The 57,671-nt window shown below is 61.0% G+C and carries 46 protein-coding genes and 3 pseudogenes (1 of these 49 running past the window's edge); 29 read left to right on the plus strand and 20 right to left on the minus strand.

Features of this window, described 5'->3' with window-relative positions; genetic code table 11:
* Window positions 1–234 precede the first annotated feature (234 nt).
* The 3 genes and pseudogenes from IMW75_RS18570 to IMW75_RS18580 all read right to left on the minus strand — a co-directional run bounded on the left by IMW75_RS18570 (window position 235) and on the right by IMW75_RS18580 (window position 2,801).
* Window positions 235–2,171, minus strand: a pseudogene (locus IMW75_RS18570) (methyl-accepting chemotaxis protein).
* A 100-nt stretch (window positions 2,172–2,271) separates the two neighbouring features.
* Complete coding sequence (locus IMW75_RS18575; RefSeq protein WP_205893428.1) at window positions 2,272–2,574, minus strand: cell division protein ZapA; 303 nt, start codon at window positions 2,572–2,574, stop codon at window positions 2,272–2,274.
* Entirely contained in the window at window positions 2,571–2,801 is a 231-nt protein-coding gene (locus IMW75_RS18580) for a hypothetical protein (protein WP_045061903.1), read from the minus strand. The genes IMW75_RS18575 and IMW75_RS18580 overlap by 4 nt, the downstream gene beginning before the upstream one ends.
* Window positions 2,802–3,200: 399 nt before the next feature.
* Between IMW75_RS18580 and IMW75_RS27400 the strand changes: the two are divergent.
* From IMW75_RS27400 to selO, 5 genes and pseudogenes are all read left to right on the plus strand, one after another.
* Window positions 3,201–3,956: pseudogene (locus IMW75_RS27400) on the plus strand (MCP four helix bundle domain-containing protein); the annotation flags it as partial.
* On the plus strand, window positions 3,948–4,811 hold the full coding sequence (locus IMW75_RS27405; RefSeq protein WP_414704658.1) for a methyl-accepting chemotaxis protein: 864 nt from the start codon (window positions 3,948–3,950) through the stop codon (window positions 4,809–4,811). The pseudogene IMW75_RS27400 and the gene IMW75_RS27405, both read left to right, overlap by 9 nt.
* A gap of 193 nt (window positions 4,812–5,004) precedes the next feature.
* The gene (locus IMW75_RS18590) at window positions 5,005–6,747 is read left to right on the plus strand and encodes a potassium/proton antiporter (protein WP_045061905.1); all 1,743 of its coding nucleotides are present in this window, start codon (window positions 5,005–5,007) and stop codon (window positions 6,745–6,747) included.
* A gap of 33 nt (window positions 6,748–6,780) precedes the next feature.
* Window positions 6,781–10,131 carry a mechanosensitive channel MscK gene (mscK, locus tag IMW75_RS18595; protein ID WP_205893429.1) on the plus strand — a complete coding sequence of 1,117 codons (3,351 nt, stop codon included), beginning with the start codon at window positions 6,781–6,783 and terminating at the stop codon, window positions 10,129–10,131.
* A 48-nt stretch (window positions 10,132–10,179) separates the two neighbouring features.
* Window positions 10,180–11,643: a protein adenylyltransferase SelO gene (selO, locus tag IMW75_RS18600; RefSeq protein ID WP_045061907.1), complete on the plus strand. Its 1,464-nt coding sequence runs from the start codon at window positions 10,180–10,182 to the stop codon at window positions 11,641–11,643.
* Window positions 11,644–11,649: 6 nt separating this feature from the next.
* Here selO and IMW75_RS18605 read toward each other — a convergent pair.
* Window positions 11,650–11,808: pseudogene (locus tag IMW75_RS18605) on the minus strand (transcriptional regulator); the annotation flags it as partial.
* A 112-nt stretch (window positions 11,809–11,920) separates the two neighbouring features.
* Between IMW75_RS18605 and trxC the strand changes: the two are divergent.
* Entirely contained in the window at window positions 11,921–12,355 is a 435-nt protein-coding gene (gene trxC / locus IMW75_RS18610; RefSeq protein ID WP_045061908.1) for a thioredoxin TrxC, read from the plus strand.
* Window positions 12,356–12,452: 97 nt separating this feature from the next.
* Here trxC and IMW75_RS18615 read toward each other — a convergent pair whose 3' ends face one another.
* The gene (locus IMW75_RS18615) at window positions 12,453–13,223 is read right to left on the minus strand and encodes a ParA family protein (RefSeq protein ID WP_205893430.1); all 771 of its coding nucleotides are present in this window, start codon (window positions 13,221–13,223) and stop codon (window positions 12,453–12,455) included.
* A gap of 353 nt (window positions 13,224–13,576) precedes the next feature.
* On the opposite strand from IMW75_RS18615, the gene IMW75_RS18620 reads away from it, so the two are divergent.
* Genes IMW75_RS18620 through IMW75_RS18715 form a run of 20 tightly spaced genes read left to right on the plus strand, consistent with a single transcriptional unit; the run spans window position 13,577 to window position 31,713 of the window.
* Entirely contained in the window at window positions 13,577–14,302 is a 726-nt protein-coding gene (locus IMW75_RS18620; protein ID WP_205893431.1) for a beta-ketoacyl synthase chain length factor, read from the plus strand.
* Window positions 14,278–15,087: a lysophospholipid acyltransferase family protein gene (locus tag IMW75_RS18625; protein ID WP_205893432.1), complete on the plus strand. Its 810-nt coding sequence runs from the start codon at window positions 14,278–14,280 to the stop codon at window positions 15,085–15,087. Before IMW75_RS18620 ends, IMW75_RS18625 begins: the two co-directional genes overlap by 25 nt.
* Entirely contained in the window at window positions 15,068–15,328 is a 261-nt protein-coding gene (locus tag IMW75_RS18630; protein WP_045061912.1) for a phosphopantetheine-binding protein, read from the plus strand. The genes IMW75_RS18625 and IMW75_RS18630 overlap by 20 nt, the downstream gene beginning before the upstream one ends.
* Before the next feature lie 9 nt (window positions 15,329–15,337).
* The gene (locus tag IMW75_RS18635) at window positions 15,338–15,592 is read left to right on the plus strand and encodes an acyl carrier protein (protein WP_045061913.1); all 255 of its coding nucleotides are present in this window, start codon (window positions 15,338–15,340) and stop codon (window positions 15,590–15,592) included.
* Window positions 15,589–16,134 (plus strand): COG4648 family protein, encoded by a 546-nt coding sequence (locus IMW75_RS18640; RefSeq protein WP_045061914.1) that lies wholly within the window; start codon window positions 15,589–15,591, stop codon window positions 16,132–16,134. The genes IMW75_RS18635 and IMW75_RS18640 overlap by 4 nt, the downstream gene beginning before the upstream one ends.
* Window positions 16,131–17,813 (plus strand): acyl-CoA synthetase family protein, encoded by a 1,683-nt coding sequence (locus IMW75_RS18645; RefSeq protein WP_045061915.1) that lies wholly within the window; start codon window positions 16,131–16,133, stop codon window positions 17,811–17,813. The genes IMW75_RS18640 and IMW75_RS18645 overlap by 4 nt, the downstream gene beginning before the upstream one ends.
* A 43-nt stretch (window positions 17,814–17,856) precedes the next feature.
* Window positions 17,857–18,591 carry a glycosyltransferase family 2 protein gene (locus tag IMW75_RS18650; RefSeq protein ID WP_045061916.1) on the plus strand — a complete coding sequence of 245 codons (735 nt, stop codon included), beginning with the start codon at window positions 17,857–17,859 and terminating at the stop codon, window positions 18,589–18,591.
* Window positions 18,588–19,535 carry an LpxL/LpxP family acyltransferase gene (locus IMW75_RS18655; protein WP_045061917.1) on the plus strand — a complete coding sequence of 316 codons (948 nt, stop codon included), beginning with the start codon at window positions 18,588–18,590 and terminating at the stop codon, window positions 19,533–19,535. Before IMW75_RS18650 ends, IMW75_RS18655 begins: the two co-directional genes overlap by 4 nt.
* Window positions 19,516–21,060, plus strand: a complete 1,545-nt coding sequence (locus IMW75_RS18660) for an HAL/PAL/TAL family ammonia-lyase (RefSeq protein WP_205893433.1) — start codon at window positions 19,516–19,518, stop codon at window positions 21,058–21,060. Before IMW75_RS18655 ends, IMW75_RS18660 begins: the two co-directional genes overlap by 20 nt.
* On the plus strand, window positions 21,053–21,478 hold the full coding sequence (locus IMW75_RS18665) for an acyl-CoA thioesterase (RefSeq protein ID WP_045061919.1): 426 nt from the start codon (window positions 21,053–21,055) through the stop codon (window positions 21,476–21,478). The genes IMW75_RS18660 and IMW75_RS18665 overlap by 8 nt, the downstream gene beginning before the upstream one ends.
* Complete coding sequence (locus IMW75_RS18670) at window positions 21,475–22,086, plus strand: outer membrane lipoprotein carrier protein LolA (protein ID WP_045061920.1); 612 nt, start codon at window positions 21,475–21,477, stop codon at window positions 22,084–22,086. The genes IMW75_RS18665 and IMW75_RS18670 overlap by 4 nt, the downstream gene beginning before the upstream one ends.
* Entirely contained in the window at window positions 22,070–24,412 is a 2,343-nt protein-coding gene (locus IMW75_RS18675; protein ID WP_205893434.1) for an MMPL family transporter, read from the plus strand. Before IMW75_RS18670 ends, IMW75_RS18675 begins: the two co-directional genes overlap by 17 nt.
* Entirely contained in the window at window positions 24,409–25,569 is a 1,161-nt protein-coding gene (locus tag IMW75_RS18680; RefSeq protein WP_205893435.1) for a cation:proton antiporter, read from the plus strand. The genes IMW75_RS18675 and IMW75_RS18680 overlap by 4 nt, the downstream gene beginning before the upstream one ends.
* Window positions 25,556–26,803 carry an NAD(P)/FAD-dependent oxidoreductase gene (locus IMW75_RS18685; protein WP_205893436.1) on the plus strand — a complete coding sequence of 416 codons (1,248 nt, stop codon included), beginning with the start codon at window positions 25,556–25,558 and terminating at the stop codon, window positions 26,801–26,803. The genes IMW75_RS18680 and IMW75_RS18685 overlap by 14 nt, the downstream gene beginning before the upstream one ends.
* Complete coding sequence (locus IMW75_RS18690; RefSeq protein ID WP_045061924.1) at window positions 26,800–27,525, plus strand: class I SAM-dependent methyltransferase; 726 nt, start codon at window positions 26,800–26,802, stop codon at window positions 27,523–27,525. The genes IMW75_RS18685 and IMW75_RS18690 overlap by 4 nt, the downstream gene beginning before the upstream one ends.
* Entirely contained in the window at window positions 27,525–28,112 is a 588-nt protein-coding gene (locus IMW75_RS18695; RefSeq protein ID WP_082069244.1) for a hypothetical protein, read from the plus strand. Before IMW75_RS18690 ends, IMW75_RS18695 begins: the two co-directional genes overlap by 1 nt.
* Window positions 28,109–29,305 (plus strand): beta-ketoacyl-[acyl-carrier-protein] synthase family protein, encoded by a 1,197-nt coding sequence (locus tag IMW75_RS18700; protein WP_205893437.1) that lies wholly within the window; start codon window positions 28,109–28,111, stop codon window positions 29,303–29,305. The genes IMW75_RS18695 and IMW75_RS18700 overlap by 4 nt, the downstream gene beginning before the upstream one ends.
* Window positions 29,302–29,766, plus strand: coding sequence for a hotdog family protein (locus IMW75_RS18705; RefSeq protein ID WP_045061926.1), 465 nt, complete (start codon window positions 29,302–29,304; stop codon window positions 29,764–29,766). Before IMW75_RS18700 ends, IMW75_RS18705 begins: the two co-directional genes overlap by 4 nt.
* Window positions 29,759–30,487 carry a 3-oxoacyl-ACP reductase FabG gene (gene fabG / locus IMW75_RS18710; RefSeq protein ID WP_045061927.1) on the plus strand — a complete coding sequence of 243 codons (729 nt, stop codon included), beginning with the start codon at window positions 29,759–29,761 and terminating at the stop codon, window positions 30,485–30,487. Before IMW75_RS18705 ends, fabG begins: the two co-directional genes overlap by 8 nt.
* On the plus strand, window positions 30,487–31,713 hold the full coding sequence (locus IMW75_RS18715; RefSeq protein ID WP_205893438.1) for a beta-ketoacyl-ACP synthase: 1,227 nt from the start codon (window positions 30,487–30,489) through the stop codon (window positions 31,711–31,713). The genes fabG and IMW75_RS18715 overlap by 1 nt, the downstream gene beginning before the upstream one ends.
* A 66-nt stretch (window positions 31,714–31,779) precedes the next feature.
* On the opposite strand, the gene IMW75_RS18720 is transcribed toward IMW75_RS18715, so the two are convergent.
* Window positions 31,780–32,682, minus strand: coding sequence for a LysR family transcriptional regulator (locus tag IMW75_RS18720; protein WP_045061929.1), 903 nt, complete (start codon window positions 32,680–32,682; stop codon window positions 31,780–31,782).
* A 119-nt stretch (window positions 32,683–32,801) separates the two neighbouring features.
* Between IMW75_RS18720 and IMW75_RS18725 the strand changes: the two genes are divergently transcribed.
* Window positions 32,802–34,076 carry an MFS transporter gene (locus tag IMW75_RS18725; protein WP_045061930.1) on the plus strand — a complete coding sequence of 425 codons (1,275 nt, stop codon included), beginning with the start codon at window positions 32,802–32,804 and terminating at the stop codon, window positions 34,074–34,076.
* Between the two features lie 123 nt (window positions 34,077–34,199).
* Here IMW75_RS18725 and hemE read toward each other — a convergent pair whose 3' ends face one another.
* The 11 genes from hemE to IMW75_RS18780 form a co-directional block, all read right to left on the minus strand.
* On the minus strand, window positions 34,200–35,267 hold the full coding sequence (gene hemE / locus IMW75_RS18730) for a uroporphyrinogen decarboxylase (RefSeq protein ID WP_045061931.1): 1,068 nt from the start codon (window positions 35,265–35,267) through the stop codon (window positions 34,200–34,202).
* A gap of 251 nt (window positions 35,268–35,518) precedes the next feature.
* The gene (locus tag IMW75_RS18735; RefSeq protein ID WP_045061932.1) at window positions 35,519–36,937 is read right to left on the minus strand and encodes an FAD-dependent oxidoreductase; all 1,419 of its coding nucleotides are present in this window, start codon (window positions 36,935–36,937) and stop codon (window positions 35,519–35,521) included.
* Window positions 36,938–36,970: 33 nt separating this feature from the next.
* Entirely contained in the window at window positions 36,971–41,419 is a 4,449-nt protein-coding gene (gene gltB / locus IMW75_RS18740) for a glutamate synthase large subunit (protein ID WP_045061933.1), read from the minus strand.
* A gap of 351 nt (window positions 41,420–41,770) precedes the next feature.
* A complete protein-coding gene (locus IMW75_RS18745; protein ID WP_045061934.1) occupies window positions 41,771–43,366 on the minus strand; it encodes an AAA family ATPase in 1,596 nt (531 codons plus the stop codon).
* A 10-nt stretch (window positions 43,367–43,376) separates the two neighbouring features.
* Window positions 43,377–44,477: a 3-dehydroquinate synthase gene (gene aroB / locus IMW75_RS18750; protein ID WP_122841488.1), complete on the minus strand. Its 1,101-nt coding sequence runs from the start codon at window positions 44,475–44,477 to the stop codon at window positions 43,377–43,379.
* 150 nt (window positions 44,478–44,627) lie between these two features.
* Window positions 44,628–45,146 (minus strand): shikimate kinase AroK, encoded by a 519-nt coding sequence (aroK, locus tag IMW75_RS18755; protein WP_045061936.1) that lies wholly within the window; start codon window positions 45,144–45,146, stop codon window positions 44,628–44,630.
* Window positions 45,147–45,150: 4 nt separating this feature from the next.
* On the minus strand, window positions 45,151–47,223 hold the full coding sequence (locus IMW75_RS18760) for a type IV pilus secretin PilQ (RefSeq protein WP_205893439.1): 2,073 nt from the start codon (window positions 47,221–47,223) through the stop codon (window positions 45,151–45,153).
* 13 nt (window positions 47,224–47,236) lie between these two features.
* The gene (locus IMW75_RS18765; RefSeq protein WP_045061938.1) at window positions 47,237–47,764 is read right to left on the minus strand and encodes a pilus assembly protein PilP; all 528 of its coding nucleotides are present in this window, start codon (window positions 47,762–47,764) and stop codon (window positions 47,237–47,239) included.
* Window positions 47,761–48,384 carry a type 4a pilus biogenesis protein PilO gene (gene pilO / locus IMW75_RS18770; protein ID WP_045061939.1) on the minus strand — a complete coding sequence of 208 codons (624 nt, stop codon included), beginning with the start codon at window positions 48,382–48,384 and terminating at the stop codon, window positions 47,761–47,763. The genes IMW75_RS18765 and pilO overlap by 4 nt, the downstream gene beginning before the upstream one ends.
* Window positions 48,381–48,947 (minus strand): PilN domain-containing protein, encoded by a 567-nt coding sequence (locus IMW75_RS18775; RefSeq protein WP_045061940.1) that lies wholly within the window; start codon window positions 48,945–48,947, stop codon window positions 48,381–48,383. The genes pilO and IMW75_RS18775 overlap by 4 nt, the downstream gene beginning before the upstream one ends.
* A complete protein-coding gene (locus IMW75_RS18780; RefSeq protein ID WP_045061941.1) occupies window positions 48,947–50,011 on the minus strand; it encodes a pilus assembly protein PilM in 1,065 nt (354 codons plus the stop codon). Before IMW75_RS18780 ends, IMW75_RS18775 begins: the two co-directional genes overlap by 1 nt.
* A gap of 219 nt (window positions 50,012–50,230) precedes the next feature.
* On the opposite strand from IMW75_RS18780, the gene IMW75_RS18785 reads away from it, so the two are divergent.
* The gene (locus IMW75_RS18785; protein ID WP_414704659.1) at window positions 50,231–52,666 is read left to right on the plus strand and encodes a penicillin-binding protein 1A; all 2,436 of its coding nucleotides are present in this window, start codon (window positions 50,231–50,233) and stop codon (window positions 52,664–52,666) included.
* Between the two features lie 198 nt (window positions 52,667–52,864).
* Here the strand turns inward: IMW75_RS18785 and IMW75_RS18790 are convergent, their stop codons facing one another.
* From IMW75_RS18790 to rpmE, 3 genes are all read right to left on the minus strand, one after another.
* Window positions 52,865–54,133 carry a malic enzyme-like NAD(P)-binding protein gene (locus IMW75_RS18790; protein ID WP_045061943.1) on the minus strand — a complete coding sequence of 423 codons (1,269 nt, stop codon included), beginning with the start codon at window positions 54,131–54,133 and terminating at the stop codon, window positions 52,865–52,867.
* Between the two features lie 182 nt (window positions 54,134–54,315).
* On the minus strand, window positions 54,316–55,104 hold the full coding sequence (locus IMW75_RS18795) for a thermonuclease family protein (protein WP_205893446.1): 789 nt from the start codon (window positions 55,102–55,104) through the stop codon (window positions 54,316–54,318).
* Window positions 55,105–55,130: 26 nt separating this feature from the next.
* Window positions 55,131–55,361 (minus strand): 50S ribosomal protein L31, encoded by a 231-nt coding sequence (rpmE, locus tag IMW75_RS18800; RefSeq protein ID WP_045061944.1) that lies wholly within the window; start codon window positions 55,359–55,361, stop codon window positions 55,131–55,133.
* A 289-nt stretch (window positions 55,362–55,650) separates the two neighbouring features.
* Between rpmE and IMW75_RS18805 the strand changes: the two genes are divergently transcribed.
* A protein-coding gene (locus IMW75_RS18805) for a primosomal protein N' (protein WP_205893440.1) crosses the window boundary here: on the plus strand, window positions 55,651–57,671 show its 5' portion. 199 nt of this gene lie beyond the right edge of the window; 2,021 of the gene's 2,220 nt are visible here — the first part of the coding sequence; its start codon is at window positions 55,651–55,653; the stop codon falls past the right edge of the window.

The following is a 57,671-nucleotide window of genomic DNA, read 5'->3' on the forward strand; positions in this document are numbered from 1 at the left end:
TCGAGTACCATGCTGGCAGCATGCAGCTTGAACTCGCGGGTATAGACCTTTCTATCGTTCATGGAACCTCCAAGTTGGCGAAATCATATCGCCCTTAAGAGGTGTCCGGAATTATTAGACCAGTTCAAGCCCGCTCCCATGGGATCTGTGTGTTGAACACACTCTCCGTGAACAACACAGATTCCTGTGGGAGCGGGCTTGCTCGCGATGGCGTCGACCCAGTCACCGCCTTAATCAGCTCAGCTTGAAACTGCCCATCTGCCGCGCTAGATCATCCGCCAACCGCTGCAACGTCTGGCAATCCTCACGGCAAGCCCTGACCTCCCCCGCTGTCGCCCGCGCCAGGTCGGAAATGCCCTGTACGTTGCGGTTGATCTCTTCAGTCACCGCCGACTGCTCTTCGGTCGCCGTCGCCACCTGATGGTTCATGTCGCTGATTCGTTCTACCTGACCAGTAATGGCGGTCAGTGAGGCCCCGGTACGCTGGCTGGACTCAACGCCGGTACCGGTGGCCGCCTGTCCGGAATGCATCGAAGACACCGCATTCTCCGCGCCTTGCTTGAGGCTGCCGATCATCTGCTGGATCTCATCGGTGGACGTCTGCGTGCGTCGGGCCAACGTGCGCACCTCATCCGCCACCACCGCAAACCCTCGCCCCATATCGCCAGCGCGAGCCGCTTCAATCGCAGCATTGAGCGCCAACAGATTAGTTTGCTCGGAAATCCCGCGAATCACCGCCAACACCTGATCGATAGACCCTACCTGATGCGCCAGCTCACCCACAGCTGCCGCGGCGAGGCCAATTTCGTCGGACATGCTCTCGATATGACGAATGGACCCGCCCACCACTTCCCGCGCCTGCATCGCCTCGTCCCGTGCACTTTGCGACGCAACGGCAGCGTTACCGGCGTTCTGCGCGATTTCCTGTACGGTCAGGCCCATCTCATGCACGGCAGTGGCGACCATGTCGGTCATTTCCTGCTGGCGGCCGGAACGCTCGGCGGTATTGTCCACGACCCTGGCAACCTGACCTACAGCTGTGCGCAGGCGCTCGCTGGTCGTCAGCACCTCGCCGATCATGTCGCGCTGGCTGTCCAGGAAGCGATTGAAGCCCCGCGCCAGATCACCGAGCTCATCGGCCCGGCTGGAGTCCAGACGGTGAGTCAAATCTCCACCACCGCTACCGATGGCAACCAGCGCCGCTGTTACCTGGCGGATCGGCCGCACCAGGCCACGGGCCAGCAATACCACCAACAGCAGGCATACCAGGGCGACGGCGAGGCCAATGCCGCCACTCATCCACATGGCACGGCGGGCTTCAGCGTAGATCTGCGACTGTGGCACTTCGGCCACCAGTGTCCAGCCCAAATCCCTCAAGGGCAGGCTCAGTGCCAGAAAATCTTCGTCTTCGCGCATGAAGTTAGTGCTGGTGGCCGTTGTTTGACCCATGACGGACCGGGCGGCTGCCTCACCCATCTGCTCGGCCAATGTGCGTTTGCCACTGAACCGAGCTTCGGGATGAACCTGGATCAAGCCGTCGGAACGCACCAGGTAGACCTTGCCGCGCGCACCAAAGCTGTAGTTGTGGATCAGCCCGGAAAGCTCCTTCATGCTCAGGCCAAGCCCTGCAACGCCCACGACTTTACCGGCCTGCTCGACCTTGAGGTCGATGAACAGCGCCAGCTCTCCTGTCGCGGTGTCATTGTCGATATTGAGCGTGCGCGCCTGATCGCTGCCACAAATGAGTAGAACCAGGCGTCCTTGGGGTTGGCACGGCTGAGCGTGCGGTCCAGGCCCTTCTCGGTGTAGTAATGGCTGGACCCGGTGCCCACTATCAATGCAGTGAAGGCCTTGTGCTCGGCGCGAATACCTTCCAGGTAGCTGACAAAACCCGGCGCCTGGGCACTGTTTTCACCCCCCGCCAGCCAGTCGCGCACCATGCTGTTGCTGGCGATATCCTTGGCGGCAGTGAGCGGCTGAACAAGGATGCGTTCGATGTCGTTGCGCATCGCTTCGATACTGGACGGCAGCGCCTGTTCGACCAGATAACTCTGGGCCAGACGATTGACCACGAGGGTATAAATGCCAACCACGATCAGCACGCTGACCAGCAGGGCGGTACCCATGCTCAGGATCAGTTGCCATTGAATACTGCGACGCCAGAACTGCATGGAGCACCCCCAAAGAATAAGAGGCTGGAACACTGCAACAGCCGTGCCGATTGTATACAAACCAATCGACAATTTATTCTTTGGTTGTGCGCAAAGCCGATCAGGCTTGATTGATGGTCTTGGCGATCACTTCAACCGTGGCGCTGACTTGCTCTTGATAACGGTCGAGTTCGAGCTGGTGTTGCTTGCGCATCTCGATCTGCTGAGAGCACAGGTTCATCGCCGCCAGCACGAGCAGCCGGTCACCGATCAGCGTCGGGTACCTCTTCTTCGTGTCAGCCAGTGCAGCCTTCAACATCATGGCGGCGTCCAGCAGGGTCTGCTCCTCCCCGGCCGGCGCCCTGATCGAATAGTCCTCCCCCAGGATGGAGACGACTTTTACCCCTGAGGCGCCCTGACTCATGCGCTGACCGGGCCGGCGCTGACACGCTCAACCAGGGCCTGGATACGCGCTGCGGTAGCGCCATGTTTCTCTTCCTGTTCCATCAGGTTCAGTTGCAGGTTTTCGTTTTCATCTTTGGCCTGGGCCAATTCTGCGCTCAGGGTCTGGTTCGTGGCGAGCAGGGCCTGGTTCTGTTGTACCAGGTCGCTGACCAGCTGTTCCAATTGGCTAAGGGAGGCTTCCAACATTTTGATTTTCCAAGCATTTTCAAAGGGCGCGTACGATAAAGAAAAGTCACCACGGATGCCAGGGTTATTCAGGCGCAAGGCCTTGATTTTCCTGGCGGGCGACCCTTCTCGCGAGCTTTAAAGACTGTGATTGGCGAATCTGGTTCCTGCACTTCGTCGATAACCCTTGTTGCAGGCTCGAGCTTGCTCGCGACGAACGAAAGACCACCGCATACCTGGATGCTCGCGTCATCATTCACGACCATCGCGAGGTCGCTCCTACAGGGTGTGTGCTGTGGATGCGACAAAAAAAGCACAGGCACTCAAGACTTTAGTCTTATGACCGATAAGCCCTCCATACGACAGTCTCAGCGCCGCATGGATGCGCCTTTCCCGGTACACACCATGTCTCTTCGTAATATGAATATCGCTCCGCGGGCCTTCCTCGGTTTCGCCCTGATTGGCGGTTTGATGCTGGTTCTGGGGGTGTTTGCCTTGAACCAGATGAGCAAGATCCGCGCGGCGGGCGAAGACATCGCCTCCGCCAGCGTGCCTAGCGTGAAAAGCCTCGACGAGTTCACGCAATTGACGCTGCGCCTGCGGGTCCTGTCCTACCGCTTGCTGACTAACCGCGAACCTGACGTGCAGCAGAAAACCTATGAGCTGTTCGAGCTGCGTCATCAGCAGATCCGCGCGACGCAGAAGGTTTATGAACCGCTGATCGACGGGCCGGTCGAGCGGGCGGCCTATGACCAGTATCTGCAACTGCTGGGTCAATACCGTCAGCTTGAGGAGCAGATGAAGAGCCTGTCGCGCAACAATCAGGTCGAAGACCTGCGCAAAATGCTCAACACCGAATTGCTGGCCAATTCCGAGGCGGTCAACACGGCACTCGCCAGGTTGCTGGAGATCAATACCCAGCAGATCGCCGAAACCAGCCAGGAGGCAGCCGACCAGTACTCCTCGGCATTTAACCTGGTTGTCGGGCTGCTGGTCCTGGCCTCAGGCCTGACGCTGCTGTTCGCCTGGTTGTTGACCAACAGCATTACCAAGCCGATCGCCAATGCCCTGGAAGCCGCCGAAGCCATCGCCGAGGGCAACCTGACTCGCCCGATCACCGTCGATGGCGAAGATGAAGCCGGCCGCCTGTTGCTGGCCATGTCGAAGATGCAGGAAAAACTGCGCGACACGTTGCAGCGAATTTCCGGTTCGGCGACTCAACTGGCCTCCGCCGCTGAAGAGCTCAACTGCGTCACCGATGAAAGCGCCCGCGGCCTGACCCAGCAGAACAACGAAATCGAACAGGCCGCCACTGCCGTGAACGAAATGACCAGCGCCGTTGAAGAAGTCGCGCGCAACGCGGTCAGCACCTCCGAAGCGTCGAAAAACGCCACGACCTCTGCCGGCGACGGCCGCGACCTGGTCCAGGAAACCGTCAGCGCCATTGAACGCATGAGCGCCGACGTGCAGAGCACCGCAAGCCTGATCGGCGACCTGGCCAACGAGTCCCGGGATATCGGCAAAGTCCTGGATGTGATTCGTGGGCTGGCTGACCAGACCAACCTGCTGGCGCTGAACGCGGCGATCGAAGCGGCCCGTGCCGGCGAGGCCGGTCGCGGTTTTGCCGTGGTGGCGGACGAAGTTCGTGCACTGGCCCATCGCACCCAGCAATCGACCAGCGAAATCGAACGCATGATCGGCAGCATCCAGAGCGGTACCGAGCATGCGGTGAATTCGATGCGCAACAGCACCGAGCGTGCCGAATCGACCCTGAACATTGCCCGCGGAGCCGGACTGTCCCTGGAGACGATCAACAATGCCATTGTCGAGATCAACGAGCGCAACCTGGTGATCGCCAGCGCGGCGGAAGAACAGGCCCAGGTGGCGCGGGAAGTGGATCGCAACCTGGTGAACATCCGGGACCTGTCGGTGCAGTCGGCAACCGGGGCGAGCCAGACCAGCGCGGCCAGTAATGAGCTATCGCGCCTGGCGGTGGATCTGAATGGAATGGTGGGACGCTTCCACCTTTAACACGCAAACGCAGCCCCCCGTGGGAGCTGGCTTCCCAGCTCCCACGGGGGGCTGCGCCAAGGCGAATTCAGCTGTTGGGCATTGATCCGCAAAAGCTTTTTGACAGCATCACATTTCAACAGGTTAGAATCGCTGGCACGCAGACTGCATGGTCAGTTTGTGCCCGCCTTTCAGCTTTCCTGGAGTACTGCCTTTGAATGCGACGACCATCAACAGCCTGTTCTTGATCGGCGCGTTGCTGGTAGGTGCGAGCATTCTGGTGAGTTCACTTTCGTCGCGCCTGGGCATCCCTATCCTGGTGATCATCCTGGCCGTGGGCATGGCGGCCGGTGTCGACGGCGCCGGTATCATTTTCGATAACTACCCTACAGCCTATCTGGTCGGCAACCTGGCACTGGCCGTCATCCTGCTCGACGGTGGCCTGCGAACAAGGGTGTCCAGTTTCCGCGTGGCCTTATGGCCAGCATTGTCCCTGGCCACGGTCGGGGTGTTGATCACCACTGGCTTGACTGGCATGGCGGCCGCCTGGCTGTTCGACCTGAACATGATCCAGGGCTTGCTGATTGGCGCCATCGTCGGTTCCACCGATGCGGCGGCGGTGTTCTCGCTGCTGGGCGGCAAGGGCCTGAACGAGCGGGTCAGTGCCAGCCTCGAGATCGAATCCGGCAGCAACGACCCGATGGCGGTGTTCCTCACCGTCACCCTGATCGACATGCTTGCCAGCGGCGAGACCGGGCTGCACTGGAACCTGCTGGGGCATCTGGTGCGCGAGTTCGGCATTGGCGGCGTCATTGGCCTGGGTGGCGGCTGGGTCATGTTGCAGCTGGTCAACCGAATCAACCTGGCCAACGGCCTGTACCCGATCCTGGTGATCGCTGGCGGGCTTGCGGTGTTCGCGCTGACCAACGCGCTGCACGGCAGCGGCTTCCTCGCGGTGTACCTGTGTGGCCTGGTGATCGGCAACCGTCCGGTGCGCAGCCGTCACGGCATCCTGCACATGCTCGACGGCATGGCGTGGCTGGCGCAGATCGGGATGTTCCTGGTGCTGGGCCTGCTGGTAACGCCACACGACCTGCTGCCAATCGCCTTGCCCGCCCTGGGCCTGGCGCTGTGGATGATCCTGTTCGCACGGCCGCTGTCGGTGATGGTTGGCCTGCTGCCATTCAAGGCCTTCCACGGCCGCGAAAAAGCTTTTATCTCCTGGGTGGGGCTGCGCGGCGCGGTGCCGATCATCCTGGCGGTGTTCCCGCTGATGGCCGGCCTGCCCAACGCCCAGCTCTACTTCAACCTCGCATTCTTTATCGTGCTGGTGTCGCTGCTGGTGCAGGGCACGAGCCTGCCCTGGGTGGCGAAGTTGCTCAAGGTCACCGTTCCGCCTGAGCCGTTGCCGATTTCCCGGGCCGCGCTGGAAGTGCATGTAACCAGCGAATGGGAGCTGTTCGTTTATCGCCTTGGGGCCGAGAAATGGTGCATCGGTTCGCCCCTTCGCGAGTTGAAAATGCCCGAAGGCACGCGTATTGCGGCCCTGTTCCGTGGCCAGCAACTGCTCCATCCGTCGGGTAGTACGGTGCTCGAAGTCGATGATTTACTCTGTGTTATCGGCCACGAACACAACCTCCCGGCCCTTGGAAAACTCTTCAGCCAGGCCCCGCAACGGGGGCTTGATTTGCGCTTTTTCGGCGACTTCGTACTCGAAGGAGATGCCCAGCTGGCTGCGGTTGCTGCCCTGTACGGGTTGAAGGTCGAAGGCATCGATCCGGACATGTCCCTGGGCCGCTTCATCGCGCAAAAAGTTGGCGGTGCGCCAGTAGTGGGTGACCAGGTGGAGTGGAACAACACCATCTGGACCGTCGCGGTCATGGACGGGAACAAGATTGGCAAAGTCGGCGTCAGATTTCCCGAAGGAAGTCGCCCGGGTCCGGGACTCTTCCTCTAAACTCCACACTTCGCCAGCTTTCGATCGGTCTCTATGTCAACCCTGCGCACCTATTTCTTCATGGCCCTGCTGGGCTTGAGCCTCTCTATCGGTACGCTGCAAGCCGCCGAACCGCCCACCAGCGAAGCTGTGCAGGCGAGCCTGGACAAGATTGCCGACCGCAAGCTGCCGGAAGCCGATCAGAAAGCCCTGCAGAGCATCCTGCAAAACACCCTGACACAGCTGGGTAATCAGCGCGATTACGAGCAGAAACTGGCAGCGCTCAAGCAGCAGCTGGCTACCGCGCCCAAGCAGAACATAGAAAACCAGCGCGAACTGGTGCGTCTCAAGGGCACCAAGGTCCTGCCGGTGGAGCAGCGCTTCGCCAACCTGTCGATCCAGCAGCTGGAGCAGATGCTCACCGAGCGCTCTACCCAACAGAGCGATCTGCAAAAAGCCCTGGCCGATGCCAACAGCCTGGTCATCACCGCCCAGACCCGGCCCGAGCGTGCCCAGGCAGAAATCTCCGCCAGCCAGACCCGCATCCAGCAGATCAACAACATCCTCAAGGCCGGCAAGGACGCGGGCAAAACCTTGAGCGGCGAACAGCGCGACCAGCTCAACGCCGAACTTGCGGCACTCAACGCGCTGATCCCCCTGCGTCGCCAGGAATTGGCGGGAAACAGCCAGTTGCAGGACCTGGGCAACAGCCAGCATGACTTGCTTACCGAGAAATCGGATCGCCTGGATCAGGAAATCCAGGAGCTGCAAAACCTGATCAACCAGAAGCGCCTGGCACAGTCCCAGGAGACCGTGACGCAACAGTCCATCGAGGCACAGAAAGCCGGGGGCAGCAGTTTGCTGGCCACGGAAAGCTCGATCAACCTGAAGCTGTCCGACTACCTGCTCAAAACCACCGACCGCCTCAACATCGTCACCCAGCAGAACCTGCAGACCAAACAGCAACTCGACAGCGTCACCCAAAGCGACTCGGCCCTGGACGAGCAAATCAACGTGCTCAAGGGCAGCCTGCTGCTGTCGAAAATCCTCTACAAGCAGAAACAGGCTTTGCCGCGGCTCAAGCTGGACCGCGATCTTGCGGACCAGATCGCCGACATCCGTCTGTATCAGTTTGATGTCAGCCAGCAACGGGAGCTGCTGAGCAACCCGACCATCTATGTCGACAACCTGCTGTCCACCCAACAGCCGGAACAGGTTACCCCGCAGTTGCGCAAGAGCCTGCTGGAACTGGCCAATACCCGGGCGGACCTGCTGGAGCGGCTGAACCGCGAACTGAGCGCCGTACTCAACGAATCCATTACCCTGCAACTCAACCAGAAACAACTGCTGAGTACCGCGCAAAACCTGCGCGCCACCCTCGACGAGCAGATGTTCTGGATCCCAAGCAACAAGCCGCTGGACTTCGAATGGATGCACGACGTGCCGGAGCGCCTGCAGCGCCAGGTCACCACCCTGCCATGGGCTTCGAGCCTGAGCGAACTGTCCGACGGGCTGACCCAGCGACCATTGCTGTTCCTGCCCCTGGCGTTGCTGATCGGCGCGCTGCTGTGGCGCCGCAAGAGCCTGTATGCCCGTTTGAACAAGGTTCACCAGGACATCGGCCACTTCAAGCGTGACAGCCAGTGGCACACGCCGCAGGCCATTTTGATCAACATCCTGCTGGCGATGCCGGTGTCACTGGGCCTGGCCCTTTGCGGCCTGGCGCTGCAGATCGACGCACGCGGGCAGAACGCCAATATGGGCGCGGCGCTGTTGCAGATGGCGCAAGCCTGGCTGGTGTTCTACACCGCCTACCGCATATTGGCCCCGGGTGGCGTGGCGGAACTGCATTTCCGCTGGGAGAAGCCACAGGTCGAATTCCTGCAGGGCTGGGTGCGTCGACTTGGTTTGGTCGTGATGGCCCTGGTTGCCGTGGTGGCAGTCGCAGAGCTGCAACCGGCGGCCCTGGCCGATGATGTGCTGGGCATGCCGGTGGTGCTGACCTGTTATGCGCTGATGGCCTGGCTGCTCAGCCGCCTGCTGATCAGCAGCCCGACTCACCAGAACGCCTCGCTGTTCCGCAAGGCCGTGGGCATCCTGTTTACCGCGCTGCCCATCGCGCTGTTCGTCGCGGTGTGCTTTGGCTATTACTACACGGCGCTCAAACTCAGTGATCGGCTGATCAACACGTTGTACCTGCTGATGTTCTGGCTGGTCATTGAAGCCACGTTCGTGCGCGGCCTCAGCGTTGCCGCCCGACGCCTGGCCTATCAGCGCGCCCTGGCCAAGCGCCAGGCCGCCAGGGAAGCGGGTGATGGCGAAGCGGTGATCGAAGAGCCGACACTGGACATCGAAAAGGTCAACGAACAGTCGCTGCGCCTGATCCGCCTGGCGTTGCTGGGCGGGTTCATGGCAGCGCTGTACTGGGTCTGGTCGGACCTGATCACCGTGTTCTCGTATCTGGACAACATTACCCTCTACGAATACACCAGCGGCACCGGCGCCAACATGAGCATGGTGCCGATCAGCATCGGCGACATGCTCGGCGCACTGATCATCATCGGTATTACCTTCGCCCTCGCCCGCAACTTGCCAGGGCTGCTGGAAGTGCTGGTGTTGTCCAAGCTGAACCTGGCGCAGGGCAGTGCCTACGCTACGACCACGCTATTGTCCTATGTGATTGCAGGCGTCGGTTTCGTCTCGACCCTGTCGACCCTTGGCGTGAGCTGGGACAAATTGCAATGGCTGGTGGCAGCGCTATCGGTCGGCCTGGGTTTTGGTATGCAGGAGATCTTCGCCAACTTCATCTCCGGCATCATGATCCTGTTCGAACGTCCCGTGCGGATTGGCGACACCATCACCATCGGCAACCTGTCGGGTACGGTGAGCAAGATCCGCATCCGCGCCACAACCATCACCGACTTCGACCGCAAGGACATCATCGTCCCGAACAAGACGTTCATTACCGGCCAACTGATCAACTGGTCCCTGACGGACACCATCACCCGGGTGACGCTCAAGCTTGGCGTCGACTACGGTTCGGACCTGGACCTGGTCAAAGAGCTGCTGCTCAAGGCTGCCCGGGAAAACCCGCGGGTCCTGAAGGATCCCGAACCCCACGTGTACTTCCTCAACTTCGGCGAGAGCACCCTCGACCATGAGTTGCGCATGCATGTGCGTGACCTTGGCGACCGCAACCCGGTGCTCGACGAGGTCAACCGCTTCATCAATCGCGAGTTCAAGAAGCAGCACATCAACATTTCGTTCCGGCAGATGGAGGTCTACCTCAAGAACCTCCAAGGCCAGGAATACAAGATGGTGCCGATTGAACCGGAAGCCAAAACCATTGTGCCGCCGGTCGATGGCAAACCACCGCAGGAACCTCCTGCAGCCAAGCTCGACTAACCCGTCTATCCCTAGCAGAATGCTCGGACATTCTGCTGGAGATGGCCGGTGAAAGCCCTCGACGAACTGACCTTCGATAATCGCTTCGCCCGCTTGGGCGACGCGTTTTCTGCCCATGTGTTGCCCGAGCCGATCGACAATCCACGCCTGGTGGTGGCCAGCCCTTCTGCCATGGCGCTGCTCGACCTCGACCCGGCCGAAGCTCAGACCCGGGAGTTTGCCGAGCTGTTCAGTGGCCACAAGCTCTGGGCCGACGCAGTGCCCAGGGCGATGGTGTATTCCGGCCATCAATTCGGCTCCTACAACCCCCAGCTGGGCGACGGTCGCGGTCTATTGCTCGGCGAGGTCTATAACCAGGCCGGCGAGCACTGGGACCTGCACCTCAAGGGCGCCGGCCAGACGCCGTTTTCGCGCATGGGTGATGGTCGCGCAGTCCTGCGTTCCTCGATCCGCGAATTCCTCGCCTCGGAAGCCCTGCACGCCCTGAACATTCCCACGACCCGCGCGTTGTGCGTGATCGGCTCGGACACCCCGGTCTGGCGCGAAAAGCAGGAACGCGCGGCCATGGTCCTGCGCCTGTCACCCAGCCACATCCGCTTCGGGCATTTCGAGTATTTCTACTACACCAAGCGTCCCGAACAGCAGGACGAGCTGGGCCAGCATGTACTCTCCATGCACTTTCCCGAATGCCTGGAACAGCCCGAACCCTACCTGGCGATGTTTCGCGAGATCGTCGAACGCAATGCCGAGCTGATCGCCAAGTGGCAGGCCTACGGCTTCTGCCATGGGGTGATGAACACCGATAACATGTCGATCCTGGGCATCACCTTCGACTTCGGGCCTTTCGCATTCCTGGATGACTTCGATGCCAACTTCATCTGCAACCACTCCGATGATCAGGGCCGTTATTCCTTCAGCAACCAGGTGCCGATCGGGCAGTGGAACCTCAGCGCGCTGGCCCAGGCGCTGACGCCGTTCATCAGCGTCGAGGCCCTGCGCGAAACCCTCGGCCTGTACCTGCCGCTGTACCAGGCCCATTACCTGGACCTGATGCGCCGCCGGCTCGGCCTGACCACCGCCGAGGACGATGACCAGAAACTGCTCGAGCACCTGCTGCAACTGATGCAGAACAGCGCAGTCGACTACACCCTGTTCTTCCGCCGCCTCGGCGATGAATCACCGGCGCTGGCCGTTGCCCGATTGCGCGATGACTTTGTCGACATCAAGGGCTTCGATGCCTGGGCCGAGCTGTATGTCGCGCGGGTTGCTCGCGAAGGTACGGTCGATCTGGAACAACGCCGCCAACGGATGCATGCGGTGAACCCGCTGTATATCCTGCGCAACTATCTGGCCCAGAAAGCCATCGATGCTGCCGAGAGCGGGGACTATTCAGAAGTCCGCCGACTGCATGCGGTGCTGAGCAATCCATTCGAGCAGCAGCCAGGGATGGAGGCCTACGCCGAACGGCCGCCAGAGTGGGGCAAGCATCTGGAGATCAGTTGTTCTTCGTGATGGTTGTCAGATAAACGTCTCGACCGACACTGCGAAGCGTTCAGCCAGCCAGCGGACCTGCCGCAGGTTGAGCTGACGCTTGCCGCTCAGGATTTCCGACACGACCGACTGCGCTCCTACACCCGGCAGTTAGCTCTGACTCAGGGCGTGCTCGCGCATCAAATAAGTCTGCTCCGGTTCGAATCGGTCTGGTTTCACCGGAAAACGCTGCACGATTGAAAACATGAGTAAACGTCTCCAAATCTGTAAAATCGGCTTCTTATCAGGATCCTTGCTCATGACCGAACCACTGCTCATCCCCTGCCCCCATTGCAACGGGCTCAATCGGATCCCAGCCGGGCGCCTGGCTGATCAGCCGAAATGCGGTCGCTGCAAAGCGCCAGTGCTGTTGAAGAGTCCTTTTGAACTGAAGCAAGGTGATTACGCCAGCCAGATCAAGGGGGATTTGCCATTGTTGGTAGACGTCTGGGCTGACTGGTGTGGCCCGTGCAAGTCATTTGCGCCGGTGTTCGAACAGGCGGCCGCGCAGTTGGCAGGCAAATGCCGGCTGGCCAAGCTGGACAGCGAGGCCAACCAGCCGTTGTCGGCTCAACTGGGGATTCGCTCGATTCCCAGCTTGATTCTGTTCAAGAACGGGCGGGAAGTGGCGCGCCAGAGCGGTGCGTTTGCGTTGCCACAGTTGATGAGCTGGTTGCGTAGCCAGGGGATCTGACCACCGCCTAAAAGATCGCAGCCTTCGGCAGCTCCTACAGAATTATGGTCCATCTCGGACCCTGCAGGAGCTGCCGAAGGCTGCGATTTTTTGATCGTCAGGCGTTTTCCAGCAGGTTATGCAGCTCCACAAACTGCTGGGTCAACTTATGCCGTGGGTCCAGATGAATCAGCGGCGTATTGGCCTGGTGCGACTCACGCATCCGCACCGACGTGCCCAGGTATACCGGCAGCACCGGCAACCCTTCAGCGATCAGTTCGTCAAGAATTTGCTGGGGCAGACTCGCGCGGGCCTGGAACTGGTTGACCACAATGCCTTCTACTTCCAGGCCCTCGTTGTGGTCTTCCTTCAACTCTTCGATCTCCGCCAATAACCCATAAAGCGCCTGACGCGAGAAGCTGTCACAATCGAAGGGTATTAGCACGCGATCGGCGGCAATCAGCGCCGATACCGCATAGAAGTTAAGAGCCGGGGGCGTATCCAGGTAGATCCTGTCGTAATCCTCGGACAACTCTTCCAGCAGCTTGCGCAGCTTGTTGATCTTGTGTTTCGCCTCGAGCTTGGGCTGCAAGTCCGCCAATTCTGCCGTGGCGGTAATGACATGGAGGTTATCGAAGGGTGTTTCGTAGATATCGACCTGGTTTTTCTTGGAAAACGGCCCGGAGGACAGGGTTTGCTTGAAAAAATCGGCAATGCCCATCGGGATGTCATTGCCGGTAAGTCCGGTCAGGTACTGAGTGGAGTTGGCCTGGGCATCGAGATCCACCAATAGGGTGCGATAGCCCTCGCTGGCGCTGACCGCCGCCAGATTGCAGGCAATGCTGGATTTGCCTACGCCACCTTTTTGATTAAACACCACGCGCCGCATGTCGAAACCTCCGTGTATCAAAGAATGACCGAGTGTAGTGGTCCCAAGCGTCGCTTCGCTACCTCGTTGGGAATTGGACTACAGGGTCATGCGAAAACTCTGAATAAAAAAGGGCCAAGATCAGACAGGATGATCGGATAGAGCCGACATACACGCTGGCCTCGATATGGATAATGCCAAATGATATTTACCAAGGAACCAGCCGGTCCATTTTCCTTGAGCAAAATGTAACCAGCATTTGCTACCCGCTGGCTGCACCGGGATAATGCGCGCCACTTGGCGCTTGACGCCGCGCCATGCTTGTCGCTGGTTCCGTGACTCACCGCGTCAAAAAAGCCCTCAGGGCGGGATGAATGTCTGTGATCAATTTCAACATCGCCCAATGGCGCGCATGGGCCCCTGGGCTCGAAAGCGTGGACGATTGGCAGGCCTGGAGTCGCCAACCGGTGGTCCTGCAGGCCAGCGATGCAGCCCCGGACGTCTCATTTCTGCCCGCCATGCAGCGACGCCGGCTCAGCCGCCTGGCGCGAATGGCCTTCAGTGTGGGCTGGCCGCTGGCCGATGGTCGCAAAGACCTGCCGCTGGTCTTTGTTTCCCGCCATGGTGAAACACCGCGCACGTTCGACATCCTCAGCGACCTGGCCGCCGATCAACCGCTGTCACCGACCCAGTTCAGCCTGTCCGTGCACAACGCGATCATTGGGCTGTGGTCGATCATGCGCGGAGAAACCAGCGAGATGACCGCCCTGGCTGCTGCCGGCGACGGGCTTGAACACGGCATGCTGGAGGCCGTGGCGTTGATCGGCGAAGGCGCGCCGGCCGTGTTGCTGGTAATCACCGAAGAACAGCCGCCGCAGGCCTACTCGCGGTGGATCGACGACGTGCCGTTCCCTTATGCATTGGGCCTTCTGATCACACCCGGCAACGATTGGCAGCTGTCCCTGAACAGTGCTACGGATACAGTGTCAAAAGCTCACTGGCCCCATGCCCTGAATCTCTTGCATACCCTGTTCGGCCAGCAGACTACCTGCCAACATGCCTGGAAAAATCGTGTATGGACCTGGCAACGCAACCTTTGAGCGAAAAGAGCCGCGACGCCTATTACTGGCGACTGCTGGCGACCGCCGCAAGCTTCGCCCTGTTCGGGCTGGGCGGGCTGTGCCTGCGTCTGGTGATTTTCCCCGTGCTCAATTGCCTGCCCGGGGATCCGCAGACCCACCGAATGCGTGCGCGGCGAACCGTGAGTCGGTGCTTCTGGTTTTTTGTGCGGTTCATGGCTCGGGCCGGCGTGTTGACCTACGATATCCAGGGCGCGGAAAAACTCGGCAGGCCGGGGCAAATGATTATTGCCAACCACCCGTCGCTGATCGATGTGGTGTTCCTGATTGGCCTGGTGCGCCACACCAACTGCGTGGTCAAACAAGGCCTGTGGGAAAACCCTTTCACTCGCGGCCCGCTGCGCAGCACCGAATACATCAGCAACGACGGCAGCATGGATATGCTAGACGCCGCCGCCGACGCGTTGAAAAGCGGCCAGACGCTGATCATCTTCCCCGAAGGCACCCGCACCCAGCCTGGCCAATCGCCGGCCTTTCATCGGGGCGCCGCTTCCATTGCCCTGCGCGGTGCGAAAATCCTCACCCCGGTCACCATCAAGGTCAATCCCAGCACCTTGACCAAAGCCGAAGCCTGGTATCGCATCCCCAAACGCCGCGTGCACTTCAGTTTCCATGTCGGGGCCGACATAGACCCACAGGCCTTCGCCGCCTGCGGCCCTGCACCGCAAGCCTCGCGCAAGCTCAACGATTATTTGCATTCCTACTACATCAAGGAGCTCGCCGAAGATGAGCGATCTACACCGTGAAATCAAACAACTGATCATCGACGCCCTGGGCCTTGAAGACATCAGTGCGCAAGAGATCGGCGACGACCAGACCCTGTTCGGTGAAGGCCTGGGCCTGGATTCGGTCGATGCACTGGAGCTCGGCCTGGCCATCCAGAAAAAATACGGCATCAAGATCGACGCCGACGCCAAAGACACACGCAATCATTTCAGCAATGTGGCGAGCCTTGCGGCGTTCGTTACTGCAAAACAGGCAGCTTGAGACCGGACCATGCAAACTCGTGACGACATTTTCAACACCCTGCGCGATGCCTTGGTCGAACTCTTCGAACTGGACCCTGAACGCGTGAAGCTCGAATCCAATCTTTATCAGGATCTGGAGATCGACAGTATTGACGCCGTGGACCTGATCGATCACATCAAACGTCAGACCGGCAAGAAAATCGCCGCCGAGGAGTTCAAAACGGTACGTACCGTCAGTGACGTGGTCGAAGCGGTCTACCGCCTGGTTCAACCGGCCGCATGAGGCGACTGATCGGCCTCGGCCTGCTGCTGGCGGGCCTGCTGTACCCCTTCGCGGTGTATTTCGGCATGGAACACTTTGCCCCTTGGCAGTTTGGCCTGCTGTTGGGAAGCCTCTGGCTGGGGCGAGCGCTGCTCGGCCCGCGCAAACCCGGCAGCTTGTGGATGGCCGTGACCGCGATCATTTTTTGCCTGCTGCTGGCATTGTTCGACAGCCCATTGTTGTTGCGCTGGTATCCGGTGCTCATCAGCGGGTTCATGCTCGGTTTGTTTGGCCTGAGCCTGAAATACGGTCCGCCTGTAGTCGAGCGCCTGGCACGGTTGCGTGAGCCGCAACTGCCGCCCCGGGCCATTGTTTATACCCGCCAGGTGACGATCGCCTGGAGTGTGTTTTTTCTCTGTAACGGCTTGCTGGCGACAGCCCTGACCCTTTGGGCGCCGCTGAGCTGGTGGATGTTGTACACCGGCCTGATCTCCTATGGATTGATGGGCCTGATGTTTGCCATTGAATGGCTGATACGACAACGGGTACGAGGCCACCCATGAACTGGATAAAACTTGAGCAACTGCTGCTCAAGGCTCAACCGGAGCGCGCCGTGACGGCCGGGCCGGTGCTGACCCACGCCCAGCTGTGCGAACGCGCACTGCGCCTGGCTGCCGGCCTCGAAAGCCAGGGCATACGGCGCGTTGCCGTGCACCTGGAAGACGCCGCCGACCTGGCCGTCGCCCTGCTTGGCGCCTGGCGCGCCGGCGCCAGCGTGCTACTTCCGGCCGACCTGCAACCCGTTACCCGGCAACGCTGGTCCGCGGAAGTCGACCTGTGGTTGACCGACCTGGCCGACGACGCACATCTGGAGGATTACCGGGGCGCGCCCCTGGGCGCAGTCGGGCTCGACCTGGACCAATGCCAACTCAGCCTGTGCACGTCAGGCTCCAGTGGCGAGCCCAAGCGCATCGACAAAACCCTGGGCCAGCTGGCCAATGAAGTGCAGGCCCTGGAGGCCCTGTGGGGTGCCGACCTTGGCCAGGCCTGCATCATCGGCAGCGTCGCCACCCAGCACATCTATGGGTTGCTTTTCCGAGTGCTGTGGCCGCTGTGCGCCGGTCGGCCGTTCGTGCGCAAACAGCTGGCGTTTCCCGAAGATCTGCAGCGCGCCAGCCGCGAGTGCCCGACATTCGCCTGGGTCGCCAGCCCGGCGCTGCTCAAGCGCATGGGCGACAACCTTGACTGGCCCGCCCTGAGTGCAGTTCGCCGGGTGTTTTCTTCTGGTGGCGCCTTGCCGGCCGAAGCGGCGCGAAGCCTGCACCAGCGCCTGCAACAATGGCCGACGGAAATCCTCGGCAGCTCGGAAACCGGCGGTATTGCCTGGCGCCAGGCCGATGAGCCCTGGCAGCCATTTGCCGACGTTGAACTGGCGCTGGACAGTGACGGTGCGTTGCTTGTCAGCTCTCCGTACATGCCCCCAGGCCATGTTGAACATACCGCCGATGCCGCGCAAATTGCCGCCGACGGCCGTTTTGAGCTACAGGGGCGGCTGGACCGAATCGTCAAACTGGAAGAAAAACGTATCTCGCTTCCAATGCTCGAACAGGCGTTGAGCACCCATGAGTGGGTGGCTGAAGCACGCATGGGTGTGGTGCAGGAAAACCGCGCGTCGCTGGGCGCGCTGCTGGTCTTGAGCGAGTCAGGCTTGCACGCGTTGCGCAATCAGGGCCGGCGCGCCGTTACCGAGGAGCTGCGCCAGCACCTGGGCCAGCACTGCGAAACCCTGGCTTTGCCGCGACGCTGGCGTTTTCTGCGACAACTGCCGTTCAACAGCCAGGGCAAGCTTGCGCAAGCGGATGTCGAGGGGTTATTGCTGGCTGCTCGGCCGAAATTGCCGGAAGTACTGCAACAGATCGAAAACGATGGCGAGTGGAGCCTGCAATTGGCGGTGCCACCGGACCTGGCGTTCTTCAGCGGCCATTTCCCCAAGGCGCCGGTGTTGCCCGGTGTGGTGCAGGTCGATTGGGCCCTCGCCCTGGGCCAACGATTGATCAACCTGCCGGAAAAATTCGCCGGTATGGAAGTCCTGAAATTCCAGCAATTGGTGCGCCCGGGGGATCAGGTCCAGTTGCACCTGCGTTTTGATCCGGTGCGCGGCAAGCTGTATTTCGCTTATCGCAATGAAACCGCGACCTGTTCCAGTGGGCGGATTCTGCTGGAGGCGGCGAGCGATGCTTGATTCTGGCAAGTGCTGCGCACTCAATCGCCCAGGGGATGTGCTCATGCATAACCCTTGCGCCGTCATCCCGGTCTACAACCACGAAACCGCGATTACCACCGTGGTCGAGGCGGTACTTGGCAGCGGTCTTCCCTGCATCCTGGTGGACGATGCCAGCGCCCCGTCCTGTGCAAAAGTGCTCGATCACCTGGCGCTGCGCGAAAAGGTATTCCTGATTCGCCTCGCCGCCAACCAGGGCAAGGGCGGTGCGGTCATGACCGGTCTGCGCGAAGCCGCGCGCCTGGGGTTCACTCACGCATTGCAGGTGGATGCCGACGGCCAGCACGACCTGCAGGACATCGGCACCTTCATCGAGCAGTCTCGCGCCCACCCCGAAGCGATTATCTGCGGGTACCCGCAATACGACGCAAGCGTCCCCAAGGGCCGTCTGTATGCCCGCTACCTGACCCACGTGATGGTCTGGATCAACACACTGTCGCTGCAGATTCGCGACTCGATGTGCGGCTTTCGCGTGTATCCGTTGCCGCCCGTACTGGCCTTGATCGACTCGGCGAAAATCGGCAAGCGCATGGATTTCGACTCGGACATCCTGGTGCGCCTGGCCTGGCGCAATCAACCGATGCTGTGGCGGCCTACACGGGTTCATTATCCGCTGGATGGCGTTTCACACTTTCGCCTGCTCCACGACAACGTACTGATATCGAGCATGCACACGCGGCTGTTTTTCGGCATGTTGTTGCGCGCGCCGGCGATGCTCTGGCAGCGGTGGCGCACATGAGCAGCAACTCCAACAAGGCGCACTGGGCCGACCGTGAGGAGCGCGGCAGTTTCTGGCTGATGAAGCTCACGGCATTCGGTGCCCGGGTGCTGGGTCGGCGCCTGTTGAGCCCACTGTTGTATGGCATCGTCCTGTACTTTTTCCTCTTTGGTCGAAGCGCTCGCCGCAGCGCCTGGCAATACCAGCAACGGCTTGCCGACTGGAGCGGGCGCAGCGAATTGCGCCCGACCCACTGGCGCGTCTTCGGCCAATTCATGGCATTTGCCGACTCGATGCTCGACAAACTCGACGTCTGGAACGGCAAGCTGAGCATCGAGCAGATCGAAATCATCGACCCCGCCCTGCTGCGCGGTCAATTGCGTGGCTCCCGCGGCCAGATGCTGGTGGGTGCGCACCTGGGCAATCTCGAGGTGTGCCGCGCCTTGGCGGAGATCGGCGAAAAGGTCACCATGAACGTGCTGGTGCACACCAAGCATGCCGAGCAGTTCAACCGACTGCTGGGCGAAGCCGGCGCGACCAACTTGCGCCTGATTCAGGTGAGCGAGCTTGACCCGGTGATCATGCTGCAACTGCACGAGCGTCTGGAACGTGGCGAGTGGCTGGCAATTGCCGGCGATCGTGTCCCACTGCATGGCGGGCGTAGCGTCACGGTGGACTTTCTCGGCCATCAGGCCGCATTTCCGCAGGGCCCATGGCTGCTGGCTGGCCTGCTCAAATGCCCGGTAAACCTGTTGTTGTGCCTGAAGAAGCCAACAGGCGATTATCGACTGACACTCGAGCCGTTCACCGATGCCGTGACCTGGAAACGCAGCGAGCGCGAACAGGTCATTCATCAGTGGGCGAGCCGCTACGCCGAACGCTTGGGTCACTATTGCCTCGAAGCACCACAACAATGGTTCAACTTTTACCCTTTCTGGAAGACCGATGACGACGCCAACGCTTGAGCCGGTAACCTTCGGCGAACTCCCCCTGCGTATTGAAGATGTACGGGCCCTGGCCAACCGCCAGGTGCCTGTGCAGTTGCAAGGCGACGCCCTGTTTCGCCAGCGCATCGCCAAAGGCCCGCAGTTCCTGGATTCGCTGCTGGACAAGGAAGGGGTGATTTACGGCGTGACTACCGGCTATGGCGACTCCTGCGTAGTCGCGGTGCCGCTGCATCACGTCGAGGCGCTGCCTCGTCACCTGTACACATTCCACGGTTGCGGCCTGGGCAAGTTACTCGACGCCCAGGCGACCCGCGCCGTGCTCGCTGCACGCCTGCAGTCGCTGTGCCAGGGTGTGTCGGGGGTTCGCGTGGAACTGCTGGAACGCCTCCAGGCCTTCCTTGCACACGACATCCTGCCGCTGATACCGGAGGAAGGCTCGGTGGGCGCCAGCGGCGACCTGACCCCGTTGTCGTATGTCGCCGCGACGTTGTCCGGCGAGCGCGAAGTCATGTTTGGTGGCGAACGCCGGCCAGCGGCCGACGTCCATCGCGAACTGGGCTGGGAACCCCTGGTGCTCAGGCCCAAGGAAGCCCTGGCATTGATGAACGGTACCGCCGTCATGACGGGCCTCGCCTGCCTGGCCTACGCGCGAGCCGATTACCTGCTGCAACTGGCCACCCGCATCACCGCAATGAACGTGGTGGCGCTGCAAGGCAATCCGGAACACTTCGACGAGCGCCTGTTCGCCGCGAAACCCCATCCGGGGCAGATGCAGGTCGCTGCATGGCTGCGCAAGGACTTGGCCATCGACGCTCCCACCGCACCGCTGCATCGCCTGCAGGATCGCTATTCCCTGCGGTGTGCGCCCCACGTGCTCGGCGTATTGGCCGATAGCCTGAACTGGTTGCGCTCGTTCATCGAAATAGAACTCAACAGCGCCAACGACAATCCGATCATCGACGCTGAAGCCGAGCGGGTACTGCACGGCGGTCATTTCTACGGCGGCCACATCGCCTTTGCGATGGATAGCCTGAAGACCCTGGTTGCCAACGTCGCCGACCTGCTCGATCGTCAGCTCGCACTGTTGGTCGACGAGCGCTACAACCATGGCTTGCCGAGCAATCTGTCGGGTGCCACGGCTGATCGGGCGATGCTCAATCACGGCTTCAAGGCGGTGCAGATCGGTACGAGCGCGTGGACTGCGGAAGCCCTGAAGAACACCATGCCGGCCAGCGTCTTTTCCCGCTCCACCGAGTGCCACAATCAGGACAAGGTGAGCATGGGCACCATCGCTGCACGGGATGCGATTCGCGTGCTGGAGCTGACCGAACAAGTGGCTGCCGCGACGCTGCTGGCCGCCAACCAGGGCGTCTGGTTACGCAGTAAAGCCGAGGACGCGCGTACATTGCCGCCGGCACTTGCCGCCATGCACGCGCAGCTGGCTGAAGATTTCCCGCCGGTCATCGAGGACCGGGCCCTGGAGAGCGAGTTGCGCCTGTGCCTGCAGCGTATCGCCGAACAACACTGGAGGCTGCATGCGTAGCAAGGGTGTGCTTCACATCGATACGCAAATCCTCGTGCCGTTCTTCGACGTCGACACCATGCACGTCGTCTGGCACGGCCATTACATCAAATACCTGGAAGTCGCCCGCTGTGCGTTGCTGGACCGAATCGGCCACAACTACAGCGCCATGGTCGAGTCGGGCTACGCCTGGCCGGTGATCGACCTGCAGCTGCGGTATGTACGTGGCGCGGTGTTCGGTCAGAAGCTCAACGTCCGGGCGAACCTGGTGGAATGGGAGAACCGGTTGAAGATCAACTACCTGATCACCGACCTGGAAACCGGCGAACGCCTGACCCGCGCTGTATCCGTGCAGGTCGCCGTCGATATGAGCAATCGCGAAATGCAACTGGCTTCACCCAAGATCTTTACCGATGCAGTGGAAAAGGTGCTCGAATGAACTGGCGGACAACCTGCTGCAAATTTCTGGTGGCAGGCGTCATGCTGCTGGGTACTTCACTGGCCCAGGCTTTTGATCTGCAGCAGCTCAGCGATCAACTGGGCAAACCTGACGTGATCCACGGCAGTTTCATCCAGGAAAAACACCTGCGCGCCCTGCCCCAGCCGCTGACCAGCAAGGGCACATTCGTCCTGGCGAAAAACCACGGCCTGCTCTGGCTGCTCAGAACACCGCTGCAGCAGGATTATCGGATCACCGCCAAGGGCATCGCCCGGCGCGAAGGTAACGGCTGGCAAATGCTGCCGGGCAAAAGCGCCGGAGCCGAGCAGAACCGTTTGTTCCTCGCGGTGCTGCAAGGTGACAGCAGCGGGCTGCAACGAGACTTCGACCTGTCGCTCAGTGGCGATGCACAGGACTGGAAGTTGACCCTGATCCCGCGTTCGCTGCTGTTAAAGCAGGTGTTCAACCAGATCAACATTGCCGGGGCCGAGTTGGTGCACAGTATCGAACTGCTTGAAACCCAGGGCGACAGCACCCTTTTACGCATGCAGGACAGTACCGCCGCGCAACCGTTGAGCGACTCGGAGCAACATGACTTTGCCGAGTGAACGCAGGCTCCCGCAGATTTTCCTGATCCTGCTACTGGTGGTACTGGCGCTGGCCGGTTGGCAATGGCGTAACGGCCCACCGCTGTCGGCCAACCTGATGGAGCTGGTACCAGGCACGGCACCGGATGCACTGGAGTCACGCGCGGAGCAGCGCATGCAGGAACCGTTGAACCGCGAGATGCTGGTGCTGGTCGGCCACGCTGATCGCCAACAGGCCGTGGCCATGGCGCAGCAACTCGGCGAGCAATGGCAAGCCAGCGGCCTGTTCGAAAAGGTCCAGTGGAACCTGCAAGCCGACTTGCCGGCGCTGCGCACCCAGCTGCTGGAGGGTCGCCTGGCGATGCTCTCGGTCGAAGATCGCCAGCAGTTGATCGAGCACCCCGAAGCGTTCATCCAGCAGCGCGTGCAAGGCCTCTTCGACCCCTTCACCGGTTTCAGTCTGGTACCCAGCCAGGAAGACTGGCTAGGGTTAACCGGACGCATCCAGAACAGCCAGCCCCAACACGGCGCCGTACAACTGGACATCGGCAGCGGTGCGCTGGTGGCTGATACTGACGGCATAAGCTGGGTGCTGCTGCGCGCGCGCACCACCGGCAATGCATTCGACATGAAGCTGCCCCTGCAGGTCGCCGAACTGCTCCAAAGCAGCCGTGCCGAAGCCGCCCAGGCCAAGGTACAACTGTTGGCGGCCAGCGGCCTGCTCTATGCCGCAAACGGCCAGCAGCAAGCCACCCGCGAAATGACCTGGGTCGGCGGCGGCGCCACGATCGGCATTCTATTATTGCTACTGCTGGCCTTCCGGCGCTGGCGCGTCTTGCTCGCCTTTGTCCCGGTGCTGGTGGGCATGCTCTTCGGTGCGGTGGCCTGCGTCGCCCTGTTCGGCCATATGCATGTGATGACGCTGGTGCTCGGTTCGAGCCTGATCGGCGTGGCGGTCGACTACCCGCTGCATTACCTGTCCAAAAGCTGGAGCCTGAACCCCTGGCGCAGCTGGCCAGCCCTGCGCCTGACCTTGCCCGGCCTGACCCTGAGCCTGATCACCAGTTGCATCGGTTACCTCGCCCTGGCCTGGACTCCGTTTCCAGCGCTGACCCAGATCGCGGTGTTCTCCGCAGCGGGTCTGATCGGCGCCTACTTGTGCGCGGTATGCCTGCTACCGGCATTGCTGAAGGGTGTGCAATTGCGCCCTGCACAATGGCCGTTAAGGGTTTGCGAAAGCTTGCTGCTGTGCCGCGAAGCACTCATCAAGCGGGCAAGCACCCCGGTATTGCTGGCAGTACTGGTCGCCTTCTGCGTCGCCGGCCTGCTGCAGCTCGACAGCAAGAACGACATTCGCCAATGGGTCGGCGCGCCCCAGCAGCTGACGGACGAAGCCCAGACCATTGCCCGGATCACCGGCTATCAGCCCACCAGCCAGTTCTTCCTGGTGCGCGCGGCCGATCAGCAGCAATTGCTCGAACGCCAGAACGCGCTGAGCGAGCGACTCGATCAACTGGTCAACCTGGAGAAACTCCAGGGTTACCTGTCCCTCAATCAACTGGTCAGCCCGCCCAGCGAACAGGTACAGGTTCGCGAAGCGCTGAACAAACTGGCGCAACACTGGCAGCCGTTGCTTGATCTCGGCGTGCCGGTGGCAGCACTGCAAGCCGAACTCGAGAGCTTGCGCGCGTTGCCGATCCAGGATGTCGACACGGCGCTACGCGGCCCGCTGGCAGAGCCCTATCGTGCCCTGTGGCTGGGTTCGACCGATGACGGAGGCGTAGCGGCGATGGTCAGCCTGCAAGGCTTGAATAACCCCGCGCTGCTGCAGGTTCAGGCCCTGGACCTGCCGGGTGTGGAGCTGGTCGATCGCCTGGGTGAATTGAACAGCGTCTTCGCCGCGACCCAGATCAGCGCCGCCGAGTTGAAACTGGCCTCCTGCGTGCTGATCGTGCTGGTGCTGATCCTGCCGTTCGGCCTTGGCGGCGCCTTGCGCATTGTCACTCTGCCGCTGCTGGCCGCGGTTTGCAGCCTGGCCAGTCTGGGCTGGCTGGGGCAGCCGCTGACCTTGTTCAGCCTGTTTGGCCTGCTGTTGGTCACCGCCATCAGCGTCGACTACGCGATCCTCATGCGCGAGCAGGTCGGTGGGGCGGCAGTGAGCCTGCTGGGCACCTTGCTGGCGGCGCTGACCACCTGGTTGTCATTCGGGCTGCTGGCCGTGTCGAGCACGCCAGCGGTGAGCAACTTCGGCCTGTCGGTGAGCCTGGGGCTGGTGTTCAGTTTCATGCTGGCGCCGTGGGCTTGCCGCCAGAGTCATGCGGTTGAAACGGCGGAGTCGGTGGCATGATGATCGCCCTGTTCTGGATCCTGGCCCTGAGTCTGTTTGCCCTGGCGACCTACGTCGGGCGCCGCTTTGGCCTGATCCCTATTGTCAGCCAGTTGCTGCTGGCCACCATCGGTTTGCCGCTGTTGATGTACTTCTGGATCGAGCCCGGCTGGCAATTGAGCGGCGCCCAGCTTGTCTCCCCGGCCTGGCTGAAAAATCTCTACAGCCTGAGTTTTGCCCTGTTACTGGGGCATATCCTCAGTGACGTCATCGACCTGCGTCTGGACCGCCAGAGCCTGAAAATTGCCCTGCCGAGTTTCTGCATTCCCTTCGCTTGCGGACTGGCTACTGCGGTATGGCTGTTGCCCGCGCAGCCCTGGATCAGCTCGCTGGCAGTCGGCCTGCTGTTCGCCATCACCGCAATTCCCGTGTTGTACCTGTACTTGCGACACATCAACTACCCGAGCGCTGCTACGCGACGCCTGGTGCAGACCGCCATCCTGATCGACCTCACGTGCTGGACCCTGTTCGCCATCGCCCAGGGCAGCCTGCACTTGAGCAGTCTGCTGCTGCCATTGGCAGGAGCCTGCCTGCCGTTACTGCTGAGCCTGCTCGGCATGCGCCAACCGTTGTTGCACAGCGGCTGTTTCTTCGCGCTGCTGGTGGTTGCCGAACACTTCAAGCTCAATGCACTGATTCTCGGCATCGGCTACCTGCTGTGCATGGCGGCCTTGAAAGTGCCATTAGTCCTGCCGCTGCCGGCGGCCTGGATGAGTCGGTTGCAGACGAACATCGCGATCCCGCTCATTCTCACGTTCGGCATCGTGCAAATCGACGTCCATAGCGCCATGGCCAGCCTTGGCTGGGGGCAGCTGGCAGCGTTGCTGGTGTTGCCGATAGCCAGCAAATTGCTGGGCAACTGGCTGGGCCTGGGCTGGGCCGGTGCTTCGTTTGAAGGCGCCAGTCGCTGGCGGGAAAGTGTTCTGCTGAATATTCGCGGTTTGAGCGAGATCGTCTTTCTCAACCTGCTGCTGCAACAACATCTCATCAGCCCGGCGCTGTATTTTGCGCTGATGCTGATGGGACTGATCGCGACATTGCTGCCGGCACTGGTCGGCATGCACCGAATCCCCATGAACATCGCCGCCCCGGCAAGGAACCCCCATGCCAACAGTTGAAACGGAACGTCGCCAGGTGGTTGTCATCGGCGCAGGCCCTTCGGGTGCCATCGCCGCCGCTTTGCTTAAACGCAAAGGGCATGATGTGCTGATGATCGAGCGTCAGCATTTCCCGAGGTTTTCCATTGGCGAAAGCCTGCTGTCCCACTGTCTGGACTTCGTCGAGGAAGCGGGCATGCTCGATGCAGTAAACGCCGCCGGTTTCCAACTGAAAACCGGGGCGGCCTTCGCCTGGGGCGAGCAGTACAGCGCGTTCGACTTTGGCGACACCTTCAGCAACGGCAAACCGACCACCTTCCAGGTGCTGCGCGCCGATTTCGACAAGCTGCTGGCGGACCAGGCAGCGCTGCAAGGCGTCGAAATCCGCTACGGTGAAACCATCGTCAGCGTGGTGGCCGACCCGGCAAAACCTCAGCTCGGCGTGCTGCGCGAAGATGGCAGCGAGTACCGCATAGAAGCCCAATTCATACTCGATGCCAGCGGCTACGGGCGGGTCCTGCCGCGCCTGCTCGACCTCGAAGCGCCGTCGAACTTTCCGGTGCGTCAGGCCGTGTTCACCCATGTCGAAGACCATATCGACAATCCGGCCTTCGATCGCAGCAAAATCCTCGTCACCACCCATCCAACCCAGCGCGATATCTGGTTCTGGACCATCCCGTTCAGCAATGGCCGGTGCTCTGTGGGCGTGGTCGCGGCGGCGGAACATTTCGCGGGGCGCGCAGACAATCTGGACGACTGCCTGCGTGGTTTTATCGCCGAAACCCCAAGCCTGTCGGCCGTGCTCGACAACGCAGTCTGGGACACCCCCGCGCGCACCATCGGTGGTTATTCGGCCAACGTCAAATCCCTGCACGGGCCCGGCTTCGCGCTGCTGGGTAACGCCGCCGAATTCCTGGACCCGGTGTTTTCCTCCGGCGTGACCATTGCCATGCGCTCGGCGAGCATGGCCGCTGCGGTACTGCATCGCCAACTGCAGGGTGAAAATGTCGACTGGGAAAGCGACTTCGCCGTCCCGCTCAAGCGTGGCGTCGATACGTTTCGCTGCTACGTGGAAGGCTGGTACGCCGGAACCTTCCAGGACGTGATCTACCATCCGGGCAGTTCACCGGACATTCGCCGCATGATCAGCGCGATCCTCGCCGGTTATGCCTGGGACGAACGCAACCCGTTCGTGGCCGAACCCAAACGCCGGCTGCGGATGCTCTCGGAACTGTGCGCAAGGGACGCCACATGAGTTTCCTGAGCGACAATTACGTCGAGGAAACCCGCTTCGGTTTCTGGTTCCTGCGCAGCCACACCTGGCAGCACCACGTGTTGCGGGTGGCGATCAATGACCTGCGCAGCCTGTTCAGCGAACCACCACCCGCTCATCCCGTGCTGCTCGATGCCGGTTGTGGCCAGGGCAAGTCGTTCCAGCTGTTGCACCAGACCTTTGCACCGCAACGCCTTACAGGCCTGGATGCCGACCCTCACAGTCTCGAACTCAGCCGTGAAGAAGCCGCTCGCCAGTGCATCGAAGTGGAACTGATCGGCAGTGACTGCGCGAGCATTCAACTGCCGGACGCCAGTGTCGACCTGTTGTTCTGTCACCAGACGTTCCATCACCTGGTGGAGCAGGACCTGGCCCTGGCCGAGTTCTATCGAGTATTGAAACCTGGTGGGTATCTGCTGTTCGCCGAATCCACCGAGGCTTACATTGATACCTGGGTGATTCGCTGGTTGTTTCGCCATCCCATGCATGTGCAAAAAAGTGCCGCCGGTTATCTGCAGATGATTCGCCAACAGGGTTTCGAGTTCGGCCCGCAGAACGTGTCCTACCCATACCTGTGGTGGAGTCGCGCCAGGGATTTTGGCCTACTGGAGCGCCTGGGCCTGCAACGGCCAAAAGCCGCTGGTGAGCGGGAAGAAACCCTGGTCAATGTGGTGGCGCGCAAACCGCTTGAAGGTGCCGTTTGATGAGTATTTTCAACGCCGCGCAATCCTGCAGGAGTGAGCCTGCTCGCGATAGCGAGGGGTCAGGCAACTGGATTGTTGATTACTTCGCCGCCATCGCGAGCAGGCTCGTTCCCGCATTTTTGCTGCTCGGTACAGTGCTGCTGAGCGCCTGCACCAGCCGCGCGCCGCTGCCCGAGCAAACGCCTGACCTGCCGCTGCCCATGCAACTGCATATCCAGCGCCTGCAAGCCGACCAGCGCCTGGACTGGGTGTTGGTGATCCAGCGCGAAGGGCCGGGCATTCGCTGGTCGCTGATGGACCTGCTGGGCATTCCCCAAGCCCGGCAGAAACTGGTCGACGGCGCATGGCACGCCGACGGCCTGCTGCCACCCAATGCCGAAGCGCGGGAACTGTTCGCCGCGTTGCTGTTTGCGCTGACCCCCAGGGATCAATTGCAAGGCAACTATCCGACGGCCTGGCAACACGGTACGCAACGGTCATTGCCCGAGCGTTGGGACGTGCGCTACAGGCAATCGCAAAACTTCGATCTGACCCTACCCAAAGGTCCGAAATACCAGGTCACGCCCCTGAGCGGGGACACGCCATGACGGCCTATTTAAACGCCCTGGGGGTGATTTGCGCCCTGGGCCGGGGCAAGGAGGAGGTCAGCCACAACCTGTTTGCCGGCGACTGCTCCGGAATGCGCGACGAAGCCGGCTGGATTGTCGATCGTACGGTGCCGGTGGCGGCTGTGCGCGGCGACCTCGTGGCCATCCCTGTCGAACTGTCGGAGCAAGCCAGCCGCAACAATCAGCTGCTGCTGGAAGCCGCCCTGCAGATTCGCGAGGACATTGACCAGGCGATTGCGACCTACGGCCGCCATCGCATTGGCGTGGTCCTGGGCACCAGCACTTCAGGCATAGACGAAGCCAGCCGCGGCCTGGCCCATTACATTCGCGAGGAGGTGTTTCCCGCTGACTACAACTACCAGCAACAGGAACTCGGGGCGCCGGCGAATTTCCTCGCCGACTGGCTGCAAACCAGCGGTCCGGCCTATGTCATCTCTACCGCGTGCACCTCAAGTGCCCGGGCGCTGATGAGCGCCCAGCGCCTGTTGAACATGGGGTTGTGCGATGCGGTGCTGTGCGGCGGAGTCGACAGCCTGTGCAAACTGACCCTCAACGGTTTCTCGGCGCTGGAGGCCGTGTCCGGTCAGCGCTGCAACCCGTTTTCAGTCAATCGCAACGGCATCAACATCGGCGAAGCGGCCGTACTGTTCCTGATGACCAGACAGCCCGGCGGCAGCCCGTCGATTGCGCTGCTGGGCAGCGGTGCGAGTTCCGATGCACACCATATTTCCGCGCCGGAACCGGCTGGCCGCGGCGCCCTGCAGGCCATGCGCAAGGCCCTGGATCGTGCGAATCTGCAACCGTCCCAGATTGCCTACCTGAACCTGCACGGCACGGCCACACAACATAATGATTCGATGGAAAGCCTGGCGGTGACAACCCTGTTCCCGGATGGGGTGCCCTGCTCGTCGACCAAACCGCTGACCGGCCACACCCTCGGCGCAGCGGGCGCCCTGGAAGCTGCGTTCTGCTGGCTGAGCCTGTGCAAGGACAATCTGCAGCACGCCATGGCGCCGCATGTCTGGGATGGTCAACCCGACCCTGACCTGCCACCTCTGAACTGGGTGACCAGGACGGATCGCCTGTCGTCCATTGCACCGCGCTACCTGATGAGCAATTCCTTCGCTTTCGGTGGCAATAACGTCAGCCTGATAATCGGAGACGCACCATGATCGACTGGCCGCTCGCCGAACTGCTGCCGCACGCTGGCGACATGATCCTGATCGAACAGATCCTGTCGTTCGATGATGAGCAGATCCACACCCGCCTGGAGGTCAGGCCTGAAGGCCTGTTCAGCCGCCCCGACGGCAGCTTGCCGGCCTGGGTCGGCATCGAGCTGATGGCCCAGAGCGTCGCCGCCTATGCCGGCTGTCACGCCCGCCAGCGCGGCGACGCGGTCGCGCTGGGTTTCCTGCTCGGCACCCGCAAGTTCGAATGCAATGTGGAACACTTCCCGGTCGGCACCGAGCTGACCATACACGGGCTGCGCTCACTGGAAGATGAGAACGGCATGGGTGTATTCGAATGTCATATCAATGCCCCCGGCATCCACGCCACCGCTCGTCTGAACGTGTTCCGCCCGCCTCAGGCCGCGCAATATCTTGATGAATCAAAGGAGTCCAGTCATGACTGAATCCATACTGGTCACCGGTTCCAGCCGTGGTATCGGGCGCGCCATTGCCCTGCGTCTGGCCCAGGCCGGCCATGACATCGTGCTGCATTGCCGCAGTGGCCTGGCGGAAGCTGGCGCGGTCAAGAAAGAGGTCGAAGCCTTGGGGCGAAAAGCCCGCATACTGCAATTCGATGTGTCCGACCGCGCCAGCTGCAGGGTCATCCTTGAAGCGGACGTAGAAACCCACGGTGCCTATTACGGCGTGGTGCTCAACGCCGGACTGACCCGCGACGGTGCTTTTCCGGCGCTGAGCGAGGATGATTGGGATGTGGTGATGCGTACCAACCTGGACGGTTTCTACAATGTGCTGCACCCGGTGATGATGCCAATGATCCGCCGCCGTGCGGCCGGGCGCATTGTGTGCATTACCTCGGTATCGGGACTGATCGGCAACCGTGGCCAGGTCAACTACAGCGCTTCCAAGGCGGGTTTGATCGGCGCGGCGAAAGCCCTGGCGATCGAGCTGGGCAAACGCAAGATCACCGTCAACTGTGTCGCACCCGGCCTGATCGACACGGCGATGCTCGATGAAAACGTGCCGGTGGAAGAACTGATGAAGATGATCCCCGCACAGCGCATGGGCACCCCAGAAGAGGTGGCCGGCGCGGTGAATTTCCTGATGTCGGCGGAAGCGTCGTACATCACCCGCCAGGTTCTGGCCGTCAATGGAGGCCTGTGCTGATGAAGCGCGTCGTCGTCACCGGCATGGCCGGTATCACCTCATTGGGCAGCAACTGGGAAACCATAGCCGGCAACTTCGCGGCCAACCGCAGCGGCATCCGCCGGATGGACGAGTGGGACCGTTTCACCGAGCTCAACACTCGCCTGGCCGGGCCCATTGATGACTTCAAGGTGCCCGCCCACTGGACCCGCAAGCAACTGCGCAGCATGGGCCGGGTATCGCGCCTGGCGGTAGGTGCTGCGGAGCAGGCTCTGGCCGATGCCGGGTTGCTGGGCGATGCATCGATCAAGGACGGACGCATGGGCGTGGCGTGCGGCTCGTCCACTGGCAGCACCGACGAAATCAAAGCGTTCGGCAATATGCTGCTCAACTCGGTGGCCGAGGGGCTCAACGCCAATTCCTACGTGCGCATGATGCCCCACACCACGGCGGCGAACATCAGCATCTTCTTCGGCCTCACAGGACGCCTGATCCCCACGTCCAGCGCCTGCACCAGCGGCAGCCAGGGCATTGGCTACGCCTACGAATCGATCAAGTTCGGCCGCCTGCCGCTGATGCTTGCCGGCGGTGCCGAAGAGCTGTGCCCCACCGAAGCCATGGTCTTCGACGCGCTCTACGCCACCAGCCTGAAAAACGACGCCCCGCAGACCACGCCGCGCCCTTACGACAAGGGCCGCGACGGCCTGGTGATTGGTGAAGGCGGCGGCATGCTGGTGCTCGAAGAACTGGAACACGCACTGGCCCGCGGCGCGCGCATTCACGCCGAACTGGTCGGCTTTGGCAGCAACGCAGACGGTCAGCACACCACCCGTCCGGAGCAGGTCACCATGCGCCGGGCCATGGAACTGGCGTTGGAAGACGCGGGCCTGCAGCCTTCCAACATCGGCTACGTGAACGGCCACGGCACTGCCACGGAACAAGGCGACATCGCCGAGACCCTGGCGACCAGCGCGCTGTTTGGCGAGCACATGCCTATCAGTTCGCAGAAGAGTTTCCTTGGCCACACCCTCGGCGCCTGTGGCGCACTGGAGTCGTGGTTCAGCATCGAAATGATGAACAGCGACCTGTATGCCCACACCTTCAATCTGGACGACATCGACCCGCACTGCGGCAAGCTCGATTACCTGCGCGGCGAATTTCGGCAGATGAGTAATCAGTATGTGATGAACAATAATTTTGCGTTTGGCGGGGTGAATACTTCGCTGATTTTTCGGCGCTGGTCTTGAAACACATAAAGATCAAAAAATCGCAGCCTTCGGCAGCTCCTACGGGGTGAACACGAGCCAAAGCAGTCACGCTTGCAGCGGCTCGACCTTCCTCGTCAACAACTCCACAAACGCCCGCGCCATCGGCGATTTCTGGTCCTTGCGCTGCACCAGCCACACCGCCGACACCGCCGCCGGATCGAGCAAGGGCCGGTACACGACTCCGTCAATCCGCATCCGCTGATAAGACGCCGGCAGCACCGAAACGCCCAACCCTGCGGCCACCAACCCGATAATGGTCATCGCCTCGCCGGCCTCCTGGGCGAAGTGCGGACTGAAACCGGAGTCGCGGGCCAAGTTCAGCAGTTGCGCGTAAAGGCCGCTGCCATAGCTGCGCGGGAAAAACACGAAAGGTTCGAGGGCCAAGGCTGACAGGAACAACCCCTCCTCGCTGCCGTTCACCAGCGGATGTTTGGAGCTGAGTACCGCCACCAGCGGTTCACTCATCAGCTCGACCACGCTGAGGGAATCCGGCAGCCCCAGCGGGCGCATGATGCCGACTTCAATCGACTCATCAACCAGCGCATCGGCCACCTGGGTACTGCTCATTTCCCGAAGGTTCAAATGCACCGCCGGGAAGCGCTGGCGGAACGCGAAAATCGCCTGGGGGATGGTCGAGTTGAATGGCGCCGATGAGGTAAAGCCGATTTTCAGCTCCCCCAGTTCGCCCAGTTGCGCCCGACGGGCAACGTCGGCGGCTTTGTCGACCTGCGCCAGCACCAGCCGCGCTTCCTGCAGAAACAGCCGGCCCGCCTCGCTAAGCTCGACCCGACGATTGGTACGCTCAAACAACCGCGCCCCTACCTCTTGCTCCAGTGCCTGAATCTGCTGGCTCAAGGGCGGTTGCGAGATGCCCAGCACCTGTGCGGCGCGGCCGAAGTGCAGTTCTTCAGCGACGGCAATGAAGTAACGAAGGTGACGCAATTCCATGAAAACCTCATTAGGTCGCAAAAGCTCTTAAACAGGTCGAATAATATATTGGATTGAATCATTAGGCAGCTATATGCTTTTTTCATTGCCTGACCGGCTGCCCGCTCCCGAGGTCCGAAGTGAAAACTGTTGTTGCGCCACTCGCCCATGAAGTCCCACCTTGCGCAGTGGATGATGTCGCTGCCGAGCTCAAGGAGATTTACATCGAGAAAGGCACGCCGATGTTCATTCGCACAGTGCTGGCGTTGTTCTGCGGTGGCTTTGCGACGTTCGCCCTGCTGTATTGCGTGCAACCGATGATGCCGCTGCTGTCCCATGAATATTCGATCAATGCAGCCCAGAGCAGCCTGATTCTCTCGGTGGCCACTGGCATGCTCGCCATCGGCCTGCTGATCACCGGGCCCATTTCCGATCGGGTCGGACGCAAGCCGGTGATGGTCGCCGCGCTATTGGCAGCGGCGCTGTGCACCATCGCCAGCTCGATGATGCCAAGCTGGCACGGCGTGTTGCTGATGCGCGCGCTGATCGGCTTGTCATTGAGTGGCCTGGCCGCGGTGGCCATGACTTATCTGAGCGAAGAGATCCACCCGCAGCACATCGGACTCGCCATGGGGCTGTACATCGGCGGCAATGCGATTGGCGGGATGAGCGGACGCCTGATCACCGGGGTGTTGATCGACTTCGTCAGCTGGCATACCGCAATGCTGGTCATCGGGGGCCTGGCGCTGATTGCAGCGGCAGTGTTCTGGAAAATACTTCCGGAATCACGCAACTTCCGTCCACGCTCGCTGCACCCACGCAGCCTGGTCGACGGTTTCACCATGCATTTTCGTGACGCCGGTTTGCCGCTGCTGTTTCTTGAAGCCTTTGTGCTGATGGGGGCCTTTGTCACCTTGTTCAACTACATCGGCTATCGGCTGCTGGCCGAGCCGTACCACATGGAACAAGCCTTCGTCGGGCTGCTGTCGGTGGTGTACCTGTCGGGGATCTACAGTTCGGCAAAAATAGGTTCGCTGGCCGACAAACTGGGGCGCCGCAAAGTGCTCTGGTCGACCATCGTATTGATGATCGGCGGCCTCGCCCTGACGATGTTCACGTCACTGCCGGTGGTGATCATCGGCATGCTGATTTTCACCTTCGGCTTCTTCGGCGCGCATTCGGTAGCGAGCAGCTGGATTGGCCGACGCGCAACCAGGGCCAAGGGCCAGGCGTCGTCGCTGTACCTGTTCAGCTATTACGCCGGGTCGAGCATTGCCGGGACGGCGGGCGGTGTGTTCTGGCACCTGGGTGGCTGGAACGGGATCGGGTTGTTCGTGGGTACCTTGCTGGTGATTGCGCTGCTGGTGGCATTGAAGTTGGCGAAATTGCCGCCGCTGGGTGGTGTTAAAGCTTAAAAGCAGAAGATCGCAGCCTTCGGCAGCTCCTACAGTATGGGAGCTGCCGCAGGCTGCGATCTTTTGATCGTGTTCCAAACAAAAACGCCCGGCACGAGCCGGGCGTTTTCTATTGGGCGACGACTACTCGTGATACTGCGCCGACAACTCATGCACCGCGCGCAGGAACGCGCCGGCGTGTTCCGGATTGACCTCCGGTGTAATGCCATGGCCGAGATTGAATACGTGCCCGCTGCCCTTGCCGTAGCTGGCGAGAATCCGCCCGACTTCGGTACGAATGGCTTCAGGATTGGCGTAGAGCACGGTAGGGTCCATGTTGCCCTGCAGCGCAACTTTGCCGCCGACACGATCACGGGCACTGCCGATGTCACAGGTCCAGTCCAGACCCAACGCATCAGCGCCGGCATCGGCGATGCTTTCAAGCCACAGCCCCCCGCCCTTGGTGAACAGGATGACTGGCACCTTGCGACCTTCGTGTTCGCGGATCAGCCCGCTGACGATCTTGCGCATGTAGGCCAGGGAGAACTCCTGGTAAGCCGCCGCCGAGAGGTTCCCGCCCCAGCTATCGAAGATCTGCACCGCCTGGGCACCGGCCATGATCTGGCCGTTGAGGTAGCTGGTGACCGACTGAGCCAGCTTGTCCAGTAACAGGTGCAAGGCTTGCGGATTGTCGTAGAGCATGGTTTTGGTCTTGCGGTAGTCTTTCGACGAGCCGCCTTCGACCATGTAGGTGGCCAGGGTCCATGGGCTGCCAGAGAAACCGATCAGCGGCACACGACCGTTCAGTTCGCGGCGGATGGTGCTGACCGCATCCATGACGTAGCCGAGGTCTTTATGCGGATCAGGAATCGGCAGGGCTTCGATGTCGGCCAGGGTGCTGACGACTTTCTTGAAGCGCGGACCTTCGCCCGTCTCGAAGTACAGGCCCTGGCCCATGGCGTCAGGAATGGTCAGGATGTCGGAGAACAGGATCGCCGCGTCCAGTTGCGGATAGCGGTCGAGCGGCTGCATGGTGACTTCGCAAGCGAACTCCGGGTTCATGCACAGGCTCATGAAATCACCGGCCTTGGCACGGCTGGCGCGGTATTCCGGCAAGTAGCGACCGGCCTGACGCATCATCCACACAGGCGTGACGTCTACGGGTTGCTTGAGCAGGGCGCGAAGGAAACGGTCGTTCTTCAGGGCAGTCATGTCGGCATCCGGAAAAAAAGTGCGGGCATTTTCTCAGAGCGCGAGGCAAAAGGCACGGTTGCAGGTCAGCCTTTTGTCTATCGGGTCAATTTGTCGCGCTGGAACACGGCTTTCGCAACACCACAAAACCAATGTGGGAGCTGGCCTGCCAGCGATGCGGACACCTCGGTGTGTCAGTCGGTCCGAGGTGATGCTATCGCTGGCAGGCCAGCTCCCACAGGGTTATTGCATGTCAGGTCTGGATCGGAGGGCTAGACCCCCAGGTAATCCAGGATCCCTTCGGCGGCGTTGCGGCCTTCGAAGATCGCCGTCACCACCAGGTCAGAGCCGCGAACCATATCGCCACCGGCGAAGATTTTCGGGTTGCTGGTCTGGTGTTTGTACTGACCCTGCTCCGGGGCCACGACGCGGCCCTGGCTGTCCGTCTGGATGCTGTGCTGTTCAAACCACGACGCCGGGCTAGGGCGGAAACCGAAGGCGATAACCACGGCGTCGGCCGGGATGATTTCTTCGGAGCCCGGGATCGGCTCGGGGCTGCGACGGCCACGGGCGTCCGGTTCGCCGAGACGGGTCTCGACCACTTTCACGCCTTCGACGCGGTCTTCACCGACAATGGCGATCGGCTGGCGGTTGTAGAGGAATTTCACCCCCTCTTCCTTGGCGTTCTTCACCTCTTTGCGCGAGCCCGGCATATTGGCTTCGTCGCGACGATAGGCACAGGTCACCGATTTGGCACCCTGGCGAATCGACGTACGGTTGCAGTCCATCGCCGTGTCGCCGCCACCCAGAACCACAACCTTCTTGCCTTTCATGTCGACGAAATCTTCCGGCGACTTTTCAAAGCCCAGGTTGCGATTAACGTTGGCGATCAGGAAGTCGAGCGCGTCATGCACGCCCGGCAGGTCCTCACCGGCAAAGCCGCCCTTCATGTAGGTGTAGGTGCCCATGCCCATGAACACGGCATCGTATTCTTCGAGCAGTTGCTCGACGGTCACGTCCTTGCCCACTTCGGTGTTCAGGCGGAACTCGATGCCCATGCCGGTGAAGACTTCGCGACGATTGCTCAACACGGTCTTTTCCAGCTTGAACTCGGGAATGCCGAAGGTCAGCAGGCCGCCGATTTCCGGGTTCTTGTCGAACACTACCGGGGTCACGCCGCCACGCACCAGTACGTCGGCACAGCCCAGACCGGCCGGGCCCGCGCCGATAATCGCAACACGCTTGCCGGTCGGCTTGACCTTGGACATGTCCGGGCGCCAGCCCATGGCGAACGCGGTATCGGTGATGTATTTCTCGACCGAACCGATGGTCACTGCGCCGAAGCCGTCGTTGAGGGTGCACGCCCCCTCACACAGGCGATCCTGCGGGCACACTCGCCCGCACACTTCCGGCAGTGTGTTGGTCTGGTGCGACAGTTCGGCGGCCTGGAGGATGTTGCCCTCGGCCACCAGCTTCAGCCAGTTCGGAATGAAGTTGTGCACCGGGCACTTCCATTCGCAATACGGGTTACCGCAACCCAGGCAGCGGTGGGCCTGATCGGCCGAATGCTGGGGTTTGAAAGGTTCGTAGATCTCCACGAACTCTTTCTTGCGTTGACGCAACAGTTTCTTCTTCGGATCCTTGCGCCCGACCTCGATGAACTGGAAGTCATTATTCAGACGTTCAGCCATTGTTAAAACCTCATCAAACTCTTCAGGCGCATATCACTGCGGGTTGGCACGGGTGCTGGAAAGCAACGATTTCAAGTTGGCAGCCTTGGGCTTGACCAGCCAGAAACGACGCAGATAGTCATCGAGGTTTTCAGCGAGGTTACGACCCCATTCGCTGTCGGTTTCCGCGACGTATTCGTCGAGCACGCGCTGCAGGTGGCTGCGATAGGCTTCCATCGCTTCGCCGCTGATGCGCTGGATTTCCACCAGTTCGTGGTTGACCCGGTCAACGAAGCTGTTGTCCTGGTCGAGCACGTAGGCGAAACCGCCGGTCATGCCTGAACCGAAGTTGTAGCCGGTCTTGCCCAGGACGCAGACGAAACCGCCGGTCATGTACTCGCAGCAGTGATCGCCCGTGCCTTCGACTACGGTATGAGCACCGGAGTTACGCACGGCAAAACGCTCGCCCGCAGTACCGGCGGCGAACAGTTTGCCACCGGTGGCGCCATACAGGCAGGTGTTGCCGATGATGGCACTGTCCTGAGTCTTGTAGATGCTGCCCTTGGGCGGCACGATGACCAGTTTGCCGCCGGTCATGCCCTTGCCGACGTAGTCGTTGGCATCGCCTTCCAGGTACATGTTCAAGCCGCCCGCGTTCCAAACGCCGAAGCTCTGACCGGCCGTTCCTTTGAAGCGGAAGGTGATCGGCGCGTTCGCCATGCCTTGGTTGCCGTGCTTGCGCGCGATTTCGCCGGAGATCCGTGCGCCGATCGAACGGTCGCAGTTGCAGATGTCCAGGGCAAAATCGGCGCCGCTCTTGTCGTTGATGGCAGAGGTGGCCATGTCGACCATTTTCTCGGCCAGCAAACCTTTGTCGAACGGCGGGTTGCGCTCTACCTGGCAGAACTGAGGCTTGTCTGCCGGGATGTGATCGCTGCCGAGCAACGGGGTCAGGTCCAGGTGCCGCTGCTTGGCGGTCTGGCCTTCGAGGATGTCCAGCAGATCGGTACGACCGATCAGCTCTTCGAGGGAGCGCACGCCCAGCTTGGCCAGCCACTCACGGGTTTCTTCGGCGACGTAGGTGAAGAAATTCACCACCATGTCGACGGTGCCGATGTAGTGATCCTTGCGCAGCTTCTCGTTCTGGGTCGCGACGCCGGTGGCGCAGTTGTTCAGGTGGCAGATGCGCAGGTATTTGCACCCCAGGGCGATCATTGGCGCGGTACCGAAGCCAAAGCTTTCAGCGCCGAGGATCGCAGCCTTGATCACGTCGAGGCCGGTTTTCAGGCCGCCGTCGGTTTGTACCCGGACTTTACCGCGCAGGTCGTTGCCGCGCAGGGTCTGGTGGGTTTCGGCCAGGCCGAGTTCCCACGGTGCGCCCGCGTACTTGATCGAGGTCAGCGGCGATGCGCCGGTGCCGCCGTCGTAGCCGGAGATAGTGATCAAGTCCGCGTAGGCCTTGGCCACACCGGCAGCAATGGTGCCGACGCCGGCTTCTGCTACCAGCTTCACCGAGACCAGCGCCTTCGGATTGACTTGCTTGAGGTCGAAAATCAGCTGCGACAAATCTTCGATCGAATAGATGTCGTGGTGCGGCGGCGGCGAGATCAGGGTCACGCCCGGCACTGCGTAACGCAGCTTGGCGATCAGGCCGTTGACCTTGCCACCTGGCAGTTGACCGCCTTCACCGGGCTTGGCGCCTTGGGCGACCTTGATCTGCAGCACTTCAGCGTTGACCAGGTATTCCGGGGTCACACCAAAACGGCCAGTCGCCACCTGCTTGATTTTCGAGCTCTTGATGGTGCCGTAGCGCGCCGGGTCTTCGCCGCCTTCGCCGGAGTTGGAACGCGCACCAAGGCGGTTCATCGCCTCAGCCAGGGCTTCGTGAGCTTCCGGCGACAATGCGCCGAGGGAGATGCCCGCGGAATCGAAGCGCTTGAGCACCGATTCCAGCGGTTCGATCTCGCTGATGTCCAGCGGCGTGTCCAGGGTCTTGACCTTGAACATGTCGCGGATCATCGACACCGGACGGTTGTCCACCAGCGCCGTGTATTCCTTGAACTTGCTGTAGTCGCCCTGCTGCACAGCGGCTTGCAGGGTGTTGACCACGTCCGGGTTGTACGCGTGATATTCGCCACCGTGGACGAACTTCAGCAAACCGCCCTGCTGGATTGGCTTGCGCGGGCTCCAGGCTTCGGCAGCCAGGGCTTTCTGCTCGGCTTCGATGTCAACGAAACGCGCACCCTTGATGCGACTTGGCACGCCACGGAAGCTCAGCTCGCACACTTCTTCGGACAGGCCGATGGCCTCGAACAGCTGCGCACCACGGTACGAGGTAATGGTGGAGATACCCATCTTCGACAGGATCTTCAACAGACCTTTGGTGATGCCTTTGCGGTAGTTCTTGAACACCTCATAGAGGTCGCCCAGGACTTCACCGGTACGGATCAGGTCGCCCAGCACTTCGTAGGCCAGGAACGGATAGACCGCCGAGGCGCCGAAACCGATCAACACCGCGAAGTGGTGCGGATCGCGCGCAGTCGCGGTCTCCACCAGGATGTTGGAGTCGCAACGCAGGCCTTTCTCGGTCAGGCGGTGGTGTACCGCGCCGGTGGCGAGCGAAGCGTGGATCGGCAACTTGCCCGGAGCAATGTGCCGGTCACTCAGCACAACCTGGGTACGACCGGCGCGCACAGCTTCTTCAGCCTGGTCGGCAACGTTGCGGATCGCCGCTTCGAGGCCGACGCTTTCGTCGTAGTTAAGGTCGATGATCTGGCGTTCGAAGCCCGGACGATCGAGGTTCATCAGCGAACGCCACTTGGCCGGGGAAATGACCGGCGAGCTGAGGATCACGCGCGAAGCGTGTTCCGGCGACTCCTGGAAAATGTTGCGCTCGGCACCGAGGCAGATTTCCAGCGACATGACGATGGCTTCGCGCAGCGGATCGATCGGCGGGTTGGTGACCTGTGCAAATTGCTGGCGGAAATAGTCGTACGGTGTGCGCACGCGCTGGGACAGCACGGCCATCGGCGTGTCGTCGCCCATCGAGCCGACGGCTTCATAACCTTGCTCGCCAAGCGGTCGCAGCACCTGGTCGCGCTCTTCGAACGTGACCTGATACATCTTCATGTACTGCTTGAGCTGGTCAACGTCGTAGAACGCCGAGCCGTGGTCGTTATCTTCCATGGTTGCCTGGATGCGCAGGGCATTCTTGCGCAGCCATTGCTTGTACGGATGACGCGACTTCAAGCGGTTGTCGATGGCGTCGGTGTCGAGGATCTGCCCGGTTTCGGTGTCCACGGCGAAGATCTGGCCCGGACCAACGCGGCCCTTGGCAATTACGTCTTCAGGCTGGTAGTTCCAGACGCCGATTTCCGAGGCCAGGGTGATGAAACCGTTCTTGGTGGTCACCCAACGCGCCGGACGCAGACCGTTACGGTCGAGCAGGCACACCGCGTAACGACCGTCGGTCATTACCACGCCGGCCGGGCCGTCCCACGGTTCCATGTGCATCGAGTTGTATTCGTAGAACGCACGCAGATCCGGGTCCATGGTCTCGACGTTCTGCCACGCAGGCGGAATGATCATCCGCACGCCACGGAACAGGTCGATGCCACCGGTCACCATCAGTTCAAGCATGTTGTCCATGCTGGAAGAGTCGGAACCGACGCGGTTGACCAGCGGGCCGAGTTCTTCCAGATCGGGCATCAGGTCGTTGGCAAACTTTGTACGACGTGCCACGGCCCAGTTGCGGTTGCCGGTGATGGTGTTGATTTCGCCGTTGTGCGCCAGGAAGCGGAACGGTTGCGCCAGCGGCCATTTCGGCAGGGTGTTGGTGGAGAAGCGCTGGTGAAACACGCAAATCGCGGTTTGCAGGCGCTGGTCGCTCAGGTCTGGATAGAAGGCGGTGAGGTCCGCCGGCATCATCAGGCCTTTGTAGATAATGGTCTTGTGGGAAAAGCTGCAGATGTAGTGATCGGTGTCGGCGGCGTTGGCCACGGACGAACGACGACGGGAACTGAACAGCTTGATCGCCATGTCCTGATCGCTCAGGCCTTCACCGCCGATGAACACTTGCTCGATCTGCGGCAGGCGCTCAAGGGCCAGGCGGCCGAGGACGCTGGTGTCGATCGGCACTTTGCGCCAGCCGACGAGCTGCAGGCCGGCCGCCAGGATCTCGCGGTTCATGTTCTCGCGAGCGGCTTCGGCTTTGACCGGGTCCTGATTGAAGAAGACCATGCCCACCGCATATTGCTTGGGCAGTTCGACGCCGAATGCTTCCTGGGCGATCGCTCGCAGGAACACGTCCGGCTTTTGAATCAGCAGACCGCAACCGTCACCGGTCTTGCCGTCGGCGTTGATCCCACCGCGGTGGGTCATGCAGGTCAGGGCCTCAATGGCCGTTTGCAAAAGGGTATGACTGGGCTCGCCCTGCATATGGGCTATCAGGCCGAAACCGCAGTTATCCTTGAATTCATCTGGTTGGTACAGACCTGCTTTCATAGACACTTTCTCACCAGGCTGCCCCTTATCGAGGCAAATTTCTTTTCAATTCAACCACTTGCAACCCGCGCCGAACGTACGCCAGCTTTGCGGGAGCAAAAGGGAGGTCATTGTACACACCGACACAGAGGCTCACAAATTTGACGACGAACTGTCGCAAATCTATGTCGCATTTGTGAAAGGTTTAAAGCGATATGCTGTGCTAGTCAAAACTTTTTTGATTTTTGACCGCAACCACTCAAAGACTACTGTGACGCAGACACCACAAGGCACGCGATCTGTAGAGAAGGCGCGCACATGCGGAAATATTGAGGTGCCGGGAGAGGCGGCCTGGGTAAGGCCGCCGAATCTTCAGCGAGTTGTTGCCAGTTCCTGTTGGACGCTGGCGACAGTGCGAGGCCAAGGTTTACCAGCCTGAACCTTCGCTGGCAAGGCCTTGATGGCGCTAAGGGCTGCATCACGGTTGGCGAAGTTACCGTAGGTGATGACGTAAAGCGGCTTGCCGTTGAGCACTTTCTTGAAATAACGGTACTCGCCGCCCTGCTCTTTCACGAAGTTTTGCGCAGACGCTTCGGAGCTGGTGCCAAGGATCTGCACCACGTAGTTGCTGGTCGGTTGCCCGGCGTACCAGGTACCACCAGCGCCTTTGGCAGCGGCAGCGGCCGGTTTCTCGGCAGGCTTGGCGGTCGCCACGGCGGCAGGTTTGGCCGGCACAGGCGCGGGTTTGGCGACAGGTGCGGGAGCCGGCTTGGCAGTGGCCACCTGGGTCGGTGCTGGCGCAGGCTTGGCGGCCGGCGTCGGCGCTGGGCCAGGCTGGATTCCGGCCGGCGGCGCAGAAGTGGTCACGGTCGGCGGTGTGGCGCTGGAGCCTTCAACCGGCACGCCATCGTCACCTTCAGTGATGCCACCCGCTGCTTCGGCCAGCGGGCCACGCATGACCGGTTGCGAGTTGCCGACAAGCGGCAACGGCATTGGCTGCGAATTACCGGCGAACTCCACGGCTGGAGCACCGTTGCTGTTAGGTTGCGGAGCACCCTCGCCGAGCGGCAATTGCGCCTGCTCGTTGGCAGGAGCGCCAGTGGTCGGTGCTTTGCTGCGACCTGGCATCAACCAGGCGGCGGCTACCGCGACCACGACTACGGCGGAAATCGCCAATACGTGTTTCTTCGGCATGTTGAACCCCATACTTGGACGCTTGACCGCTGAGCGGCTGGCAATCATGGCTTCGATCATCGCATCGCGGGCGACCTGGTTGATATTGCCAGGCCAACCGTCGGAGCTTTCATGAATATCAGAGATCTGATTAGCGGTGAAAAGTTCGATACCCCGGCCAGCGCCTTCGAGCCGCTGATCCAGATACTCGCGGGTTTCCTCTTCGGTGTAAGGCTGCAATTCGATGACATGAAAGCGCTCTTCTTCAAGGCTCAACGCATCGAGTTGGGCAATCAACGACGACTCGCCGAACAGGAACACATGCGGACGGCCTTCGGGAGCACCCGCGGCCAGTGCCAACAAGGCTTCCAGCGCGGACTCGTCAAGCTGCTCGGCGTCATCCACCAGCAGATAGACTTCCTGCCCGGTCAAGGCCAGCTGTACCACCTGTGACAAGATCGAGCCGATTTCCGGCTGGGCGACATTCAGCGCCTGGGCCACCTGGCGCAGCACGCCGGCGGCATCACCGGCACCGCGGGCGGAAACCACCACACTCTGCACCGATTGCTTGTTGGTACTGGCCACCAGGGCCTGGCGCAACAGGGTCTTGCCGCTGCCTTGCGGGCCGGTGACCACCAGCAGCAACTGGCTATAGCGCGCCAGGTGATGCAGTTGTCCCAGCACCGGCTTGCGCTGGGCAGGGAAAAATTTGAAGCCAGGTACCCGCGGAGCGAAAGGGTCGTGACTCAACTGGTAATGGCCGAGGAAAGCCTCGTCGGCGTGCAAACTAGTCATCGGGATCTTATTAACCTTTAAGCTGAGCCAGGGCGCGGTAATCCGCTCCCAGCGTGGCCTGTAGAACCTCTTTCGGATAATCGTCGGTCACCACCGCTTCGCCCATGTGGCGCAGCAGCACCAGGCGCAAACGACCGTCGATCACTTTCTTGTCAATTGCCATGTGTTCGAGAAAATCGGCTTCAGTCATCTCTTCAGGCGGGATAACCGGCAGGCCGGCGCGCTGGAACAGACGGATGCCACGATCACGCTCCTGCTCGCTGATCCAGCCCAGGCGTGCGGACATTTCCAGCGCCATGACAGTGCCAGCAGCCACCGCCTCACCATGTAGCCACACACCATAGCCCATATGCGTTTCGATGGCGTGGCCGAAGGTATGCCCCAGGTTCAACGTAGCGCGTACACCTGTTTCCTTCTCGTCGGCCCCCACCACGGCAGCCTTGGCTGCGCAGGAGCGCTGGATGGCATAAGTCAGGGCAGTCTGGTCCAGGGCGCGCAAGCGATCGACGTTCTCTTCGAGCCAGGTGAGGAATGGCTCGTCGCAGATCAGTCCGTATTTGATCACTTCGGCCAACCCGGCAGAGAGTTCGCGGGCCGGCAAAGTGTTCAGGGACGTCGTGTCTATCAGCACCACGTTCGGCTGATAGAAGGCGCCGACCATGTTCTTGCCCAACGGATGGTTGATACCGGTCTTGCCGCCCACCGAGGAGTCGACTTGCGACAGCAGCGTGGTCGGGACCTGAATGAAATCGACACCACGCTGATAACAGGCGGCGGCAAAACCGGCCATGTCACCAATCACACCGCCGCCCAAGGCAATCACGGTGGTGCGGCGGTCGTGACGCGCGGTCAGCAGCCCGTCGAAGATCAGTTGCAGGGTTTCCCAGGTCTTGAAGGCTTCGCCGTCGGGCAGCACCACGGAAATGACCGAGAATTGCCCCAGGCTGCGGGTCAGACGTTCGAGATAGAGAGGCGCGACGGTCTCGTTGGAAATGATCGCCACTTGCCGTCCGCGAATATGCGGGGCCAGCAGCTCAGGCTGATCCAACAAACCTTCGCCAATATGAATCGGGTAGCTGCGCTCGCCTAGATCGACCTTGAGTGTCTGCATGTGTCCCCACAGTGAAGATGGAATCAGGCATCGTGCCTTGAATTATCGATGTCCGCGGCCTCTGTTGGTGTGACGCCGTTCGGTAGCCATTCGCCACAGTCCAGAGCGGAGGCGACTGGAGGCCGAGGATAGCGCATTTCACGCCGCGCTTTAACGGGGAGGCAGTTGCTGCAAGCGTTCGAGAATATCCAGCACCACCATCCGCGGCGGCCGCTCATCGGTTTCCACCACCAGATCGGCGATTTCCCGATAGAGCGGATCGCGAATCGCCAGCAGATCCCGAAGGGTCTTGGCCGGATCTGCCGTGCGCAATAGCGGCCGATTGCGGTCGCGGGACGTTCGCCCCACCTGCTGCTCGACGGAAGCATGCAGGTACACGACCCGACCACCGGCATGGAGCGCCCGACGATTGGCTTCGCGCATGACTGCACCGCCGCCGGTCGCCAACACCACGCCATCGCACGCGCACAGCTCGGCAATCATCGCCTGCTCGCGATCACGGAAGCCTGGCTCGCCTTCCTTATCGAAAATCCATGGGATATTGGCGCCCGTGCGCAATTCAATTTCCTTGTCGGAATCTTTGAACGGCAGGCGCAGCTCTTTGGCCAGTAACCGGCCGATGGTGCTTTTTCCAGCCCCCATCGGTCCTACAAGAATCAAATTTCGCACAGAATCAACGACTCACAGCAATCGCCTGGTTATTCATGATACGCGGTGTGAGAAACACCAACAGCTCGGATTTTTTCTCCGAAACCACGTCACGCCGGAAAAGGCGGCCAAGATACGGCACATCGCCGAGAAATGGCACCTTATCTACAACCTTGCTTTGAGTATTTGAGAAAACGCCACCAATGACGATGGTCTCGCCATCGTTGACCAACACCTTGGCATTGACCTCGTTTTTCTTGATCGGCGGTACGTCCTGCACCTTGTTCAGGTAATCCGGCTCATCCTTGGTGACCTTGACCTCCATGATGATCCGGTTGTCCGGGGTGATCTGCGGGGTCACTTCCAGCGACAGCGATGCCTCCTTGAAGGACACGGATGTGGCACCGCTGGAACTGGCTTCCTGATACGGAATCTCGGTGCCCTTGAGGATCTTCGCGGTTTCCTTGTCGGAGGTGACGACCTTGGGTTGCGAGACGATTTCGCCGTTGCCGGTTTTTTCCATCGCCGTCAGTTCCAGGTCGAGCAACACATTATCGGTAATGAACGCGATGCCGATTCCCGAGGTGTTAGCCGAGGTCCCCAGGTCGACGAAAGGCGAATTGGTGCCCGTGCTGCCCGGTGTACCGATGGTGGTGGACGAGCCGTTGACCCCCGAGGAGTTCCAGTTGCCCTTCTGCACCGAACCACCCCAGCGCACGCCGAGACTCTTGTCGTAATCGACGTTGGCCTCGACAATTCGCGCCTCGATCATCACCTGACGCACCGGAATATCCAGCTGCGCCACGATGCGACGCAGTTCGTCGAGACGATTCTGGGTCTGGTAGGCAATGATGTTGTTGGTGCGCTCATCGACGGTGATCGAACCACGCTCGTCGACTTTCGCTTCGGCACTGGTGACCGACTGGAACAGCTTGGCGATGTCGGCAGCCTTGGCGTAGTTGACCTGCAGCAGCTCGCGACGCAGGGGGGCCAGTTCGGCGATCTGCTTTTGTGACTCCAGCTCCTGGCGCTCGCGAGCGGCAATTTCCTCCGCCGGCGCAACCAGCAAGACGTTGCCGACCATGCGCTTGTCCAGGCCCTTGGTCTTCAGCACCAGGTCCAGCGCCTGGTCCCACGGCACATTTTGCAGGCGCAGGGTAATGCCGCCCTGGACCGTGTCACTGGCCACCAGATTGAGGTTGGTGAAGTCGGCAATCAACTGCAGCACCGAGCGCACATCGATGTCTTGGAAATTCAGCGAAAGCTTCTCGCCGCTATAGGCGAAGCGCTCCGCGTTGCGTTTTTGCAGGTCGTCGACCGTCATCGCCCGAATGCTGACGGTGAGCTTGTTGTCCGTCTGATAGGTCGAGTAGTCGAACGCGCCACTGGGTTCGATGCTGATGGTCGCACGGTCCCCGGTGGCACTGGCATTGACGAATTGCACCGGCGTGGCGAAATCCTTCACGTCCAGGCGGACTCGCAGGGACTCTGGCAGCTGGGTTCGGGCGAAGCCAAGGATGATCTTGCCCTCGCGCTCTTGAATGTCCGGGGCGATGGATGGATCGGACAGGTCGATGACCACATTGCCCTCGCCCTGGGTGCCACGCTGGAAGTCAACGCTGCGGATAGCCTTGGCTACCGGCGCGTACGCTTTCGCCGGGGCCGGCGAAGTAACGGCACGCGGCGCGCTGGCGACCGGTCGCGATGCAGCCTTGCTGGCGCCCTGGCCGACAACCACAAACAGGGTGTTGCCTTCGACCCGCGAGGTATAGGGGGACAACTGCGTCAGGTTGATGATCAGCCGCGTCCGGTCCTTGGCTTCCACCACCGTGGCACTGCGGGCATTGCCGCCACCCAGGTCGCGGGTCTTGCTGGCCAGCTGGCTGACCACCCCGGGCAGGTCGAGTGCGATCCGCGCCGGTGACTCGGTGGTGTAGCCCTTGGGCGTGGGAGGTGTGCCATCGAACGACAGCTTCAACTCGATGCGGTCCCCAGGCAGTGCGGCAACGTCCAGCGTCTTCAGATTGGCCGCTTGTGCCATCGGCGAAAGCAGCGCTATCCATAGCGAAATACCGAGGGCTGAGAAAATCCTGTTCATGATTCGAGTCCCACTATGAATGCTCTTTCAAAGGTATGGTTCGCGGCCGTTCCAGCCAGGCTCCCTGGCCGTCGGGGACGATTTCGATCACGTCGACCTGCGAGCCGCTGATGGCGACAATGCGCCCATCGTTGCGCCCAAGATAGTCACCGACCTTCAGCCGATGCACGCCGCCAGCCCCGCGCAGCAGCGCAAAGGAACCGGTTGCATTGGAAATCGTGCCGACCATCTCAAACTGCTCTATGTTGAAACCTTCCAGGTACTGCTTGGCCCGGGCAGGATCAGGCTTGACGTTACGCGAGCCGTGCTTCTGGCCAGCCAGGTCCACCCTGACCTGCCGGGAAAACGGGCTTCGCAGGTTGGCGGCGCTGTAGGTGAACGTCGGGTAGGAGCGGAACGTCGGCGTTGGCTCTATCTTCCCCGGTGGGCGCAGGCGAACTTCGTTCATGTAGGCATCGAGGTCGCTGACGTCGTCGCCCTTGCCACAGCCAGCCAACCCGAGCACCACGAGCACCATGGCCAAACAACGGATCGGGCTCATTTCGGCGCCCCCTTGTCGTTATAGCGGTAGGTCTTGGCGAGGATACTCATGCGTAACTTCGTCCCGCCATCCGGGTCGGCCCCAGCAATGTCGAAGTCATGCAGCGTGACGATCCGGGGCAAGCCGGCCACTCCGCTGACGAAGGTGGCCAGGTCGTGATAGGCCCCGGTCACGGTGATCTGGATCGGTAGTTCAATGTAGAACTGCTGGGTAACTTCCGGCAGCAACTTGATCTCTTCAAACTCCAGCCCACTTCCGAGCCCGGTGCGAGTGATGTCCTCCAGCAGGCCCGGCACCTCGGTGTCGCTGGGCAGTTGGCGCAGCAGCACGCCAAAGGAGTTTTCCATCTCTTTCATCTGCTGGGTGTACAGCTCGAGATTCGCGGCCATGCGGGCCTTGGAGGTGAATTGCTCCTTGAGTGTCAGCTCCTCCTCACGCTTGCTGTCCAGCTGGGTTTCCAGGTCGCTGAGGTAAAAGTGATACCCCAGGGCCAGCACCAGCACCATCAGCAGCCCACCCGCGATCGCCTTGATCGCCGGCGGCCATGAGCCGATGTTGTTGGTGTCCAGGTCATTGATATCAACGTTGCGCAGTCCGGCAAACCATTGCGATGGACTCATTGACCGTCCTCCACAGCGGCGGGCTGGGTCTGTCGAACCGTCAACTGGAAGACGTTCGCCTGGTCGAGCTGACCCGCCGTAGTGGCCTTGACCTCGGTCAGGCTGGGGGCATCGAACCAGTCGGAGCCGTCAAGATTGCGCATCAGGTCAGACACGCGATTATTGGACTCGGCAGCACCGGTAATGGACAAGGTAGTGCCGACCATTTTGACTTCGGTGAAATACACACCGTCCGGCAACGTGCGCGCCAGCTGGTCGAATATCCGCCCGCTGATTGGCCGATTGCCCTGCAGGTCCTGGATGATGCGCATGCGCTCGATGAGCTGCTGGCGGCGTGCCTTCAAGTCGCTGATCTGCTTTATCCGCTCATCGACAACGGCAATCTGTTTGCCGATGTAATCGTTGCGCGCGAGCTGGCGGTCAACGGCAGCTGTGATGACCTGGTCCGCAATCAGCACCGCCCCCACGGAGCCCACCAGGACCCCAACGAGAGTCACCAGGAAGCGTTTGCGGCGTTCCTCGCGCAGTTCCTCGCGCCAGGGTAGAAGATTGATCCGCGCCATCAGTCAAAACTCCTGAGTGCCAGCCCGCAAGCGATCATCAGTGCCGGCGCATCACTGGCCAGGGCACCGGCGTTGACCTTGCTGCTCAGGGTCATGTCGGAAAATGGATTGGCCACCTGGGTCGGCGTATTCAGGCGCTGCTCGATCAAGCGGTCCAGCCCCGGAACTGACGCCGTGCCGCCGGCCAGCAGGATGTGGTCAACCGCATTGTATTGGCCCGACGCGAAGAAAAACTGCAACGAACGGGAGACCTGTTGCACCAGCGCCTCGCGAAACGGTTGCAACACCTCACTGACATAATCGTCCGGCAGGCCACCCTGTTTTTTCGCCAGTCCTGCCTGCTCAAGGGTAAGGCCGTAGCGACGCTGGATTTCTTCGGTCAACTGACGCCCCCCGAACAACTGCTCGCGGGTGTAGATAATTCGCCCTTTGTGCAAAACACTGAGGGTGGTCATGGTTGCACCGATGTCGACCACGGCCACGGTCAACTGCCCCTGGGGGCTGGCCAGATGGCCAGTCAGCAGGCCGAACGAGCGCTCCAGTGCATAGGCCTCGACATCGACCACCCGCGCGGTAAGGCCGGCCAGTGCCAGGGCAGCCTCACGGACTTCGACATTTTCCTTGCGGCAGGCGGCCAGCAGCACATTGACTCGTGCCGGGTTTCGCACCGAAGGTCCCTGGACTTCGAAGTCGATGGCGACTTCGTCCAGGGGATAGGGAATGTATTGATCGGCCTCGATCTTCAGCTGGTTTTCCAGCTCGTCGTCGGAGAGGCCGGCATCCATCTCGATTGTCTTGGTGATGACCGCCGAGCCGGCCACCGCCACCGCCACATTCCTGAGATTGGTCCTGGCCTTGATCAGCACGCGCGACAACGCCTGCCCGACACCTTCGAGTTCAGCGATATTTTTTTCGATGACTGCATTGGCCGGCAGCGGCTCGACTGCATAGGCCTCAACCCGGTAGCGCTCGCCTTGACGACTTAACTCCAGAAGCTTCACCGACGTGGAGCTGATGTCGATCCCCAGAAGCGTATTGGCCTTTTTATTGAAGAGTCCTAGCACTACCCATTCCCTATGACTATCCGTGAGTTACGGACTCTATAATGTCCATTGCGTTCAACCCGCCCGTCTTGACAGCAGCGCAAATGACGCCCTGCGACGGAAAAATGCTTATAATGCCCAGCGATTTTTTACCAGTTTTTACTTCAAGCTCGGGACATTACTCTTTTCACCAGTCCCTGGTGCCAAATTCATTCTTTTCCTGGATATCCAAACGCCTTGATTCGTCTGCTGAAATTTTTCGGTTGGTCCGTCGTCGCCGTTTTCTGCGGACTGCTCCTGAGTCTGAGTGGCGCCTATCTTTACCTTAGCCCCGGATTGCCGTCTGTGGAGGCACTGAGAAGCATTCAGTTGCAGATTCCGCTACGGGTATACAGCAGTGACGACAAGTTGATTGCAGAATTTGGCGAAATGCGCCGGACTCCGATCCGTTTTGCAGACATTCCGCCGAATTTCATTAACGCATTACTGAGTGCTGAAGACGATAATTTCGCCAACCACTATGGCGTCGATCCGAGCAGCCTGATGCGTGCCGCCACCCAACTGGTGAAAAGCGGCCATATCCAGTCCGGCGGCAGCACCATCACCATGCAGGTGGCAAAGAACTTCTTCCTGACCAGCGAGCGCAGCTTCTCACGCAAGACCACCGAAATTCTCCTGGCCCTGCAAATTGAACGCCAGCTGACCAAGGACGAGATCCTCGAGCTGTACGTTAACAAAATCTACCTGGGCAACCGCGCCTACGGCATTGAAGCCGCTGCGCAGGTGTACTACGGCAAGTCGATCCGTGACGTCAGCCTGGCGCAGATGGCGATGATTGCGGGCCTGCCCAAGGCCCCTTCGCGCTTCAATCCGCTGGCCAACCCGGCGCGCAGCAAAGAGCGGCGTGACTGGATCCTGGGGCGCATGTACAAGCTGGGCAAGATCACCGAAGCCGACTACACCGCCGCGATCAACGAGCCGCTCAACGCCAGTTATCACGTCCCGACACCGGAAGTGAACGCCCCCTATATTGCCGAGATGGCCCGCGCCGAAATGGTCGGCCGCTATGGCAGCGACGCTTATACCGAAGGGTTCCGGGTGACCACCACGGTGCCAAGCAACCTGCAGGAAATGGCCAACACTGCGCTTCACGAAGGCCTGATCACCTACGATCAGCGCCACGGTTATCGCGGCCCTGAATCGCGCCTGCCAGGCAAAACCCGCGAAGCCTGGGCAACCGAACTGACCAAGCAACGCACCATCAGCAGTCTTGAACCGGCCATCGTCATCCAGGTCGACAAGAACGGCCTGCAGGTGCTGACCCGCACCGGCGAGGAGCACGTCAGCTGGGACACGATGAAATGGGCACGACCGTTCCTCAACACCAACAGCATGGGCGCCAATCCGAAGCAGCCAGCTGATGTAGCCCAGGTCGGCGACCTGGTGCGCGTGCAGCGCCAGCCTGACAACTCGCTGAAGTTCAGCCAGATTCCCCAGGCCCAGGGCGCACTGGTGTCCCTCGACCCGCAAAACGGCGCCATTCGCTCGCTGGTCGGTGGTTTTGCTTTCGAACAGAGCAATTACAACCGCGCCATGCAAGCCAAGCGTCAGCCGGGCTCGAGCTTCAAGCCGTTCGTCTACAGCGCCGCGCTGGATAATGGCTACACCGCCGCCAGCCTGGTGAACGATGCACCGATCGTGTTCGTTGACGAATACCTGGACAAGGTCTGGCGCCCGAAGAACGACACCAATACGTTCCTCGGCCCGATTCGCCTGCGTGAAGGCCTGTACAAGTCGCGCAACCTGGTGTCGATCCGCCTGGTGCAGGCATTGGGTATCGACCGCACCATCGACTACATCAGCAAGTTCGGCTTCAAGAAAGAAGACTTGCCGCGCAACCTGTCCCTGGCCCTGGGCACCGCGACCCTGACGCCAATGGAAATTGCCACCGGCTGGAGCACCTTTGCCAACGGCGGCTACAAAGTGAGCCCGTACCTGATCGAAAAGGTAGAGAGCCGTAACGGTGACCTGCTGTTCGCTGCCAACCCGCCAAGCGTGCCCAAGGGCGAAGTCGTCAGCGATGGCATCGCGGCACCAGCGGCCAGCGCTTTCACGGTCAATGCAACGCCTGCGGACGCCTCAAGTACCCAACCTGCGCAGTCGCCTGCAGTGGCTGAACGCATCGTCGATGGCCGCACCACCTATATCCTCAACAGCATGCTCGAAGACGTGATCAAGCGCGGCACCGGTCGCCGCGCACTGGCTTTGGGCCGCAGTGACATTGCAGGCAAAACCGGTACCACCAACGAATCCAAGGACGCCTGGTTCTCCGGCTACAACGCCGACTACGTGACCACCGTCTGGACCGGCTTCGACCAGCCTGAGAGCCTGGGTCGCAAGGAATTCGGCGGCACCGTAGCACTGCCGATCTGGATGAACTACATGGCCGCCGCGTTGAAGGACAAGCCGCCGCACACTCAACCTGAACCGGAAGGCATCCTGAGCCTGCGGGTTGATCCGGTCAGCGGCCGCGCAGCCTCCCCCGGCACGCCTGGCGCCTACTTCGAGCTCTTCAAGGCCGAAGACACGCCACCGACTGGCAGCGAGCTGGGAAGCGGCTCTGCGCCAGGCAGCCCGTTGCCTGCGGATGAAGGTGCGCCGATCGATTTGTTCTGATCAGGTAGCGCAAACCAAAAGCCCCGCCTTCGAGAGAAGCGCGGGGCTTTTTTACAGCCAGGATCAAGAGATCGCAGCCTTCGGCAGCGCCTACAGGGGAACGTGATCTCCCGCAGGACCTGCCGAAGGCTGTGATCCTGTGATTGTCCGGGCAATAAAAAACCCGGCCACTGACCGGGTTTTCCTGAGCGCTACGGCTTAGCCGTTGAACACATCATCCACGCTTTTCAGCGGGTAGTTCTTCGGATACGGCAGGGTCGCTACGCCGGTCTCGATCGCGGCCTTGGCCACGGCATCGGAGATGACGGTGATCAGGCGAGCATCCATTGGTTTCGGGATGATGTACTCACGACCGAATTCCAGCTTGATGCCGCCATAGGCGTCACACACTTCCTGAGGCACCGGCAATTTGGCCAGTTCACGCAGGGCATTGGCCGCCGCCACTTTCATTTCTTCGTTGATGCGCTTGGCGCGAACGTCCAGGGCACCGCGGAAGATGAACGGGAAGCCCAGTACGTTGTTGACCTGGTTCGGGTAGTCCGAACGGCCGGTGGCCATGATCACGTCGTCACGGGTAGCGTGCGCCAGTTCCGGGGAGATTTCCGGATCAGGGTTCGAGCACGCGAACACGATCGGGTTGGCCGCCATGGACTTCAGGCCTTCAGCGCTCAACAGGTTCGGACCAGACAGACCCACGAACACATCAGCACCGGCCAGGGCGTCAGCCAAGGTGCGTTTTTCGGTAGCGTGGGCAAACACGGCCTTGTACTGGTTCAGGTCGTCACGGCCGGAGTGGATTACACCGGTACGGTCAACCATATAGATGTTTTCGATGTTGGCGCCCATGCTCACAAGCAATTTCATGCAGGAGATGGCGGCCGCACCGGCGCCCAGGCAGACGATCTTGGCTTCTGCCAGGGTCTTGCCGGCGATTTCCAGTGCGTTGATCATGCCGGCCGCGGTAACGATCGCGGTGCCGTGCTGGTCATCGTGGAATACTGGAATGTCGCACTGTTCGATCAGCGCGCGCTCGATCTCAAAGCATTCAGGTGCCTTGATGTCTTCCAGGTTGATGCCACCGAAAGTGATGGAGATGCGCTTGACGGTGTCGATGAAGGCTTGCGGGCTTTCGGAGTCGACTTCGATGTCGAAAACGTCGATGCCGGCGAAGCGCTTGAACAGTACACCCTTGCCTTCCATCACTGGCTTGGAAGCCAATGGGCCGAGGTTACCCAGGCCCAGAATCGCGGTGCCATCGGAAATCACTGCAACCAGGTTGCCCTTGCCGGTGTATTTGTAGGCCAGTTCAGGATCGCGGGCGATTTCGCGCACTGGTTCGGCTACGCCGGGGCTGTAGGCCAGCGACAGGTCGCGGGCGGTAGCGGTGGCCTTGGTGAGCTCGACACTCAGCTTACCTGGACGAGGATGGGCGTGATATTCGAGAGCGGCAGTTTTCAGATCAGACATGGGGGCATTCCGCTTTTTACTGTTGGACAGACTGGTCAGCGAGGATACGCGCCTCGTAAAGTCCCCACAAGACTGACCAGTCACCCCTGTCAAGCGCTGCGGCTTACGACTTTGGGCCAAGAGCCACGGAACACAAGGGATAGACTGTTCACAATCGACTGAAAAAATGTCTACAATTTTTTTCAGGGCGACGTCTTAAGCATCACCGGATCGGTCAATGGCAATAACCAGCGCACCTGTCCGTTTTTCAATCCGCCACGTCGCGACCTGTCAACCACCCAACCTCGAGCCTCGACCTGCCTGCCCTGCAGTTGCTCCAGCGTCGACATGTCGAAGCGCTTCAGCAGATTGGGCGCAACCCGCAGCACAACTGAATCCTGCAACTCGATCCAGATTCCGCCGCCGTTGCGCTGAACCTTACTCACAACGCCACCCACAACGGCAAACCCGGAACCTCTGATTTGCCCTGCTTCAATCACAGGGGACTGGCGCCATAACCCGAGCCTGGCCTGGCGAGCACTTTGCTCGGCGGCTTGCTGGCAGGCCGCCAGCTCGACATTAGGCGCCACCGCCACCTGAAAACCCAGGCCCTCGGCAAGCATTTGCGCTTCAAGATTGACACCATCGGCACCGTAGACATGGGCCAGGGTTCGGCCGTAGCGGTCTTTACGCTCTTTTCCGGGAAGCAGACCGACCCGCCCGGCGCTCGCCGCTACCAGGGCCTCCAGACGCTTGCGCGCCGCGACAGCGAAGGGCTCGTCAGCGCGGCCTTTCTTGCCAAGCTCTGGAGTGTTCAAGCCGATCATCCGCACATTGCGGCCATCGGTCAGCCCCAACGTGTCGCCGTCGACGACTCGCTGCACCTGGGCCGGTGCCAGGCTGCCGGGTGCAGGGCAGAAGGCCTGGGCGCCGGAAAGCCAAATCGCGGACACAAAAAAGGCGCCCGCGAGGGACGCCTTTTTCAACAGCAAGGAAAGGCCCAAAGGGCGTTTCAACCTTACTCTGCAGCAGCAGGAGCTTTCTTGCCGAAAGCGCCGAAACGGTCTGCGAAGCGCTGTACACGGCCGCCAGTATCCAGAGTCTTCTGCTTACCGGTGTAGAACGGGTGGCACTCGTTGCATACGTCAGTGCCCAGTGGCTTGCACAGGTTCGAACGAGTTTCGAACTTGTTACCGCAGCTGCAAGTTACCAGGATGGTTTCGTATGCTGGATGGATATCGGCTTTCATGGTGTATTCCTCAGGCTAGCGTGCCGCCACTCAACACTATTGTTGAATACCGCACGTAATTAGGCCGCGGATTCTACCAGACAATCCCGATCACGCAAGCTGTCCCTTCTACCGACCGTCTGCTAGGCTCGCGACTTAAAGCACCCTCCCTGCAGGAGCGGGCTTGCTCGCGAAAGCGCTGTATCCGTTAGCACCATGGCGTCCGAGTCAACGCTTTCGCGAGCAAGCCCGCCCACACAGGTTTCATGCCCAGCCTGCATTTATTGCTCGCCCACAGAGACTCCCCCGCGTGCCCGACGCCATTTTGCGCCTAGCCCTGCCTTCGCCCCTGCGCCGCCTGTTCGATTACCGTGCTCCCGCCGGGGTCTTGCGTGCCCAGTTGCAACCGGGCATGCGCCTGCGGGTGCCGTTTGGCCGCCGGGAGATGATCGGGATCCTGGTAGAAGTCACCGACACCAGCGAAGTGCCTATCGACAAGCTCAAGCCGGCCCTGGCCCTGCTCGACGTCACCGCGCCTTTGCCGCCGGCACTGTTCAAGCTGTGCCTGTGGACCTCCCAGTACTACCAGCATAGCCTCGGCGACACCTTGAGCTGGGCGCTGCCCGTGCTGCTGCGCCAGGGTGAGCTGGCCGAAGCGCGCCAGGAGCGCTTCTGGTCGGCCGCACCCGGGGCCAGCCTCGATGACCCGCGTATCGCTCGCGCCCCGCGACAGCGCGAGGCCCTGGCTACCCTGGCCCAGCATCCCCACGGCGTGGCCCACCAGCTGCTGAGCAAGTTGATGCTGAGCAAGGACAGCCTGGATCTGCTGCTGGCCAAGGACCTGGTGCAGGTGGAAATCCGCAAGCATGCCCCGGGTGCCCGTCACGAACACTGGCTGGCCCAGCCGGAGCTGCCGCTCAACCCCGAGCAACGTGCGGCCTATGAAGCCATTCGCGCAGGCTTCGACAGTTATCACGCGTTCCTGCTGGCGGGCGTTACCGGCAGCGGCAAAACCGAAGTCTATCTGCAACTCATCCGCGAAACCCTTGAAGCCGGAAAGCAGGCATTGGTGCTGATCCCGGAAATCAACCTGGGACCGCAAACCCTCGCGCGCTTCGAGCAACGTTTCAATGCACGCATCGCGCTGATTCACTCGGGGATCAACGACCGCGAACGCCTCGAAGCCTGGCTCGCCGCCCGGGATGGCGATGCCGACATTATTATCGGCACCCGCTCGGCACTGTTCACTCCGATGAAAAACCCCGGGCTGATCATCATCGACGAAGAGCACGACGGCTCCTATAAACAGCAGGAAGGTCTGCGTTATCACGCTCGCGACCTGGCGCTGGTGCGCGCCCGCCAGGAAAACATCCCGATCGTCCTCGGTTCGGCCACGCCTTCGCTGGAGAGCCTGCACAATGCCTACACCGGCCGTTACGGGCTGCTGCGCCTGAACGAGCGCGCCGGTGGCGCCAAGCAACCGCGTTTCCTGCGCCTGGACGTAAAGAGCCGTCCGCTGGACAGTGGTATTTCCGGCCCCATGCAGCAGGCAATCGGCCAGACCCTGGCTGCCGGGCAACAGGTATTGGTATTTCTCAACCGTCGGGGTTTTGCCCCGACTCTGCTGTGCCACGACTGCGGCTGGATGTCTGAATGCCAACGCTGTGATGCGCGAATGACCGTGCACCAACGCTCCGGCGAACTGCGCTGCCACCATTGCGGCTATGTCGAACGCGTGCCTCGGCATTGCCCGAAATGCGCCAAAGTGGATTTGCGCCCGGTAGGGGCTGGCACCGAGCGCGCCGAAGAGCGACTGGCGATTCTGTTTCCAGAGGTGCCGGTGCTGCGTGTAGACCGCGACAGCACCTCGCGCAAGGACGCCATGAACCAGTTGTTCGCGACCATCCAGAAAGGCCAGCCGTGCATTCTGGTGGGCACGCAGATGCTTGCCAAAGGTCATCACTTTCCCAGGGTGACCCTGGTGTCGATCCTGGATGCCGACGGCGGCCTGTTTTCCGGCGACTTCCGCGCCAGCGAACGCATGGCCCAGCTGATAGTGCAGGTCGCCGGGCGCGCCGGGCGTGCCGAGGAACCTGGCAGAGTGATCATCCAGACTCACCTGGCCGATCATCCGCTGCTGGTGCAACTCACCGAGCAGGGTTATTTCGCTTTTGCCGAGCAAGCATTGAGCGAGCGGCGCTCGGCGGGCCTGCCTCCCTTTGCCCACCTGGCGCTGTTGCGCGCAGAGGCACACAAACCGGGGCAGGCCGAAGGCTTTCTTGACGAAGCATGCAGCGAGGCCGAGCGTTTGCTGGCTGAGCAGAATTTGAC

Origin of the sequence: Pseudomonas gregormendelii, from assembly GCF_017114825.1 — a bacterium.
GTDB classification, from domain to species: domain Bacteria; phylum Pseudomonadota; class Gammaproteobacteria; order Pseudomonadales; family Pseudomonadaceae; genus Aquipseudomonas; species Aquipseudomonas gregormendelii.

Bases quoted from the DNA above. Each gene is read 5' to 3' on its own strand.
- IMW75_RS18575 (WP_205893428.1), bottom strand. From the start codon at position 2,574: ATGAGTCAGGGCGCCTCAGGGGTAAAAGTCGTCTCCATCCTGGGGGAG.
- IMW75_RS18580 (WP_045061903.1), bottom strand. From the start codon at position 2,801: ATGTTGGAAGCCTCCCTTAGCCAATTGGAACAGCTGGTCAGCGACCTG.
- IMW75_RS27405 (WP_414704658.1), top strand. From the start codon at position 3,948: ATGCAGGAAAAACTGCGCGACACGTTGCAGCGAATTTCCGGTTCGGCG.
- mscK (WP_205893429.1), top strand. From the start codon at position 6,781: ATGTCAACCCTGCGCACCTATTTCTTCATGGCCCTGCTGGGCTTGAGC.
- trxC (WP_045061908.1), top strand. From the start codon at position 11,921: ATGACCGAACCACTGCTCATCCCCTGCCCCCATTGCAACGGGCTCAAT.
- IMW75_RS18615 (WP_205893430.1), bottom strand. From the start codon at position 13,223: ATGCGGCGCGTGGTGTTTAATCAAAAAGGTGGCGTAGGCAAATCCAGC.
- IMW75_RS18620 (WP_205893431.1), top strand. From the start codon at position 13,577: ATGTCTGTGATCAATTTCAACATCGCCCAATGGCGCGCATGGGCCCCT.
- IMW75_RS18625 (WP_205893432.1), top strand. From the start codon at position 14,278: ATGGACCTGGCAACGCAACCTTTGAGCGAAAAGAGCCGCGACGCCTAT.
- IMW75_RS18630 (WP_045061912.1), top strand. From the start codon at position 15,068: ATGAGCGATCTACACCGTGAAATCAAACAACTGATCATCGACGCCCTG.
- IMW75_RS18635 (WP_045061913.1), top strand. From the start codon at position 15,338: ATGCAAACTCGTGACGACATTTTCAACACCCTGCGCGATGCCTTGGTC.
- IMW75_RS18640 (WP_045061914.1), top strand. From the start codon at position 15,589: ATGAGGCGACTGATCGGCCTCGGCCTGCTGCTGGCGGGCCTGCTGTAC.
- IMW75_RS18645 (WP_045061915.1), top strand. From the start codon at position 16,131: ATGAACTGGATAAAACTTGAGCAACTGCTGCTCAAGGCTCAACCGGAG.
- IMW75_RS18650 (WP_045061916.1), top strand. From the start codon at position 17,857: ATGCATAACCCTTGCGCCGTCATCCCGGTCTACAACCACGAAACCGCG.
- IMW75_RS18655 (WP_045061917.1), top strand. From the start codon at position 18,588: ATGAGCAGCAACTCCAACAAGGCGCACTGGGCCGACCGTGAGGAGCGC.
- IMW75_RS18660 (WP_205893433.1), top strand. From the start codon at position 19,516: ATGACGACGCCAACGCTTGAGCCGGTAACCTTCGGCGAACTCCCCCTG.
- IMW75_RS18665 (WP_045061919.1), top strand. From the start codon at position 21,053: ATGCGTAGCAAGGGTGTGCTTCACATCGATACGCAAATCCTCGTGCCG.
- IMW75_RS18670 (WP_045061920.1), top strand. From the start codon at position 21,475: ATGAACTGGCGGACAACCTGCTGCAAATTTCTGGTGGCAGGCGTCATG.
- IMW75_RS18675 (WP_205893434.1), top strand. From the start codon at position 22,070: ATGACTTTGCCGAGTGAACGCAGGCTCCCGCAGATTTTCCTGATCCTG.
- IMW75_RS18680 (WP_205893435.1), top strand. From the start codon at position 24,409: ATGATGATCGCCCTGTTCTGGATCCTGGCCCTGAGTCTGTTTGCCCTG.
- IMW75_RS18685 (WP_205893436.1), top strand. From the start codon at position 25,556: ATGCCAACAGTTGAAACGGAACGTCGCCAGGTGGTTGTCATCGGCGCA.
- IMW75_RS18690 (WP_045061924.1), top strand. From the start codon at position 26,800: ATGAGTTTCCTGAGCGACAATTACGTCGAGGAAACCCGCTTCGGTTTC.
- IMW75_RS18695 (WP_082069244.1), top strand. From the start codon at position 27,525: ATGAGTATTTTCAACGCCGCGCAATCCTGCAGGAGTGAGCCTGCTCGC.
- IMW75_RS18700 (WP_205893437.1), top strand. From the start codon at position 28,109: ATGACGGCCTATTTAAACGCCCTGGGGGTGATTTGCGCCCTGGGCCGG.
- IMW75_RS18705 (WP_045061926.1), top strand. From the start codon at position 29,302: ATGATCGACTGGCCGCTCGCCGAACTGCTGCCGCACGCTGGCGACATG.
- fabG (WP_045061927.1), top strand. From the start codon at position 29,759: ATGACTGAATCCATACTGGTCACCGGTTCCAGCCGTGGTATCGGGCGC.
- IMW75_RS18715 (WP_205893438.1), top strand. From the start codon at position 30,487: ATGAAGCGCGTCGTCGTCACCGGCATGGCCGGTATCACCTCATTGGGC.
- IMW75_RS18720 (WP_045061929.1), bottom strand. From the start codon at position 32,682: ATGGAATTGCGTCACCTTCGTTACTTCATTGCCGTCGCTGAAGAACTG.
- hemE (WP_045061931.1), bottom strand. From the start codon at position 35,267: ATGACTGCCCTGAAGAACGACCGTTTCCTTCGCGCCCTGCTCAAGCAA.
- IMW75_RS18735 (WP_045061932.1), bottom strand. From the start codon at position 36,937: ATGGCTGAACGTCTGAATAATGACTTCCAGTTCATCGAGGTCGGGCGC.
- gltB (WP_045061933.1), bottom strand. From the start codon at position 41,419: ATGAAAGCAGGTCTGTACCAACCAGATGAATTCAAGGATAACTGCGGT.
- IMW75_RS18745 (WP_045061934.1), bottom strand. From the start codon at position 43,366: ATGACTAGTTTGCACGCCGACGAGGCTTTCCTCGGCCATTACCAGTTG.
- aroB (WP_122841488.1), bottom strand. From the start codon at position 44,477: ATGCAGACACTCAAGGTCGATCTAGGCGAGCGCAGCTACCCGATTCAT.
- IMW75_RS18760 (WP_205893439.1), bottom strand. From the start codon at position 47,223: ATGAACAGGATTTTCTCAGCCCTCGGTATTTCGCTATGGATAGCGCTG.
- IMW75_RS18765 (WP_045061938.1), bottom strand. From the start codon at position 47,764: ATGAGCCCGATCCGTTGTTTGGCCATGGTGCTCGTGGTGCTCGGGTTG.
- pilO (WP_045061939.1), bottom strand. From the start codon at position 48,384: ATGAGTCCATCGCAATGGTTTGCCGGACTGCGCAACGTTGATATCAAT.
- IMW75_RS18775 (WP_045061940.1), bottom strand. From the start codon at position 48,947: ATGGCGCGGATCAATCTTCTACCCTGGCGCGAGGAACTGCGCGAGGAA.
- IMW75_RS18790 (WP_045061943.1), bottom strand. From the start codon at position 54,133: ATGTCTGATCTGAAAACTGCCGCTCTCGAATATCACGCCCATCCTCGT.
- rpmE (WP_045061944.1), bottom strand. From the start codon at position 55,361: ATGAAAGCCGATATCCATCCAGCATACGAAACCATCCTGGTAACTTGC.